Here is a 55,904-nt window from a genome sequence, read left to right as displayed (position 1 = left end):
ACCATCGTCTTCGGCTGGTTTGGGAACTCGCCCCTGGTCCTCGGTGTCGGGGCCCTCTGCAGCGTCTTCGACCTCGTCTACATCGGCCTGCTCTGGCGCGCCGGAGTCCGGTTCGGGCTCGCTGCCGCCCTTCAGCCCTCCTGATTGTCCGGCGCGGCCGGGCTTGTCTGGAGCGGCTGGCGTCCCTGGCGTACTCTTTGAGCCATGTCCCATAACCCCCTGCGGCATGCGGTGGCCCGGATGGGCGGCCGCGACCCCCACGAGCTGCACAGGACCGCGACGCCCCTGGAGCTGTTCTTCGACCTGACATTTGTCATTGCCTTCGGCGTGGCCGGCAGCCAGTTCGCCCACGAGATCGCGGAGGCACACTTCGGTGCCGGTCTGCTGGGCTTCTCCTTCGCCATGTTTGCCGTGATCTGGGCGTGGATCAACTTCACCTGGTTCGCCAGCGCTTACGACACCGATGACTGGGTGTTCCGGATTGTTACGATGGTCCAGCTGCTGGGTGTCCTCATCCTGGCGATGGGGATCGAACCGATGTTCCACTCACTGGTGGAGGGGCATCATGTGGACAACGCGGTGATGGTTGGCGGCTATGTGATCATGCGGCTGGCCTTGGTGTTCCAATGGCTCCGCGCCGCGCGGCAGGACCCTGCACGCCGCCAGACCTGCCTCCGCTACGCCAAATACCTCGGCGCCGTTCAGCTCGGCTGGATCGCTGTGCTCATTGTCCAGGCGGATGTCCTCGCCACCTTCCTCATGGCCACGCCCCTGTTCGTGCTGGAGATGGCCGCCCCCTATGTTGCCGAGCGCCAGGCCAGGACGCCGTGGCATGCGCACCACATTGCGGAGCGCTACGGACTGCTGGCCATCATCGCCCTGGGCGAGTGCCTGATCGGCGCGATCGAAACGCTCCGGGCCATTGTGGCCAACCACGGCTGGACCCTGGATGCGGCCCTGGTCGGATTCGGCGGCACGGCGCTGGCCTTCGGCATGTGGTGGATCTACTTCATCCTGCCCGCCGGCCGGGCGCTCCACCTCCAGCGGCACCGGTCGTTCTTTTTCGGCTACGGGCACATTTTCATCTTTGCTGCCATTGCCGCCACAGGGGCAGGGCTGCACGTCGCGGCGTTCTACATTGACCATGAGGCCCACATCAGCGCCGCCGTCGCCGTCGCCAGCATCGCCGTGCCCGTGGCGCTCTTCAAAATCTCGCTCACGGCGCTCTTTAGCGTCATGACGTGCATCGACCGCACAGTCATCGCCGTCGCAGCGGGCGTCGTGATGGTGCTCGCCGGCACCGTGGCCCTTGCCGCCGCAGGGGTTTCCGTGCCCGCGTGCCTGCTCGTGATTGTCCTGGCGCTGGGCGCCTCGATTGTGATTGATGAGCGCCGCGGCACCGAACGGCTCCAGGAGGCAATGGACACGCTGGAGCAGCAGGCCAAGGCACCGCACCCGTCCTCCTGAGCCTCGCTTCAGTCCCTGCGGGTCTCGACGGGCTCGACCGGCAGCGTCCCGGACGGCTCAGCCAGCGATGCGAGCGGTTCCACTGGCTCGATTGGCTCCACTGCCGGGACAGTCTCGTAGGACAGCGTCTCGTAGTCGGTGTCGTCCGCCTCGTCCAGCATGTCGTCAAGCTCCGGCAGCAGGAACGGGTTGATGCGTTCGAGGATCTTGCGGATCTCCGGCTCGGCAACGGCCGCGTACAGCACCGGCCGGGCATCGGCGTAGCGGGTGACGGGCGGTTTGTCCGGCCATTTTTCCGCCAGTGCCTGCACGCGTTCCGGCAGGGAGTTGTGCGCATTGTCGGCGATTTTCACCAGCGTGGCGTCGTGGTCCTCGGCGATGAAGCGGATGCCGGCCTGGTAGTCGTCCGGGTTGTCGTGCAGGCGCTTGGTCACGCGCTCAATGATGCCCACGGCCCGGTCAGAGACGCCCATGTCCAGCAGCGCTTGCCGGGTCATGGGAGTGTCCTCGGCGATGTCGTGCAGGTACCCGGCGATCCGGATGTCGTCGTCGAAATCGGCGAGCGCATCGCCCACGGCAAGCACGTGCTCCCGGTACGGACGCTTGAGCTTGTCCTTCTGGCGGTTATGCGCCACTTCGGCAAGGACCTTGGCGGTCTCTACGGTGAATCGTGCTTCGAGTGGTCCTTGTTCTGGCATAACCCCAGCGTACCCACTGAAGCCAACTACATGCCCGGCCAGATCCACGGCTGACGCGGCAGGGCGGCCGGGTCGAACTCCGACAGCGCGGAGTCCAGGGAGGCGCCCGGCAGACCCAGGGAGTCCAGGATCGTCCGGCGGACAGCATCCGCGGGAACGCCGGCCGATGCAAGGTCGGCCAGCGTGACGGCGCCGTCGCGCTTCGCCAGCCGCGCGCCGTCGGCATTCACCACCAGCGGCACATGGGCATATTCCGGCACGGGCATATTCAGGAGGAACGCTAGATATGCCTGCCGGGGCGTCGATGGCAGGAGGTCGTCGCCGCGGACCACCTGATCTATGCCCTGCTCGGCATCATCCACGACCACCGCAAGATTGTAGGCGGTCACGCCGTCGTTGCGGCGCAGCACGAAGTCGTCCACAACACCGGTAAAGACGCCGTGCAGGGTGTCCTCCACCGCCCATTCGGTCACGGCCGAACGCAGGCGGACGGCGGCGGGGCGCTCCGATCGCTTGGACTCGAGTTCCGCCGTCGGGAGGTTCCGGCAGGTTCCCGGATAGGCACCCTGGGGGGCATGCGGTGCGGAGGGTGCCTCCTGGATCTCCCGGCGCGTGCAGAAACACTCATAGGTGAGCCCGGCCGCCGCGAGCCGGCTGATGGCTTCCGTGTACAGCGGCTCGCGGTCGGTTTGACGCACGACGGCGCCGTCCCAGCTCACGCCGATGGCCTCCAGATCGCTGAGCTGCTTCGCCTCCGCCCCGGCGCGGGCCCGGTCCAGGTCCTCGACGCGGAGCAGGAACCGCCGTCCGGTGGACCGGGCGAACAGCCAGGCCAACATGGCCGTCCGAAGATTGCCCACATGCAGTTCGCCGGACGGACTGGGGGCGAAACGGCCGGCGCTACTCATGTCCTCCAGCCTATGCCGGAACACCACAAGAGCCCCTCAGCTACCGCGCACTCCCGGTGAAACGGGGCTCGGTGGCTCAGGGGCTCTTGCCGTGCCGGCTCCGGGCGTCGGAACTCAGTTCCACGAAACCTTGGCACTGCTTGCGGAAAGACGATGCGTGAACAAGTGTCAATCAGCGGCGGCCTCTTTGCGGGAAGCGTCTCCAGGGGACCGGGTGGTGTGCCGGGGGTCCTGTAGCCTGCGGGTTCCGGCGGTAGCCGTTGCCTTGTTGCCACAATTTGAGCAGAAGCCATACAGTAGGCGCAACAGCCCCTCCGCGTAGTGGTCAATCTGACCAAGTTGGGAACAATCCACAGACAGGGAGTGATCAGATTGCAGCAGCTTGACGCCACGGACCGGCGGATCCTCGCCGCTCTCGACGACGATCCCAGACTGCCCATCATGGTGCTGGCCCAGCGCCTTGGGCTGGCCCGCGGAACCGTGCAGTCGCGCCTGGAGCGGATGACGGCGTCGGGGGCCCTCCGGCCCAACAGCAGCCGGGTGCTCCCCGCGGCGCTTGGCCGGGGAGTTGCGGCGGCGGTCAGTGCCGAACTCGACCAGAGCCACCTCAATGAAGCCATTGCTGCCTTGCGGAAAATTCCGGAGGTGCTGGAGTGCCATGCGCCGGCCGGCGACACGGACCTGCTGATCCGGGTGGTGGCCACGAGCCCGGACGATCTGTACCGGGTTTCCGAAGAGATCCGGCTCTGCCCCGGGATAGTCCGGACCTCCACCAGCATGTTCCTGCGCGAGGTCATTCCTTACCGGACCACCGGGTTGCTGAGCGACTGACGGCGCGCCCGAACGCGCCACGCCGATCCTGCGCAAACCATTGGACAAAACTGCGGATAATCTGCCGGTCGTGCTGCGGCGCCGACTGTAGCCTGATTCAGCATTCGCTGTAGCGGTCACAACCGGCAGCCGTTGCACCTCCATCCCAAGGTCTCCGCCAGGGTTCGGTCTCAATAAGGAACTCCATGCGCTCATTTACCCGCTCAATCGCCTCAGTGACGGGCCTCCTGGTCCTGGCTGGGCTCGTGTCGCTTCCGGCCGGCCCCTCGCTCGCCGCAACTGACCCCGCCACCGACGGACCTGCCGCACAGGAAGTGGCCGGAACCCCGCACGGGGACCACATGTACGAGTCGGCACCGGGAGTACCGATGGCCGGCATGCCCACCGGGACTGCCCTCCAGACGGAAGCCGGAGGAACGGCGGCCGCTCCCATGACGGTCAAACTTGTGACGGCCAAGCTGGCCGACAACAAGAACGCCGTGTCCATGGCCGCGGCGGACCAGGCGATTGTGGCCACCAGTAACTACTGGAAGGCGATGTCCGGCGGCCGCATCTCCATGACCGTGACGAGCAGGCTGGCGGGGCACCAGTCCGCCGCCACTTCGTCCCAGTCCTACTACGACATCATCAACAAGATCACCGCCGAACTGAAGTGGACGTACGGCGCCAACACCGCGCTGGTGGTCTTCATCCCGACCGGCACGCTCTCCTACGGCGCACTTGGCGCCGGCTACAGCAGCAACGGCAACAGCGGCCGCGTCCTGATGCCGCAGATCAGCAACTTCACCAACAGCGTGCTCACCCACGAATTCGGCCACGTGCTCGGCTCCATGCATGCGGACGCGCTGCAGTGCGGCAGCGGCATCAACGACGTCAGCACCACCAGCACCGGCCAGTTTGCCGATTCCTCCTGCTACATCCGGGAGTACGGCGACACCACCGACCTCATGGGCGCCTCCCGGTACAGCATGCCGGTGATCAGCTCACCCTTCTGGGATGCCAGGGGACTGGGCCGCGGCGACGAGGTCCGCGACCTTGGCGTGGCATCCGGGGTCAAGAGCTACACCCTGCGGCCCTGGGGCGGGACGCTCGCGAACCGGGCTGTGAAGTTCAGCGATCCGGTAAGCCGCGAGGTGTACTACCTTGAGCTTCGGCAGCCCGTGGGCTACGACAGTTACCTGGCTTCCGATTACGCCGGGAACCGGGGCGTGAAAATCGTCCAGCGCGGCGGAGCAACTCCGTCGTCATCCCTGACGCTCATGCCTTCGACCATTCCGTTCAGCGGCTACTACAGCCCGAACCACGCCTGGCAGGCCGGCCGCACCTTCAGAACCCACGCCGGAACGCTGGTGACCGTCAACGCGGTCACGGCCGACTCGGCCACTGTGACCATCAACGCTGACCTAGCACTGAGGACGAAGATCCAGTTTTCCCCCGGCGACTTCAACGGAGACGGTCGGGCGGACGTGGTCTCACGGGAAGCCGACGGCTCACTGTTCCTCCTCGCGGGACAGGCCGGGAACAAAGTGGGAACTCCGGTTAAGATCGGCGTCGGCTGGAACATCTTCAACATGGTCTTGGGCAACGGCGACTTCAACGGCGACGGCAAGACTGACCTCATTGCACGCTCGTCCGACGGCGTGCTGTGGCTGTACCCCGGCACCGGAACGGGCGGCTTCCAGGCCCGAAAGCAGATCGCGAGTGGCTGGGGCAGCCTCAAGCGCATCGTTGCAGCCGGCGACTTCGACGGCGACAAGCCCACCGACCTGCTGGCCATGCGGACCGACGGATCGTTGTGGCTGTACCCGGGCAATGGAACCGGCGACTTCCTGCCGGCCAAGCAGGTCGGGGCAGGATGGCAGGGCTTCACGGCCCTCGCAGCGGCCGGCGGACTCCAAGGCACTGCGGGGGTGCTGGCACGCAGCGCTGACGGCACTGTATACCTCTACCCGGGCAACGGAACCGGCGGCTTCCTGCCGCGCAAGACCCTGGCCACCGGATGGGGCAGCGCTTCGGACCTGATCGGCGGCCAGGACTTCACCTCCGATGGGCGCACCGACGTCCTCACCGCGAGCAGCGCCGGCGCACTGGCGGCGTACCCCGGAAACGGAGCCGGCGCCCTCGCACCCAAGCTGGCCATCGGAACAGCCTGGAACCGGTACACCCAGGTCTGGGAGGCAGGTGACTTCGACGGCGACGGCAAGCCCGACGTCCTGACCCGCACCTCGGACGGCGCCTTGATGCTGCAGCCCGGCAACGGCTCCGGCGGCTTCCGGCCTGCCCGGCAGGTGGGCGTCGGCTGGCAGAGTTTCACCCAGGTGGTGTCCGCAGGAAACTTCAACGGCGCCGGCGGTCCGGACCTGGTGACGGCGAGATCGGACGGCTCGCTGTGGCTCTACCCGAGCGACGGAAAGGGATATTTTCAGGCCGCGAAGAAGATCGGAACCGGTTGGAACGTGTTCACCCGGATTCTGGCACCCGGCGACTTCTCCGGTGACGGCCGGAGCGACATCATCGGCCAGTCGGCCGACGGAAAGCTCTGGCTCTACCCCGGCAACGGCACGGGCGGATTCCTGACCAAGAAGCAGATCGGCGTGGGGTGGGGCGGCTTCAACCAGGTGATTGCAGCGAATGACTTCAACGGTGACGGAAAGTCCGACCTGATGGCCCGCACCGCGGACGGCACCCTCTGGCTCTACCCCGGCAGCGGCGCCTCAAGTTTCCTGACCCGGAAGCAGATCGGCACGGGCTGGAACGCGTACCAGTCGCTGGCCAGCGTGGGACGTTTCGCCGGAACGGGCAAGCCGAACGTCATCACCACTTCGGCCGACGGCACGCTCTGGCTTCACACAGGCACTGGAACCGGGGGATTCCAGAATGTCGTCCTGAACCCCCGCTGACAGATCCTCCTGAGACAGGACTGACAGTAGAGCTGAGGGTTCAACGATGACAACCGGGCCGGCCGCGGAGGATTCCTTCCGCGGCCGGCCGCTTTTAACCCGGAAAGGCGGCCCGTCGTCAGGCCCGGCCATCTATACGGGCGGCCCGGCGTTGGACTTCAGGTTCTTCATCACCAGCGTCGAGGTCAGCCGTTCCACTCCGGGAAGGACAGTCAGCTCGCTATCGTAGAAGCGCTGGTACGACGGAAGGTCCGCGGCGATCACCTTGAGCAGGTAGTCCGGAGACCCAAACAGCCGCTGTGCCTCTACGATGTTCGGGTTCTCAGCAACGCGGTTCTCGAAGATCTCCATCGTTGACTGGTCCACGGTGCGGAGCGTCACGAACACAATCGCCTCAAAACCGAGGCCGACGGCGGCCGGGTCAATGTCCGCCTTGTAGCCGCGGATCACCCCTGATGCCTCCAGATCGCGGAGCCGTCGGTGGCATGGCGCCACCGTCAGTCCCACCTTCGCCGCGAGGGCCGTGGCCGTCATGCGCCCGTCCTCTTTCAGATGGCGCAAGATATTTCTGTCGATATGGTCAATCACGCAAGAATCTTACGCCGGGAGCCAGGTTTTGCGCGAAATCAGGGAGCACTTATGGCGGGGATTTGCCTAGGCTTTTCCTGTAACCGCCACTCAGGAGCGCCCCATGAATCTTCAGCTATTTCTGGCCTTTGTGGCCGTCGCCACCGCCCTCGCCTGCACTCCGGGCGTGGACTGGGCCTACTCCATCACGGCGGGGCTGGGGCGCCGGAGCTTTGTGCCCGCCGTAGCCGGCCTGTGCAGCGGTTATGTACTCCACACAGTGCTCATGGTCGCCGGGCTGGCGGCTGTTCTGGCGGGTATGCCGGGAGTGCTCGGCTGGCTCACCATAGCGGGAGCGGCTTACTTGCTGTGGCTCGGAACTGCGACCATCAGGTCCTGGCGCGGTGCAAGCTTCACCGCAGGGGCCGCCGACGGCAATCCCGGGCAGAACCAGCTCCGGACCTTCCTCCAGGGGATGGGGACCAGCGGCATCAATCCCAAGGGACTGCTGTTCTACCTGGCCCTCGTGCCGCAGTTTGTCAGCGCTGAGGCGCCTCTTCCCGTGCCTGTTCAGTCGGGCCTCCTCGGCCTGACGTTCGTGCTGTTGGCCGCGATCGTCTACACCTGCGTTGCACTCCTGTCCCGGAAGCTGCTTCAGTCCCGGCCTGGTGCCGCCCGCACCGTGACCCTCGCCAGCGGCATCATCATGGTGGGCCTTGGCGCAGCACTCCTCTCCGAACAGCTGCTTCCCCTCCTTGCCAGGCTCGCCTAGTTTCCGGCCGGGCCACCACGGGACCTCAGGTCTTGCGCTCCATGAACCACTCGGTAAACGCCGTCGCCCGACCGTCCGGGCCAAGCCGTATCACCCAGAGGTTCTCATAGCTGGTCCTGTCATCGAGATAGGTGGTGCGTCCCTGCACGAAGGCGAGGTCGCCGTCGGCTCCGAGCACGGACCACTCGAACCTCCAGTCCTCGGGCTTGTCCGCAGAGGCCAGCCACCGCTCCACGATCTGCTCACTGCCCCGCCATGCGTCCGGGTCATAGGGTCTGGTCGCGTAAACGGCGTCCTGAGTGAACAGCGCCCGGATGTCGTCGGGAGCATTGCTGGTCCAAGCCGTGATGTACTTTTCCATCCACAGCGTGATTGCGTCGGTCATTTGTCCGTTGTACCGCCGCCGGCCCACGCCCACAAGAGCCAGCCCGCAACCGGCAACGCCGAGGGCCAGCCCGGCGGGCCATCGCATCAGTCCCCGCCGAACTGCTTCCATTCCTGTTCCCACAGCCTGCGCTCCTCGACGTCCTTGCGGATGACCTCGAAGGTTTCGAGCTCGGCACGCCGGCGCCGCCAGTCGCGCGGGTTCAGGGACTTGCGGCCGTTGTCCAGCACCAGCAATGCGCGGTCGGTCAGGGCGTCGTTGCGCAGCGCCATGCTGGTCTTGCGCCGCCGCAGGACCTCCTTCAGTGCCTGCTGCGCATGCTCGTGGGCGCCAAGCCGGCGCAGCGAGCGCGCGCGGACCAGCAGCAGGGCGGCGGACAGGTCGTCGGCGTTGAGCAGCCCCTCGGTCCAGACCACCACCTCGTGGTCCCGCCCGAGCGTGTGGGCCAGCGCGCACCTCGCCAGGGCGGTAGGCAGCGACGGCGGCAGCATGCCCAGCGCTTCCAGCGCGGCTTCCGTCTGCCCCGTCTCCCGCAGAGAATGGGACAACGCGAGGAACACCGATTCCTCGCTGAACAGCACGGGGACCTCGATGCGCTCGGCGACTTCCACCCGGGTGACCACGCGCGTCAGGTAGCTGGCCGCGAACTGGTTCGCGTCGTCGTCGTTCTTGGTGGTGAGGCCGCGCTGCAGCAGCTCCACAGCACGGAGGTAGCCGCCCTGCTTGTGGGCGAGCAGGCCAGCCATCACGTAGCAAAGTCCCGACCAGCCAGGGTACTCACGGCCAACCGCAATCAGCCGGTTGGGGTCGGTGCTGGCGAAGATGGCGTCGTAGACGGACTTGGCCGCCTTGCCGGCGAGGCGCTTGAGCCTGGGCACCGTGCCGTCCACACTGATCAGGGCCCCGCCCCGGCCGCCCAACACCCCGTGGATCAGGCCGCCGACGCCCTCGGCTAATTCCCGCGCGGGCGTCCGGACCTGGCCGGCGCCGAAGGGGGTGAGGTCACGGGTGTCGCGGTAGATCGGTCCTGGAATCTGCCCGGCGGTCATTCCTCCATGCTAGTGGCCACGCGAATCTAGCCCGAAGCCACGCCCACCCATACGCCGATCACCCAGGTGCTCGCGGCCAGGCAGGCCAGGCCAAACTCCACGAGGATGCCCAGGCCTGTGGCTTTGAGGGCGGCCCAGCTGGTGGTCAGGGCGGTGCGGAAGTTGCGGGTGCGCTGCGTCTCGCTGAGCAGCAGTCCGGCGGCGAACCCCACGAACAGGCCCACGACGGGGATGATGAACATGCCCGCGATACCCAGCACGATCCCGGCTGCGACGCTCCGGTTGGGGATTCTGTGTTCCTTGAGCTTGCGTGCCGCCAGCACCGCACTGGCCGCCATGCCCGCCAGCACGAACACCATGCCGATGCTGAAAACCAACCAGCCGGTGGCGCCCTCGCCGCCCCAGATGGCCCAGGCGAGAAGGCCCAGCCCGATCAGGAGGCTGCCCGGCAGCACGGGGATGACGGTGCCGGCCACGCCCACCAGGATGGCCAAGCCGCACAGGACGGTCACTACGGTCTGGGCATTCATTCCCCCAGTCTAGGGTTCCGGCTCTTCAGGGCGCTCCCGGGCGAAGGACGACGGCGATGCCTCCCCAGCACGGGAGGCACCGCCGTCGGGCTTTCAGTCAGCCGTTGTCAGCTGCCGCCCTGGCGGCCGGTCAGACGGCGTCTTCCGCTGCCGCGGCAGCCACTGCAGCGGTGACGGCCGGTGCCACCCGCGGGTCCAGCGGGCTGGGCACGATGTAGTCGGCGGACAGTCCTTCCTCGGCCAGCTCGGCGATGGCGCGGGCTGCAGCAAGCTTCATGGCGGGGGTGATGCGGCGGGCGCCCGCGTCGAGGGCGCCGCGGAAGATGCCGGGGAAGGCCAGCACGTTGTTGATCTGGTTGGGGAAGTCGCTGCGGCCGGTGGCCACAACGGCGGCGTACTTGGCGGCAACCTCGGGCAGCACTTCGGGGTCCGGGTTGGACAGCGCGAAGACGATGGAGCTGTGGTTCATCAGCTTGAGGTGCTCCTCGTCCAACTTGGAGGAGGAGACCCCGATGAAGACGTCGGCGCCGAGCAGGGCCTCACCGGGACCGCCCGCAATGCCGCGGGGGTTGCTGCGCTGCGCCATCTGGGACTTCTTGCTGGCGGGATCCGCGGCAATGTCGGCGCGCTCGGCGTTGATGATGCCGCGCGAGTCCAGCAGAACCACGTCCTTGACGCCGGCCGTGAGCAGGATTTCAGCGACGGCGATGCCAGCGGCTCCGGCGCCGGAAACCACGACGCGCAAGCCTTGGAGCTCGCGGCCGGTGACCTTCGCGGCGCCGGTCAGGGCTGCGAGGACCACGACGGCGGTGCCGTGCTGGTCATCGTGCATAACCGGGCAGTCCAGGGCCTCGATGAGCTTTTCTTCGAGTTCGAAACAGCGGGGGGCCGAGACGTCTTCGAGGTTGACGGCACCGAAGCTGGGGCGCAGGCGGACAAGCGTTTCCACGATCTCGTCCACGTCCGTGGTGTTGAGGACCAGCGGAATGGAGTCCAGCTCGCCGAACGCCTTGAACAGGGCGGACTTGCCCTCCATGACGGGAAGGGATGCGCTGGCGCCGATGTTGCCGAGGCCAAGCACGGCGGTTCCGTCGCTGACCACCACCACCAGGCGCTGGGCCCAGGTGTGGGTCTTGGCGAGATCCGGGTTGGCGTGGATGGCGCGGCTGACCTGGGCGACACCCGGTGTGTAGGCGATGGAAAGATCGCGCTTGTTGGTGAGGGGGACGGTGCTGGCGATGGAGAGCTTGCCGCCCTCGTGGGCCGCGAAGATTTCCTGCTCCGTCAGCGCTTCGGCCGCGGTGTTGTCAATGGTGGCGATCGTTTCAGTGGACACGTCGTTGTCTCCTGGGCTAGCCGTGGGCGCACGGCACAGTATGGCTCAAGCATTGGAGCTCAAGATGGTCAGGTGCGTGCTTCGCTGACGGCCCATAGGGTGGGGGTCCGTCCGGAAGCCCGCGGGTGCGGGTTGCTAGCCACTCCGGTCCTGCAATGGTAAACATTGCGCGGCCGCCTGTTTGCCCGCTGAGGGGCCACTTAACGTGGTTTGCGGGGTTCTTGTGGCCTAATTCACCGAAACGGCAGCAAAAAGGGGGTACTGGTCTAGACCAGTTACGCCGTGTGGCGCATGGATCGTGGCCGCGGAACCAGCAGCGAGCACGCTTTCTTGAGGTCTTCTTCCGCCTCGAACAGCGACAACCGGCGACAGCGCACCGACTGGACTAGACCAGTGACGGTCAGCAGCAGCACTCGCGAGACGGCGGCGTCGCCACTCGCACCGGTGACAGCCCGTTCCGACAGGGCATCGATCTCACGCAGCAGCGCCGTGGTGTCCCGGTCGTTGACGTACACGCCCTTGGTCAGGCACTGCTCCACGGCAGGCTGCATCACGCGCATATGAAAAATTTCCATCACCACACCGGACAGGGCATGGATGCGCACCGTTCCGGCACCCGGCCAGCTGCCCACCTTGAGTTCGCTCAGCTGGTGCCGGTACAGCGCCAGCATGAGGTGCGTGGCGGACGGGAAGTAGCGGTACAGCGTGCCAAGGGGAACGTTTGCCTTCGCAGCCACTTCGGACAGGGTCACCGATTTGAGGCCCTTGCGGGCGAAGCCGGCCGCGACGTCCAGGATCCGGGCATAGCGGGCCTGCTGCCGGGGCAGGGACGGAGGGGCGGCCATGGGCGGAAGATCTGGATTTAATTCAAGCATCATCAGTCCGGAGGGTTGAGATTCCTGCGGCAGCCAGGAGAGTCCCCATCCCAGTCCTGCCCGCAATTCGGACTCAACTATACGGCACTGGGGTTTGGGGCTCGCCTGCAGGCCACGGGCGTCAGGTCAGTCGACGCCCTTGATCTTGACCACGAAGACGGCGCCCAGCAGGCCGATCACGGCGGCGGCGACGTAGAGCGACACGTAGCCGCCCCAGAGCGTGACGAACGGCCAGGCGAGGGCCGGGGCGATGACCTGCGGCAGGGAGTTGGCGATGTTGATGACGCCCAGGTCCCTGCCCCGGTCCCCCGCACTGGGCAGGACCTGGGTGATGAGCGCGAAGTCCACCGCGAGGTAGGCGCCGAACCCGATCCCCAGGACGCTGGCGCCGACGATGCCGCCGGTCCACGTCGGAGCAAAGGCGAGGATCAGGGATGCCAGCGCAATGATGACCGAGGACGCGATAACCAGCGGCTTGCGCTTGCCCGTGCGGTCGCTGAGCCGCCCGCCGATCACGCTCGTGATGATGACGAACACCGCGTAGAGGCCGGTCAACACCAGCACGCCGAAGGCAGGCTCGAGCCCCGCTGTCTCCTTCAGGTGTACGGCGTCCGACAGGAAGAACAGCAGGTACAGCGTGACCATATGGTTGCCGATGTTGACCAGCAGCCGGGTGATCCATGCCCACGCGAAGTCGGGGTGGCGCAGCGGGCGGATGAAGCCGAGCAGGAAGTCTGCCCAGTTCAGCTGCGGCCTGGTTCCGGCGGGGAGCGGCGCGTCCTCATTCCTGAAGAGGTACATCACCACGCCGGCCACCAGGGCAGCTGCGCAGACCACGTAGCCGAGTGCGAAGTTTCCGCTGACGACGGCGCCAATCACCGCGCCAATGAGGATACCCACCGTCTGGCCCATTGCGGCCAGCCCTCCCACCGTGGCGCGCTGCGGCACGGGGACGCGGTCGGGAATGGCGGCGGTGATGGCGGCGTAGGCACCATTGCAGCCGGCCTGCACCAGGCACCAAAGAAGGGTCATGATGGCAACGTTGGGCGCTCCGGCCAGGCCGATCAGCGCGCTTGCCCCGAGGACAGCACCCACCAGCACCCACGGCACGCGGCGGCCGAACCGGGAGGTTGTCTTGTCACTGAAGGCACCGAAGAGCGGATTCGCCACCAGTGACACCGCCGCCCCTGCACCGGTCACGAGGGCCAGGATGGCTTCCTTCTGGCCGGCGTCGAAATGCTCGGCCTGCTGCGCGAGGAGAACCTGGATCGGTCCGAAGAACGCGGCGTTGATGCCCAGGTTGACCAGCACCACGCCGGTCGTCCACAGCGGCCTGACCCGGGCAGTCGGCTCGGCGAGCGCCGTGGCCGCCCTTTGCCCCGCCAATCCAGGCTCGGGAACTGCACCGGGAATGTCGGACAGACTCATGGCAGGCTCCCCTTGTAACGGTTTTGATCGTGTGAAATCAGACTATCGTGGGCATCACAGACCGCTGCTATGGCCGCGAACGCCGCTATCGAGGAGAACCACAATGACCGCTTCCCCCGCCAGCAATCCCACGGTTAGCCAGGGCCCGGCCGAACCCGCCGCCGTCAACACGGCCGACCTCTACGACGAACGCGGCGAGGAGCTGGCCTCCATCGCCCTGCAATTCCAGTCGCTCGGCGGCCGCACCCATTTCAGCGGTCCCGTCCGGACTGTCCGGTGCTTCGAGGACAACGCACTGGTCAAATCCACCCTGGCCTCACCGGGCAACGGCGCTGTGCTGGTGGTGGACGGCAGCGGTTCGCTGCGGACGGCGCTGATGGGGGACATGATCGCGGCGAGCGCCGTGGCAAACGGCTGGGCCGGCGTCGTCATCAACGGCGCCATCCGGGACCGTGAGGCGATTGCGGAACTGCCTCTCGGCGTCAAGGCGCTGGGCAGCAACCCGCGCAAGAGCGCGAAGGCCGGCGCCGGCGAGACGGACGTGGACCTGCTGATCGACGGCGTGACCATCCGCACGGGTACCACTATCTGGTGCGACCCGGACGGCATCCTGATCGAGCGGTGATGCGTGAGTTCCCGGCGCTTACGAGGCGTCTGAGTGCCGGGATCTAACCTCTCGGTGAAGGGTGCGGCAAGAAAATTCAGCCAGCGGGAACAACACGGGAAGTAATATAGTTACTGAAAGCAACTATCAATCGCGATCCCCCGTTCTCTGACCCTGGAGCAGCCATGTCCAAAACCACCGCAGGACCCGCGCCCGGAGAGGCCCTGACCAAGCGCCAGACCATCACCGTCATGGTGGGGCTCATGCTCGGAATGTTCCTGTCTTCGCTGGACCAGACCATCGTGTCCACGTCCATCTACACCATCGCCAACGACCTCGACGGCCTCTCACTGCAGGCCTGGGCCACCACGGCGTACCTCATCACCTCCACGGTGAGCACGCCGCTGTACGGCAAGCTCAGCGACATCTTCGGCCGCCGCCCGCTGTACCTGGCCGCGATCGTAATCTTCCTGGCCGGCTCGCTGTATGCAGGCTCGGTGCATTCCATGACCGAACTGGCCGTCGCCCGCGGCATCCAGGGCATGGGCGCCGGCGGCCTGCTGGCACTCGCGCTGACCATCATCGGCGACATCGTTGCGCTCAAGGACCGGGCCAAGTTCCAGGGCTACTTCATGTCCGTCTTCGGCATCTCCTCGGTGCTCGGCCCCGTGGTGGGCGGCGCGTTCGCCGGCTCTGCAAACATCCTCGGCTTCGACGGCTGGCGCTGGGTCTTCTTTATCAACCTCCCCATCGGCCTGGCCGCCCTGGCGGTCGTTTTCCTGTACCTGCACCTGCCGGCGAAGCACATGAAGCAGAAGATCGACTACTGGGGCGCCGCCGCCATCACCCTGGCCATCGTTCCCCTGCTGCTCGTGGCCGAACAGGGCCGCAGCTGGGGCTGGACCTCGACAAGCTCCTTCGTCTGCTACGGCCTGGGCGTCGTCGGCATTGTTGCGTTCCTGCTGGCCGAGAAGCGCGCCGGCGACTACGCCCTCATCCCGCTCCGCCTGTTCAAGAACATCACGTTCGGACTGTCCTCGCTGCTGAACTTCATCATCGGCATCGGCATGTTCGGCGCCATCGCCATGCTCCCCATGTACCTGCAGCTGGTGAAGGGCCTCACCCCCACTGAGGCGGGCCTCATGATGATCACGTTCACGGTGGGCATCCTGTTCGGCTCCATCACTGCCGGCCGCACCATCTCGTCGTCGGGCACCTACCGGATCTTCCCCATCCTGGGCACCGCCATCCTGACGGCGGCCGCCGTCGTCATGGGTTTCTCGCTCGGCGTGGACACCGGGCTCTGGGTTCCCGGCCTGATCGCGGTGTTCTTCGGCCTGGGCCTGGGTTTCTGCATGCAGCCGCTCACCCTGGCCATGCAGGTCTCCGTCCCGCCTAAGGACATGGGCGTGGGCACCTCGTCGGCTGCGTTCTTCCGTTCCATGGGCGGCGCCGTGGGAACCGCCGTCTTCATTTCCATGCTGTTCAGCCTCGCGGCGGACAAGATCGCCACCGGCATGAAGGACGCGGTGCAGAACGCCGACTACCTCAAGGTCCTCCAGGATCCCGCCGTGGCCGCCGATCCCGCAAACGCCAAGCTTTACGAGTTCTTCAAGAACGGCGCCAGCAATGATTCCCTCAACGACACCAGCTGGCTGCACACGGCCAACCCCGTGCTCACCCGGCCCATCACCGAGGGCTTCGCCCAGTCGATCGACGCCGTAATGCTCACCGCCGCTGCGCTTACCGGGATCGCCTTCCTGATCAGTTTCGCACTGCCGAACAAGAAGCTGACGGACCCGAAGGCGGTCGCTCAGGGAGCAGGATCCGAGTCCGTGCCGGCGCACTAGCCATCTTCGGCGGGCACGCCCCGTAAACACGTCGCGGGAGGCAGTCTTTTAGGCTGCCTCCCGTTGTGTTTTCCCGTCAGCACCCCCGGTGAGAACGACGACGGCGGGCCGCCCCGCCGCCGTCGTCTTCTGTCCCCAAGTGGAACGGCAAGCGGTGACGTGGCACACTGTTAGGCGCGTGTGCGCCGGCCGTCTGGGCCGGTACCGCAGCCGACGACGTCCGCACCGCATTCACCCATCCCCAAACCCCCGAGGGAGAACCATGCCCACCGCCAAGGAGCAACCAACCGCCAGGATCCCGCAGCGGGTCATTTGGCTGGCGCTTGCCGGCGCCGTGGGCGGCTTCCTGTTCGGTTTCGACTCGTCCGTGGTCAACGGTGCAGTCGACGCCATGAAGGAAGAATTCGGCCTGAGCGAGGGTGTCACCGGCTTCGCCGTGGCCGTGGCCCTGCTGGGCTGCGCGGCCGGTGCGTACATGGCCGGCAAGGTGGCCGACCGCTACGGCCGGATCCCCGCCATGAAACTGGGCTCGCTCCTGTTCCTGATCAGCGCCATCGGCACCGGCTTCTGCTTCGGCGTCTGGGACCTGATCTTCTGGCGGCTCGTGGGCGGCCTGGGCATCGGCCTGGCCTCGGTGATCGCGCCGGCCTACATCTCGGAGATTTCACCGCGGCATGTGCGCGGGCGCCTCGCGTCGCTCCAGCAACTGGCCATCACCACCGGCATCTTCGCCGCACTGCTGTCCGATGCACTGTTCGCCACCTCCGCCGGCGGCGCCGACCAGCCGCTCTGGCTGGGCATCGAGGCGTGGCGCTGGATGTTCCTTGCCGCCGCCGTCCCCGCAGTTGTCTACGGCGCCGTTTCCTACACGCTGCCGGAATCCCCGCGCTTCCTGGTCTTCCAGGGCAAGGAGGATCAGGCGCGCAAGGTCTTCGAATCCATCGCCCCGGATGAGGACACCGAGCGCCACCTCCGTGAAATCCGCGAAGCGATCGAGGAAGACCAGCTCGCAGGCAAGAAGGGTTCACTGCGCGGCAAGGTGTTCGGGCTGCAGGCCGTGGTCTGGATCGGCATCACGCTCTCCGTGCTGCAGCAGTTCGTGGGCATCAACGTGATCTTCTACTACTCCACCACGCTGTGGAAGGCCGTGGGCTTCCAGGAGAAGGACTCGCTGACCATCTCAGTGGCCACCTCCATCACCAACATCCTGGTGACCCTGGTGGCCATCGCCCTCGTGGACCGGATCGGCCGCCGGCCCATCCTGCTCGCCGGCTCCATCGGCATGGCGGTATCGCTGGGCGCTATGGCCCTGGCCTTCGCCTCGGCCAAGGGCACCGGTTCTGACATTTCGCTCCCCGGCGTCTGGGGCCCCGTTGCCCTCGTCGCGGCCAACGTCTTCGTGGTCAGCTTCGGCGCCTCCTGGGGCCCGCTCGTCTGGGTGCTGCTGGGCGAGATCTTCCCGTCCCGGATCCGCGCCCGCGCCCTGGGGCTGGCCGCCGCCGCCCAGTGGATCGCCAACTTCGCCATCACCCTGAGCTTCCCCATGATGGCCGCAGGCTCGCTGCCGCTGACGTACGCCATGTACGCACTGTTTGCCGCAGCATCGTTCTTCTTCGTCATGTACAAGGTGCCGGAGACGAACGGCATGTCGCTGGAACAGGCTGAGACCCTGTTTGTTCCCAAGGGGTCCGTTAAGGTCTAGGCAATCCGGCTCCGCGCTCCGCGCCAGGTGCGCGAAGCGACCCGCCCGACGCTCTCTCACTTGCTGCGCGGAAAACACGAACGCTCTCTCACCCGCGGAACCGGGGTGGGAGAGCGTTCTTGAAAAACCGACAGGAAGTGAGAGAGCGTCGGTCCGGCTAGACCACGTGGGGCTCGTGGGCCGCCAGGTAGCGGCGCCCGCCGAACACAACGGCGATGGCCACCACCATGGCTGCCGCTCCCGCAAAGAACGGCACCTGGGGACCGAAGTGTTCGCCCAGCTGTGCCGCGGCGAACGGGGCCAGCGCGCCGCCCATCCAGCGGACGAAGTTGTAGCCTGCCGAGGCAACCGGCCGCGGCGAGTCCGATACGCCCATCGCGAGTTCGGTGTAGATCGTGTTGTTGATTCCCAGCAGCGCACCCGAGACCACCACCAGCACCACAACCACCGGCACCGAGTGCCCGGCGGCGAGGCCCAGCCCGATCAGGTCAAGCATCAGCACGGCGAGCGTGCCGGTGAGCACCCTGGTTGCGCCGAAGCGGTTCTGGAGCACCGGCGCCACGAAAACGGAGAATACCGCGACGGCGACGCCCCAGCCAAAGAACACTCCGCCGATGCCGTACGCGTCCATGCCCAGGATGAAGGGCGTGAAGGCGAGAACCGTGAAGAAGCCGTAGTTGTAGAACAGGCCGCTGGCCGCGGTCGTCCGCAGTCCCTTGTGGCCCAGGGCGAGCAGCGGGTCACAGAGCCGGACTTTGCGTTCGGGGAGGGGCGTCTTGGGCAGCAGGGCGATGAGGGCAATGAAGGCGGCCGCCATGAGTACAGCGGTGCCGAAGAACGGTGCCCGCCACTGCCAGCCACCCAGGAGCGCGCCGAGGAGCGGGCCAAGGGAGATGCCCAGCCCCAGGGCGGCCTCGTACAGGATGATCGCGGTGCCTGCACCGCCGCTGGCCACTCCCACGATGACGGCCAGCGCAGTTGCCACGAAGAGCGCGTTACCCAGGCCCCAGCCGGCGCGGAACCCGATCAGCTCACCCACGCTGCCCGACGTTCCGGACAGGGAGGAAAACACCACGATGACGGCCAGGCCGGCCAGCAGGGTCCGCTTGCCTCCGATCCGCGAGGAAACGAAGCCGGTGATCAGCATGGCGACGGCGGTGACCAGGAAGTAGCTGGTGAACAGCAGCGAGACCTGGCTGGGGCTGGCATCCAAATTCTTGGCGATGGCCGGCAGGATGGGGTCCACGAGGCCTATGCCCATGAACGCGAACACCGCCGCGAGGGCCGTGGCCCACACCGCCTTGGGCTGTTTGAGGATCGAGGCCTTTTCCGCCTCGATCGTTTCCTGCACTGCGTTTTCCTGCACTGCCGGCAGAGTCTCTGCGCGCTGGCCGTCCATGGATGGCACTCCTAAGTGTTGGCTGTTTCAGTTCTGAAGTGAGCTGTTGATTTTGTCGATAACGGGCAGCGCGGCGGCCAGGGCCTTCCGGTCGTCCTCCGTGAGCGCCGCCAGGATCCCGGCCATGACGGCGTTGCGGCGCTCATTGGCGGAGTCGACGGCGGCACGGCCTTCCGTGGTCAGCACCACCCGGACGGCACGTGAGTCGTCCGGGTCCGCTTCGCGGCGGGCGAGGCCGGCACGTTCGAGCTTGATGACCTGTTCGGTGGCGCTGGGAACTTTCACGCCGAGGTTGCGGGCGATCTCCCCCACGCGGACGCCGTCGTCGAGCAGCATTTTGAGCGTGCTGAGCTGGGCGGCGCTGAGATCGCCGTCGGCGTCGAGGCGGCGCACGAGGTACACGCTGTGGCGCAGCGCCTCACGGAAGTCTAGGGCGAGGGTCTGCAGCTCTGTTTGTTCGCGTGTGCTCATAGTTAGGTAGCCTAATAGTTAGGTACCCTAACAGTCAAGTGCGAAGGCCGGGGATGGGGCAGCTGAGACGGGTGATACGTCGTCCAGCGCGACCAGGATGTAGGTTGGAGACGCTGATTTTGTAACCGCCACCACCCTCGCGGCGGACTTTTCAAAGGATTTTGCACATGTCTGAGCAGACAACCACTGGGCAGAGAACTGCCTCCAGCCGGGACAGCGAGCCCCACCTTTCACGCTCGCTGAGCAACCGGCACATCCAGCTGCTGGCCATCGGCGGCGCCATCGGCACCGGGCTGTTCATGGGCTCCGGCAAGACCATCTCGGTGGCCGGGCCGTCCGTGATCTTCGTATACATGATCATCGGCTTCATGCTGTTCTTCGTGATGCGGGCCATGGGCCAGCTGCTGCTGTCCAACCTCAACTACAAGTCGTTCAGCGACTTCGCCGGGGACCTCCTGGGCCCCTGGGCAGGCTTCTTCACCGGCTGGACCTACTGGTTCTGCTGGGTGGTGACCGGCGTGGCCGACGTGATCGCGATTGCCGGCTACGCCAACGAATTGTGGCCAGGCATCCAGCCGTGGATCCCCGGTTTGGCCACCATCGTGATCCTGCTGCTGCTGAACCTGCCCACGGTTAAGGCGTTCGGCGAGACCGAGTTCTGGTTCGCGCTGATCAAGATCGTGGCCATCGTGGCGCTGATCGCCGTAGGCCTGGTGATGATCTTCACCGGTTTCCAGTCCGACGCCGGCACGGCCACTTTCACGAACCTTTGGAACCACGGCGGTTTCTTCCCGCGCGAGTTCATGGGCTTCGTGGCTGGCTTCCAGATCGCGGTCTTCGCATTCGTGGGCATCGAGCTGGTGGGAACAGCCGCGGCCGAAACCAAGAACCCGGAACACAACCTGCCCCGCGCCATCAACGCCATCCCGCTGCGCGTCATGCTGTTCTATGTCGGCGCACTCGTCATCCTGATGTCCGTCACGCCGTGGACCGAGTTCCAGGCGGGCCACAGCCCGTTCATCGGCATGTTCTCGCTGGCCGGGCTGGGGATTGCGGCCACCGTGGTGAACCTCGTGGTGCTGACATCCGCCATGTCCTCGGCCAACTCCGGGATCTACTCCACCTCGCGCATGGTCTTCGGGCTTGCCAACGACGGCGACGCCCCCAAGGTCTTCGGCCGTCTCTCCAGCCGCAAGGTCCCGCAGAACGCCCTGTTCCTTTCCTGCGTGCTGCTGCTCGCCGGCGTGGCTCTGCTGTATGCAGGCAAGGACGTGGGAGTGGCGTTTGACATGGTGACCACCGTGTCCGCCGTCTGCTTCATGTTCGTCTGGTCCATCATCCTTGCCAGCTACCTCGTGTTCCGGAAACGCCGCCCCGAACTCCACCGGGCCTCAACCTTCAAGATGCCCGGCGGCATTCCCATGGTGTGGGTGGTCTTCGCGTTCTTCGCGTTCCTGGTCTGGGCACTGACCACGCAGCCGGACACGCTCACGGCGCTGCTGGTCACGCCGATCTGGTTCGCCGTCCTTGGCGCTACCTACGCTGTGGTCCGCCGCTCGCCGCTGCACCAGGCACGCGTGGCGGAATGGAAGGCAATGGCGGCCGCCGAGACCGTGTCAGCCAGCTAGCTCGAATTTCCGAAGGCAGGGACCGGGATCTTCGCCCGGTCCCTGCCTTTTTTGTCGTCGTTCCAGGGCTCGAGGTTACTGGTGCCCGTACCACTCGAGTACACGCAGCGCCCTGAGCGTGTTCCACCGGCTCGGCCGTCCGTCGCCCACCTCCATGGCGAAATGCACCCGCCCGGGATGGGTGTTCTCCAGCAGCCAGGTCCCGTCGGACCGCCGCTTCGAGCGCAGCACCCCGACCGCCTCGGCCATGCGTTCATCCGACGGTCCCCCGACAGCCCGGAAGTACTCAAGTCCGCGGAGCACGTCGTAGAACCAGCGTGTGGGGTACGAGAACTGCAGCCAGTCCCGGTCGATCAGCTCCCCTGTGCTCTTGCGCCGGAGAAGGGCGCGCTCCAGCAGATACTCCTCGCCACGCCGCCGACCCGCGACCGACGCCGGCGTCCCCCCGGTGGCCCGTTCATGTTCCAGAAGCCCTTCGAGTACGTTGATCGTCGTCGCGAATGACGACCGCGTGGAGCCTCGTTCCGCCTCGCAGTTCCAGCCGCCGTCGGTAAGCTGCTCACCGAGCAGGCGCGCAACCACACCGTCGACGTTCTCCCCGAAGTAGGCGCCGAGGGCGACGGCCTTGCCGTTGATGCACGGCTCCACCTCGCCTTCGAAGAACGGCTGGCCGCCCTCTTCCCAGCGGCTCTTCTCCCGGACGAGCTCGACGGCGCGGCGGGACGCATCGCTGCGGGGATCCAGGCCGAGGTCGCGCAGGAGCAGCAGGCTATAGGTCGTGGCGGTCCAGGGCTGGCCCTTCTCGGAGCCATCGTAGGATGACGGGAAGAACGTGCCCCCGTCCCATTGGCCGTCCTCGCCTTGCAGCTCGAGCAGGCGGGCACCCCAGCCTTCTGAAGAGATGCGGGCCCGCTCGGCGAGTACATCCTCCTCCGGCGCGTCGGTGAGGTCACGCAAGACCTGCCAGCGGACCGAGGGGTCAGAGTCGAGCAGCCAGTCGAGGACCTCCATCCCCTCAACCTATGGCGTCGGACTATCCCTGGTCCAGCTTCGCCCCCTTCGAGGTCCAGTCCTGGTGATGAAGTCGCTCAAAGCCGTCAAGGAGCAGATCGAGGGCGAACTCAAACTCAAACTGGTCGTCACAGCCCTGCCCAACCACTTGGCCGTCATCGTGTGTGGCCGCCATGGCGACCTGCAATATGCTCGGATAGCGCGCAGCCATCTCCCGGTACATTGCGGCCTGCACCTCCGGGTGCATCTCGGCCTGGCCACCCGCCGTCTGGCCTGCCGGATCGTCGAACAGCTCCTGGGTAAAGCCCCACATGCGGCTGCCAAGGGCATGCATGACGTGGTGGGTGAGATCGACAGAGAAACCGCCGGCCAGGAACATCGCGATAAACGAGTCCATGTACCCAAGCACGGCCGGCGTCCTGTTGGTACGGGATTCCAGCACCGGGCGGCCCCAGGGATGCCTGAGGAGCGCCCGCCTCGCCGAGAGCACCCTCAGCTTGACCGCAGTTTTCCAGCCTGCATCGCCGACTGCAGGATCGATCTCGCCGACCAGCGTGCCCACCATACCGTCGAGAAGTTCCTCTTTGTTCGCCACGTGCTTGTACAGCGCCATGGGCACCACGCCGAGCTCCTGCGCCAGCCTGCGCATGCTGACCAGCTCGATGCCCACCTCATCGGCAAGCCGGACGGCGGCCTCCAGCACGCGGTCCCGACTCAGGGGGACCCGGCGCGCAGTCTCCATCTGCTGAGCCATGTGCGCACCTTCCCTTTGCCGTTTTCCATTGACAAGTGTACACCGTACACCTATCGTCAGACATGAGGTGTACACCGTACACCGGGAAGCGGAGGATTCGACATGCCAACTGAAATCATCGGTGCCCCGACGCTCGTCGGGCTCCCCCGGGCCCAGTGGCCCGTGCCTGCCGGGCTGATCCTCCTCAGCCTGATCCCGGTGATTTTCGGGGCCCTGCGCCTGACCGAGTTGACGGCCGGGGCTGCCATCACGCCGCAGAACGCGCGGTTTTTCGCGTCACCAGTCCCGGTGGTGACGCACATTGCGAGCGTCACCGTGTACTCCCTGCTCGGAGCGTTCCAGTTCGTTCCCTCACTGCGACGCCGGCATGGCTGGCACCGCATCGCCGGCCGCATCCTGATACCAGCCGGCCTGCTCGCCGCCCTCTCCGGCCTGTGGATGTCTGTCTTCTACGCCCTCCCGGACGGCCACACCGACGTCCCGCTCCGGCTGTTCTTCGGGACGGCAATGCTGGTGAGCATCGTCCTGGGCCTCGTCGCGATCTGGCGCCGTGACTTCGTACGGCACAGCGCCTGGATGACGCGCGCCTATGCGATCGCCGTCGGGGCGGGAACCCAAGCCCTGGTCAGCATCCCCTGGCTACTGCTGGTGGGCCCAACCGACGTTCCGACCCGCGCGGTGCTCCTGGGGGCGGGCTGGGTGATCAACGTCGCGGCGGCGGAGTACGTCATCCGTCGGCGCTCTCAGCTGTCCGCGCGGGCGTCCCGGCAGGCTGCTTAGCTTCGAACGGCTTTAGAGGCCGATCCCGAATCCGCGGAACCCGGACGAGCGTTGACGATCCCGTCCGCGTGCTCGGCAATCCAGGCGACCAGGGGCAGCATCAGCGAGGCAAGGTCATGGCCGCTGGCGGTGAGGCTGTAGTCGACCCGGGGAGGAATGATCGGCTGGGCGTCGCGGCGCACGAACCCGTCGCCTTCGAGGGTCTTCAGGGTTTGTGCCAGCATCTTCTCGCTGATGCCTTCGGCGCGCCGGCGCAGGTCACTCCAGCGCTGCGGCCCCTCGGACAGGGCGACCAGAATCAGGACGCCCCACTTGCTGGTGACATGGTCGAGAACAGTCCTGCTGGGACAGCCCGCGGGGAAAATGCCGCCAGCAAAGGGAAATACAGGCTCGCTGACCTGGGCACTAACCTTCATGCAGGTACCTTACCTTAAAGTGCGTACTCTCTTCTGGGAAGTATCCAACCGGGCGGGCGGTTTGCATCAGTGACACTCACTCCACTGGTGAAAGGCAATAAACCATGACCATCGTCATTACCGGCGCCACCGGCCAGCTCGGCCGCCTCGTCGTCGAAGCACTTCTCAACCGAAACGTTCCCGCGGAACAGATCGTGGCCGCCGGCCGGAATCTTGCCAAGATCGCCGACTTCGCCGAGCAAGGCGTCCAGGTCCTCCCCATCGATTACAACGACGCCGATTCCCTGCATCAGGCGTTCAAGGACGCCGAGAAGGTGCTGCTGGTCTCCGGCAGCGAGGTCGGCCAGCGTATTGAGCAGCACCGGAAGGCCATCGACGCCGCCCGTGAGGCGGGCGTCGGACTGATCGCCTACACCAGCATCGCCAACGCTGACACGACCGGCATGCAGCTGGCCGCCGAACATCAGGCCACGGAACAGGCCCTCCGTGATTCGGGCCTGCCCTTCACTTTGCTCCGCAACAGCTGGTACCTGGAGAACTACACCGACCAGCTTGCCGTGCAGCTCCAGTACGGCTCCGTGCGCGGCAGCGCCGGGGATGGCAAGGTCAGCGCCGCCACCCGGGCCGACTACGCCCAGGCCGCTGCAGAGGTGCTGCTCAGGGACGACCAGGCCGGCAAGGTCTACGAGCTCGGGGGTGACGAGCCGTTTACCCTCAGCGATCTCGCCGGAGAGGTCAGCGCCGCCACGGGCACACCGGTGAAGTACCAGGACCTGCCGGCGGAACAGTACGCGCAGGTGCTCGTCGATGCCGGGCTGCCTGAGGCCTACGCCGCCATCCTTGCGGACAGTGACCTCGGCATCGCCCGGGGCGATCTGCTCGTGACCAGCGGTGATCTGAGCTCGCTGATCGGCCGGCCCGCGACTCCCATGCGCGAGGCCGTGCAGGCAGCGGCCGGCACCGTGTCCGCCGGCTAGCGCACGACGCAAACGCACGACGCAAACGCACGGCGCAAACGCACGACGCCGGAACTCACCTGAGCTCCGGCGTCGTGCCTTGTGCGGGTGGCAGGGTACGCCTATGCCGGCGCCGTGACGCCCTCTGCCTTGCGCTCCTCCACGAGCCCGCAGACGGCGGCGAACAGCGGGTGGTCAGCCGCCAGCCCGGTGATCCGCTCGGTCGCGTCGGCCGGCTCGGTGGAGGCCAGGATCTGCCCGAGTTCCACCGCTTCGGTGTCGGCGGGGTCGTTGAAGCGCAGGGCCGCCGCGATGGCCCCAAGGAGCGCCTCCGGGACAATTCCGCGCTCCGCGAGTTCCGCGGCCGGACCAATGAACCGCTCGTTCCGGCTGAGCTTTCGCAACGGCGCCCGCCCCACGCGGTTCACGGTGTCCGGCAGGTGCGGGTTGGAGAACCGGCCCAGGATCTTCTGGACGTAGGCTTCCTGCTCCTCGTGGTTGAACCCGTGCTTGGAAACGAGCAGCTGTTTGGTTTCGTCGAGCACTGCCCGGACATCGGCCGCTACGTCCTGGTCCGCCATGGCGTCGGAGATCTTCTCCAGTCCGGCCTCGAACCCGAAGTACGCCGCAGAGGCGTGTCCCGTGTTGACCGTGAACAGCTTGCGCTCGATGTACGGCCCGAGTTCGTCCACAAACGTCGCCCCGGGGATGACCGGCGCGGAGCCCCCAAAGGGCGTGCGGTCGATGACCCACTCGTAGAACGTCTCCACCGTGACGTCGAGCCCCTGGCCCGCCTCCTGGTTGGGCACGATCCGGTCCACTGCGGTGTTGGCGAACACGGCCACGTCCTCCAGCGGCCCGGCGGCGTCGTCCCATGACGAGACGATCGCCTCACGCAGGATGTCCGTGGCGTTGATGGCGTTCTCGCAAGCCATCACCTGCAGCGGCGCCAGGCCGGCGGCGCGGGCCGCAATCCCCTTGGCGATTGCCGGGGCCACGAACTTCAGGATGTGCGGCCCAACAGCGGTGGTGACGATATCCGCCGTCGCGATCTCCGAGATCAGCTGCTGCTCCTGCGTGCCCGAGTTGACCGCCCGGAAGTTGTCCACGGTGCGCACGGTGGGGTTCTCCCCCACCTCGTGCACGTCGTAGCTGTCCGCGGCCGCTAACTGGGAGATGAGGGCTTCCGCCACGTCCGCGAACACCACCTCATACCCTGCCTGGTGCAGCAGCAGCCCCACGAACCCGCGGCCGATGTTCCCGGCTCCGAAATGTACAGCCTTCACTATGCGTTGACCTTTCCGAACAGATCCAGCACTTCCTCCACTGACGTTGCGGCCTCAAGCTGCGCCACTTGCGCCTTGTTCGTGAAGACCTTCGCGATGGAGGAGAGGATGTGGAGGTGTTCGTTGTTGATGCCGGCCACGCCCACCACGAACTTGACCTGCTTGCCGTTCCAGTCGATGCCGTCCGGGTAGCGGATCACGGAAACTGCGGACTTCTTGATGTGGTCCTTGGCGGCGTTGGTGCCGTGCGGGATCGCCAGGAAGCTGCCCATATACGTGGAAACGGATTCCTCGCGCTCGTGCATGGCGAGGATGTAGTCGTTGTCCACGGCGCCGCGCGCCAGCAGCAGCTGGCCCGCCTCGTCGATCGCGGCGTCGCGGGTTGCGGCGGAGCCGTTGAGGACAACGCTTTCAGCCACAAGGATGTCCGACGGCGGCGCGCCGGCTTCCGCTGGCATCTCGCCAGCGGCGGCGCCGGCCGCCGCAGCGGGGGCGGCGGGTGCCGCAGCGGGGGCGGCGGGTGCCGCAGCATCGCCGCCGGCAGATTCCGGTGCGTTGCTGCTCTTGACCAGTTCCACGATCTCGTCATAGCGCGGGCTGTTCATGAAGTTGTCCACGGAGTAGTGGACGGCGCTGGACGTGACGGGCTTGGCCCGCTCGGTGAGGTCCTGATGCGTGACCACCACGTCGTAGGTGTCGCTGAGGCTGGCGATGGACGCGTTGGTGACCTTGACGCCCGGGAAGCCCGCCGCCTTGATCTTGTTCCGCAGTACGGAGGCGCCCATGGCACTGGAGCCCATGCCGGCGTCGCACGCGAACACGATGTTCTCGACGGGACGCGTCAGGACCGCGGTTCCGCCGGCGCCCGCACCCGTGAGGACGGAGGAGACGGAGCTCTTCTTGCCCTTCATGTCCTCCATGCGGCTGGTAGCGGCGCTGAGGTCGCCCTCGTCACTGTGGCGAGTGGTCTTCAGAATCACCGAGGCGACCAGGAATGACACGGTGGCGGCAAGCAGAACCGAGAGGATTACGCCCACATAGCTGTCCCTGGAGGTTTGGGCGATCACGGCGATGATGGAGCCCGGGGCCGCCGGAGCGACGAGGCCGGAGCCCGTGACGGCCAGGGTGGCGATACCCGTCATGCCACCTGCGATCGCGGCCAGGATCAACAGCGGGCGCATCAGGACGTACGGGAAGTAGATTTCGTGGATGCCACCAAAGAAGTGGATGAGGGCGGCGCCGGGGGCTGAGGCCTTCGCCGCGCCACGGCCGAAGAACATGTAGGCAAGGAGGATGCCCAGCCCCGGACCCGGGTTGGCCTCGAGCAGGAACAGGATGGACTTGCCCTGTGCAAGCGACTGTTGGATGCCCAACGGGGTAAGCACACCGTGGTTGATGGCGTTGTTGAGGAAGAGGACCTTGGCAGGTTCGATGAAGATGCTGGTCAGCGGCAGGAGGCCGTTGTTGACCAGGAACTGGACCACATTGCCGGCGGCCGTGCTGAAGGCCTGAACCAACGGGGAAATGCCATAGAAACCGAGCATGGCCAGCAATGCGCCCCAGATGCCGGCGGAAAAGTTGTTCACGAGCATCTCGAAGCCGGGCCGGATCTTCCCGTCCCAGAGGGCATCGAGCTTCTTTATGGTCCAGCCGCCGAGAGGACCCATGATCATGGCGCCAATGAACATGGGGATACCGGCGCCGACGATCACGCCCATGGTGCCGATGGCGCCAACCACGCCACCGCGGACGTCGTAGACCATCCTGCCGCCGGTGTAGGCGATCAGGAGCGGCAGCAGGTACGTGATCATGGGGCCGACAAGGCCGACGTTCGGCGCGCCCGCTGCGTTGGTGCCAAAGCCGCCAAGTTGAGGGACGGGTATCCAGCCCTTTTCAATGAAAAGCGCCGTGATGATGCCCCAGGCAATGAACGCCCCGATGTTCGGCATGATCATGCCGGACAGGAACGTCCCGAACTTCTGGACGTGAACGCGCGCACTGGTACGGGGTTTTGCAACTGTCTCTGTTGCCATGTGATTTCCTAACCGTGATCCCTGCTGCACCGCAGGATGGTCCGATATATTCGACGACTAGCTGGTGGAACTGGTGGAGATCCTGTGGAGCCACTCGAGAAAGAGCTTGAGTTCAGAGCTGGAGAGCTGGTCCGAGTGGGACGCCTGCAGCGCCGCGTTGAGCGCTATGGCAGCCACCACCACTGACGACTTTCCGGAATCCTCCGGGCTGGCGTCCCTTCCCTGGTCCGCGGAAACAGCGAAGATCATGGCGTCCCGGGTCATGGTGGACAGTTCGAGGTTGCGCTCCGAGGCCGGCTCCGCGATCAGCATGAGCGTGACGCCCACATTGGCCGCGAGGATGCTTCTTGCGGCTTCCCGCGGCTGGACGTTCAACTGGCCGGCCGCGGCAGCCTTGTTCAGCATTTCCTCCATAAGGGCCTCGGCATCGGCAACGATGGACGGGCGGCTCTCGGGGCGGATGTTACCGAACATGACCAGATACAGTTCCGGCTGGTTGAGCCCGAACTGCACGTGGTTGTCCCACATCCGCCGGATGTCTTCCAGCGGCTGTCCGGACGGGGCGAAATCTCGTTCGCCCGCCACATATTCTTCAAATCCCGCGGCAACTACCGCGTCAAACAGGCCCTCCTTGTCACCGAAGTGGTGGTACAGGGTGGGCGCTGTAACGCCTGCCAGCTGCGTGATCTGGCGGGTTGATACGGCTGCTCCCGAGGACTTGGCCAGCAATTCGGCTGCCGCACGCAACAGCCTCATCTTGGGTGGAAGCTGGCCATCGAAACTCATAACCGCTACCCTATCACCTATAGCAACGCTATATGAACTGCATCACATACAATTTTTTCAGGCACCGCAAACAACATCGGACGCAGCCGTTCCGAACCGCCCGGACCAGTCCGGGCAGGGACCGGCGGGCCTGGCTACCGGCAGAGAACGAGGACCTTCAGTGCAGAACTTCCCAGGAGTTGGCGTCAGCCCAGGCCGCATCATCGGCACCGTCCGGCAGATGCCCAAGCCCATCAGCGAACCCGCGGCCGGCGAACAGCTGCCGGCCGGCACGTCCCCGGAGGACGCGACGGCGGCGCTGAAGGCAGCAGCGAATGCCGTGCACGATGAGCTCAAGGCCCGTGCAGACCACGCCACCGGAGACGGCAAAGCCGTCCTGGAAGCGACGGCCCTGATGGCGAAGGACACCATGCTGATCAAGGGCGCGGCGAAGCTGATCGCCCGCGGCATGTCCGGTCAGCGCGCAATCTGGGAATCGGGCTCATCGGTCGCGGAAATGCTCCACAATCTCGGCGGCTACATGGCGGAACGGGCCACCGACATCCTCGACGTCCGCGCCCGCATCGTGGCCCAGCTCCGCGGCGTAGCTGCCCCGGGCATTCCCACCTCAGAGTCTCCGTTCATCCTCGTGGCCGAAGATCTTGCGCCCGCCGACACCGCAACCCTGGACCCGAACAAGGTGCTCGCGCTGGTGACGGCCGGCGGCGGCCCGCAGTCACACACCGCCATCATTGCGCGTTCGCTCGGGCTGCCGGCCGTGGTGGCCGCGGTGGGCGTGGACGAACTGCCGGACGGCACCGAGGTCTATGTGGACGGCGCGGCAGGCTCCATCACCGCCAACCCTGACGATTCGCTGCGCGCTGCTGCCGAGACCTGGGCGGCCACCGCCTCCCTTCTCGCCGAGTTCAGCGGCACGGGCGCGACGGCGGACGGGCACCTGGTCCCGCTGCTCGCCAATGTGGGAGGTGCCAAGGACGCCGAGGCCGCAGCCAAGCTCGGAGCGCAGGGCGTGGGGCTGTTCCGGACGGAATTCTGTTTCCTGGAGCGCGACACCGAGCCCTCCGTCGAGGAGCAGGCTGCCGCCTACAAGGGTGTTTTTGATGCCTTCCCCGGAAAGAAGGTGGTCCTCCGGACCCTGGACGCCGGCGCTGACAAGCCGCTCCCGTTCCTGACCGACTCCACCGAGCCCAACCCGGCCCTGGGCGTCCGCGGCTACCGGACGGACTTCACCACTCCGGGCGTCCTGGAACGCCAACTGGAGGCGATCGCCCTCGCCGAGAAGCAATCAGCGGCGGACGTCTGGGTCATGGCCCCGATGATCTCCACGGCCGAGGAAGCTGCCCGGTTCGCCACGATGTGCGCCGAAGCCGGAATCGAGACCCCCGGCGTGATGGTGGAGGTTCCGTCCGCCGCCCTCACCGCCGACACCATCCTGCGAGAAGTGGGCTTCGCCAGCTTGGGCACCAATGACCTCACGCAATACGCGATGGCCGCCGACCGCCAGCTCGGTCCGCTGGCCGGCCTGAACACGCCCTGGCAGCCGGCAGTACTGCGACTGGTGGGACTGACAGTGGAAGGGGCGGCAATCGAGGGCCACAACAAGCCCGTGGGCGTCTGCGGTGAGGCAGCGGCCGACCCCGCCCTCGCCGTCGTCCTGACCGGCCTCGGCGTGACCACCCTGTCCATGACGGCCCGTTCACTGGCTGCCGTGGCCGCGGTCCTCAAGACCGTCACACTGGCCGAGGCACAGGAGCTTGCCAAACTGGCGCTGTCCGCGCCCAGTGCCACCGAAGCGCGAGCCTGGGTACGGGAGAAGCTCCCGGTCCTGGAAGAGCTCGGACTGTAGCCGAGGTGACTGTTCTGCCTAGGCTGTGATGCCGTCGGCGGCTGTGCTGGCCCAGTGGACAATGGCCTGGGCCACGGCCGCCGGCGCGCTGTCCTGGACCACGTGTCCGAAGCCGGGCACCTCAACAAATGTCCCCTGCGGCGCCTGGCGTGCGAGAAATTCGCACCAGGGACGGCGGGCAATGGGGTCCCTGTCGCCGCGGAGCACCAGCACGGGCTGGGTAATGCCACACACCCTCGTGTCCAGCGGGTACTCCATCATCACGGGCAGCTGCGTCAGGTACCAGCGGAGCCCGGTCTTGAAATAGTCGGTGAAGACCACGATGTTGGTGGACGGGCTTTCGCTGAACAGTGAGTCACGGGTCAGGGCAAGCGAGTGCCAGACGGCGCTCTTCCGCGCTCGATCCACCACCGGGCCCATGAGCACCACCCGGCTTACGAGGCCCGGTTCCTGGAGGGCGAGCTCCGCGGCGAACTGCGTCCCCATGGAATGGCCCACCACCACGCAGGACTGGACGCCGGCGTCGGCGAGGACCGCCGCGACGAAGGCTGCATATTCGTCCACCGTCACCTGGCGGCCCGGCCGCGGCGTTTCGCTGAAACCGGGCAGGTCGAAGGAATAGACGACGGCGCCGCGCGCCTGCCGGCCGCCCGCCAACCCGCTGCCCCCAGCCAATTCCAGGTGAAGTTTGGCCAGGTAGCGGTGCGAGACCCCGATGCCGTGGAGGAGCACGAAGACCTGAGGCCCTGCGGTCGAAGGCTCGCCCGCGCGCCCCATACCGGCCGCCTGTTCTGGGCCGGTTTGCCCCATGACGGTTGCCTGTCCCTGGCCGACCGGGGACACGTAAAGGCGGCCGGTCAGGCCGTTCGCCGTGACATCCACTCCGTCGTCCAGTTTCATCCGCTGAGCATACCCGCCGCTGGCACGGCCCGGGGCCATCGCCATGGCAGCGGTTAGGCTTCTGCCATGGCATTGATAGCTCCCAGGGTGGCGGCCGCACTCCCCGCCGAGGATGCACAGAAACTCCATCATGCGCTTGACGGCGGCACCGACATCACCGTGTTCGTGGACGGCACTGTCCACCGCCTGCCACCCGCGGCGAGGGACGCCGTCGTCGACCTCCTGGCGCGGTTCAGCCGCGGCGAGGCTGTGACCGTGAGCAGCGTGGAAGAAATGCTCACCACGTCCCAGGCCGCGGAACTCGCCGGAATTTCCCACACGTACCTGCGGAACATGACGGACCGGGGTGAGATAGCCGTGGAATACCGCGGAACGCACCGCCGGATCCGTCTGGCGGCGATCATGGCTTGGCTGGAAGGGCAGAAGAAGCAACAGGCCGCCGCGGAACGCGCCGACGGCACCTGACAGTGTTTGCGGGACGCAAAATGACGTGCCTCCACTCCCCGGTGACGGCGTGATAAGGATCAAGCAACGATCCCGCCAAACCAGGGAATCGAGCCACTGGGCGGGGTTACTCTTTACTCGTGTTGAGATTCCGGGGGTTGCACATCGTGGCGGGCATTGCCGCCATGGGTGTGGCAGCCGTACTCGGAATGATCGTGGAACTGAACAACACGGCCATCTTCACGTCCAGCTGCGTAGCCTATGTGGCCGTCTCAATGTGGGCGGAAAGCAGGATTTCCCGGCGCCGCGCCCAGCTGCAGGGCCTGCTGCCGCAGATCCCGGACGCCACGGCGCTGGAGCACCCGCCTGAGCAGCTTGTGAAGGAACACTTCCCGGGCGAGCAGCCCGGCGGGGAGCAACGCCCGGTGGAACAGCGCCCGCTGGAGCAGCGCCCGGTGGAACAGCGCCCGCAACTGGACGGAAATGCCGCCTGACGGCTGGATCCGACGGCTGGACGCAGGAACGGACCCGCGGCCTAGATCCGCGGCCGCGCCGCCCACCGCCGCGTCTTGAGTGCGGCGTGCAGCTCCAGCCGGACCATGCCCTTCAGCGGATCCACCCCCAGCAGCTGCCGGATCCGGCCCAGCCGGTTGTAAATGCTGCTGCGGTGCAGATGGAGCTTCTCCGCGACATCCTGCACGGAACCGTCGTTGTCGTAGAGCAGCTCAAGAACGGGCAGCAGTTCGCCGTTGCGGTCGTGGTCCTCCAGCGCCCGGAAGTTCACGGACCCCGCATCGCCCCAGACGCCGGCGCCTCCGCCGGCTGAGGCAAGGAGTTGGTAGACGCCCGTCGCCCGGCAATCCACGAGTTCCCCCAGCTGGGCGTCCACCGCCGCGGCCTGGGCGGCCACCCGCGACTGCCGGTAGGCCTCGGCGAGGTCCTTGGTCCGGGTGAAGCCCTCGCTGATACCGAGGATGATGCGGTGCACGGGGCGGCCCGAACGTTTAGCGAGCTCCAGCTGGTAGTGCACCAGCACCTGGGCGTGGTTGGCGCGGCCCGTGGATTCCCGGAACAGCACCACGGCATGGGTTTCGGCCCCGGCACTGAACAGGGCCGCGTCCACGCCGATGGTTGCCTGCAGCGCCGCGGACCTGTGAATGAGCGTGGAAGCGATCGGATCAGGTGCCGCCCAGCCGTCGGCGTCGAGGACCGTCACCAGCTGCCAGGGGCCGCGGTCCTGCACTTCCTTCCAGCCTGCCACGGCGGCCACGGCGTTGGCCTCCCCGGCACAAGCGGCCAGGAACTCGCGTTCGCGGCTGCGCCGGAACTCGGATTCAGCCGTGTTGGAGTCCAGGAGCAGCCCGGAGAGCAGCTCAAGTTCGTTCCGGACGTCGGGCAGCTGGGTGAGAATCGCCGTCGCGCTTTCCTCCTCAAGGTCCTGCTGCACCCAGAGGTAACCGACGCGGAAACCGCGGACCATCAGCGGGACGCAGACGCGTCCCAGCATTCCCAGCTCCTGGTTGGCAGGAACCACGACGGGGCGCACGGCCGTGGCGATCCCGTGCGAGAGCTGCCACGCCTTGACGTCGACCGGCACGCGCTTGCTGAGCAGGAAGTTTACCCGGACCCGGTCGGCGTGCGACTGGTTGGAACTGTAGGCGAGCAGGAGCCCGTCCAGGTCCTCAAGCGACAGGCCGCGGCCCAGCTTCTGCGCCACTCGCTCCACGAGCTCCTCCACGTCTTGCTGCATGCAGCAAGACTACGTCCCGGAAGGCGTTCCGGGCGAACGGACAGCAGGCGACACTTGACGCCCCCACGCTCGACAAACGTCTAGCCTCGGACTCCAAAAATCGCGGAAAGTCGCGGTTTTCGCTGCGGTCAGCCTCGGCTCAACCTGTCGTGTGCCTCACAGCCGGATCTATTCTGGAAGCACAACTCCCCCGCAACTTCCGGCCCACAAAGCCATAGAACATGGAGCCCAGAAAATGATCATCGGTGTCCCCAAAGAGATCAAGAACAACGAATTCCGAGTCGCCATCACCGCTGCCGGCGTTCACGAGTTCCGCACCCACGGCCACACGGTCCTTCTTGAGCGCGGCGCAGGCCTGGGCTCGGGCATCACGGACGAGGAATACGCCATCGCCGGCGCCGAAATCGTCACCGACGCCGACGAGGTCTGGGCCCGCGCGGACATGGTCATGAAGGTCAAGGAACCCATCGCCGCGGAATACCACCGCTTCCGCAAGGACCTGATCCTCTTCACCTACCTCCACCTCGCCGCCGAACCTGAACTCACCGCCGAGCTCATCAACTCCGGCGTCACCGCCATCGCCTACGAGACCGTCCAGGAAGGCCGCACCCTTCCGCTGCTCGCCCCGATGTCCGAGGTCGCAGGCCGGCTCTCAGTCCAGGTCGGCGCCACCTCCCTCATGGCCCCCGCCGGCGGCAAGGGCGTGCTCCTGGGCGGCGTCCCGGGCGTCCGCCCGGCCAAGGTCGTCGTCCTCGGCGCCGGCGTGGCCGGCACCAACGCCGCCGCCATGGCCCTGGGCCTGGGCGCGGACGTCACCATCCTGGACATCAACATCAACCGCCTGCGGGAACTCGATGCCCAGTACCAGGGCCGCCTGAAGACCGTCGCATCCAACAAGTACGAGATCGAAAAGTCCGTCGTCGACGCCGACCTGGTCATCGGCTCCGTCCTGATCCCCGGCGCCAAGGCCCCCAAGCTCGTCACCAACGAACTCGTCGCCCGCATGAAGCCCGGCTCCGTCCTCGTCGACATCGCCGTGGACCAGGGCGGCTGCTTCGAAGACACCCACCCCACCACGCACCAGGAACCCACGTACAAGGTCCACAACACGATCTTTTACTGCGTGGCCAACATGCCCGGCGCCGTCCCGAACACCTCCACCTACGCCCTGACCAACGTCACGCTCCGCCACGGCGTCGCCCTGGCCAACCTCGGCGTCCGTGCAGCGTTCGACCGCGATCCCGCCCTGGCCGCAGGCCTGAACATCGCCGCAGGACACGTGGCACACCACTCGGTCTCCGAGGCCCACAACCTGCCCCTGGTATCCGACTGGCACGAGCTGGTCTCCGCGTAGCACTTGCCGGAGCTAGCATCGACTGCTCCGTAGCCGCCCTTTTGGACCCCCAGAACGGCAGTTACGGAGCAGTCGATGCTCTTTTAAGCCAAGGCCCGGGCTTGCTCAATCAGTTCCAGCACGTCGACCGGGCCGGCCGGATCGACCGGAACCGGCAGCGGCGAGGATGCGCCGCCGTCGGATATCTTGTCCGCAAGGATCCGGTAGAACTCCGGGTAGGCGCCGCGCTCTGTGGACAGCCGGTCGAGGTGCCCGTCGCGGCCCAGCTTCCCGGCCCACTCGGGCGCTTCGACACCGTACTCTTCGTCCAGCGGTCCCCCGCCGGCAACAATGTAGGGCTCCTGCGGGTCCACGCCGTGCTTGGTGAAGGCCCCCTCGGATCCGAGCACCCGGTAGCGGGGACCCTGCTGGGCGCACAGCATGTTCATCCAGAGGTGGCTCAGCACGCCGGACTCGTGCCGCACCGCCAGGAAGCAGTCGTCGTCCACCCTCTCGCCGGGGCGCCGCGCCAGGAGCTCCGCGTGCACCACCTCGCCCGGCCCGAAGAGCACGAGTGCCTGGTCCAGCAGGTGCGTGCCAAGGTCGAACAGGACGCCACCGCCGTCGGCCGCCGTGGCCTCCGCCTTCCAGGCCTTGGACACCTCCGGGGACCACCGCTCGAACCGTGATTCGAACCGCGTTACCTTCCCCAGGGAACCTTCAGCCAACAGCTCCTTGACGGTGAGGTAATCGCCGTCCCAGCGGCGGTTCTGGAACACTGTCAGCACCCTGCCCAGGCGGGCTGCCAGTTCGATCAGTTCCTGACCCTGCCCGCTGGTCACCGCGAAGGGCTTGTCCACCACGACGTCGAGCCCCGCCTCCAGGGCGGCCTTCGCCAAGGGGTAGTGGGTGGCCGGAGGCGTCCCCAGGACCACGAGGTCAAGGTCGGCCGCCAGCGCGAGGACGGCCTCTCCGTCGGCCACTGTTTTCACACCCGGATAACGTCCCAGCGCGGCCGTCTGGCGTCCGGCATCGGACGTTGCGATAACGTCCAGCGAGTACCGGGAATTGGCCGCGATCAGCGGCGCGTGGAAGACGCTTCCGGACAGGCCGTAACCCATCACGGCGGTGCGAATGGGCTGGCCGGCGTCAGCCGGCTCGGGCCGGGAGGCCGCGGACAGGGGCGAGGAGGGGGAGTCGGTGCTCATGGTGCAACGCTACTCCGCAGGCCCCACCACACGCGTGACAAGCTGGCGCCATGACTCCTCGAGGCGCTCCGGGGAAACCCCGTGCACCCGTACCGCATGGAGCAGCCGCTCCGGATCCAGGGTAGCGCTGAGGGACACCGCCATAAGCCACGGGTCCGCGTCGAAGCCGGCGGCGCGCAGCAGATGCTCAATGTGCCGGTGCCACAAAACAGCAGCCGGCACCTCAAACCGGTTGTACGGCGAGTGGTCCGCGGCCCGGGCCAGGTCGCCGTACTCCAGGACGTAGCCGATGCGCCCGGCACCAAAGGCGATGAGCCGCTCAAGGGGCGGAGCCCCCGGGCCCAGCGGCGGCGGCCCGAACATGAAACGGCCCTGGAACTCGGCCTCGGCGGCACTGAGCAGGGTCATCATGAGCCCGGCCCTGCTGCCGAAGCGGCGGAAAACGGTCCCCTTACCCACGCCGGCGCGTTCGGCCAGCTTGTCCATCGTGAGGCCGTCCACGCCGCATTCGTCGATCAGTTCCCGGGCGGCGCAGAGGAGCAGTTCCCGGTTCCGGGCGGCATCGCTGCGTTCCGGGCCGGACCTGAAGGGGGTTCCGGAGCGGATTGGGATGAGGCTCACACAAAACATTCTAGACCGGGGAATAATATCCGGACCGTAGTCCGTTTACTATTGGTGAAGGCTTAAGACGCCTCCACAACCAACCAGCCGGCGGAGCGTTCCGCGGCCTGATATCAAGGAGTTCACATGTCCAAGAGCACCGTACTCGCCCTGGTCGGCAGCCTCCGCGCCGATTCCACCAACCGCAAGCTCGCCGAGGCCATCCAGCTGAACGCCCCGGAGAACCTTGACATCGTGATCCACGAAACCCTGGGCAACCTCCCCTTCTACAACGAGGACGTCGACGTCGAAGGCCAGGTGCCCGACGCTGCCGCTGCCCTGCGCGCCGCAGCCAATGACGCCGACGCCCTGCTTCTGGTCACCCCGGAGCACAACGGCACCATGCCCGCCTCGCTGAAGAACGCCATTGACTGGCTGTCCCGCCCGTTCGGCGCCGGCGCCCTCGCAGGCAAGCCCACCGCCGTCGTCGGTACCGCCTTCGGCCAGTTCGGTGGCGTCTGGGCCCAGGACGAGGCCCGCAAGGCCGCCGGCATCGCCGGTGCCCGCATCCTTGAGGACGTCAAGCTGGCCGTACCCGGTTCCATGGTCCGCTTCGCGGAGACCCACCCGAAGGACGACGCCGAGGTTGTTGAGCAGATCAAGGGCATCTTCGGCGCCCTCGCCGCTGCCGAGAAGGCCGAGGCAGCAGCCTAGTCCAGGCTCTTTCAGCAAACGCCCCCGGCAACGTCACCGTTGCCGGGGGCGTTTGCCTTTCCGCTTCCCTCCCGGCGTGGCAGCCCGGTTGACGGTCCACCGGCGCAACCATTCCGTGACTGAGCTGCGGCCGAACTGTCACCGCCACTCCGTTCCCCGCCGACTTCCGCCGCCGTAACGTTGAGTTACCGGACGTACCGGAGCAGGAAGTGCGGTGCAGTCATGACGAGCAGACAGGGCGGAAGGGCGCGTACGACGGCGTCTGCCGCCTTTTGCCTGTTGCTTCCGTTGTGGCTGGGGTCCTGCGCGGCTCCGCCGGCACTTTCCGAAAATGCCGGCGCCGGACACACCCCCGCGGCTGCGCCGGGCCCCGCGGCCCCCGCCCCCCAGCCGGCTCCGCCGCCAAGGGCGCCCGAGGACATTTCCGTTCCGGGGCTGGCCCCGAACCAGGGATCCGGCACTGGATCCGGCACGGAGCCGGGTTCGGGGGCCGGCTCAGGGTCCAGCGTCGGCTCAGGCACGGCAGCCGTCCCGTCGCGGGGATCTGCTGGCGGTTCACCGCCGGCCGACACGCCGCCTGCAGCGTCGGCTGCAGCCGGGCCCGCCGAGGGACCCGCCGTCCAGGCGCAGCCCGGCGCCGGAACGCCGGAATCTCCCGCACCGTCAGCCTCGGCTGGCACGGGGACCGGAGGCACCACCGCTAACACCGGCGCCCGGCCAGGCGCCGGCGGGCCCGCGGCCAGCGTAACGGGAACAGCGGTGTACTACGTTGCCCTGGACGACGGCGGCAGTTCGGGCGTGCGGTTCGGCTGCAACGACAGCCTGGTGGCTGTCCACGATGCCGACCCCTCGATCCTGGAGCCGCTTCAGGCCGCCATGAGCCAGCTGCTGTCCGGACGCGGCGCCCCGCCGCCATCAGGCCTGTACAACTCCCTGGCCGCGTCCACGCTGCAATACGTTTCCGGATACTTTGACGGCACCACGGTGGTGGTCAACCTGACCGGCTCGGTACAGCCCGGCGGTGTCTGTGACATTCCGCGGATTGAGGCCCAACTGACCCACACTGCCGTGACAGCGGTCGGCGCCATCCGGGCGGAGATCTACGTCAACGGCGTCAGCCTGGCCCAGGTCCTGAGTCTGCGCTAGCACGCGCGTCACTCCCGGGCCCTTGCCCGGGCAAACAGTGCGTCCATCTCGGCATGGCTGCGGGCTCCGGCCAGTTCCGACCAGTTGCCGTCGCCCAGGACTTCAGCGGCCACCCGGGACACCGTTGCATAAGCGGCCTTCGCGGTGTTGCCGCCGATGCTGATCCGCCGCACCCCGGCGTCGTGCAGTTCCCCGACGGAGGGTGCCCCCACACCGGCCAGGGCGTTCAGCGGTGCCGGGATCCTGCGTGAGAGCTCGTGCAGGGCGTGCAGATCCGTCACGCCGGGAACGAAGATGCCGTCGGCGCCGGCGGCCAGGTACGCCGGGACCCGACGCAGGGTTTCTTCGAAGGCCCGCTCCCGAAAGCGGCCCGAGAGATAGGTGTCCGTCCGCGCGTTGATAAAGAGCCGCACACCGGCCTCCTCCGCCATGGTCCTGATAATGCCGATCCGGCGGGCCTGCTCGGCCACATCTGTCAGCGGTACCCCGCCGGAATCCTCGATGTTCACGCCCACGGCCCCCGCCTCCAGCACCGCCGTGACCGTCCGTCGCAGCAGGCCATCATCGAAGACGCCATCCGCGCCTGCGTACCCCGTTTCGATGTCTGCCGTCACCGGAAGGTCCGTGGCCGCGGCGATCCTGCCCAGCGCCGCCATGGCCAGGGCACGGGGCAGCTGGTTGCCGTCGGGAAAGCCCAGGCTCCACGAGATGGCCGAGCTTGAGGTGGCCAGCGCATGCGCTCCGGCCTCCTCCACCAGCCGTGCCGATGCCGCGTCCCACACGTTCACCAGCACCAGGGGCACCGATCCCTCCGCATGGAGTACTCGGAAGGCAGATGCCTTGGCCGTCTGGGCAGGAACGGACTGGGGTGTGGTCATGGCTCCATTCCATGCCCTGCGCGGACGAAGGTAAAGCCCCCAGCGCCGGACAGATTTCAGTCAACAAATGTTGCCTTCCTGGCAACACTTGGATGTATCCTAGGAACTGTGACCCACGAAACACTTGACGCCGCCGCAGCCGTCCTTCCCGCCGAAGCCATTGATGCGATTGAACGGGCGGCAACGTCCGCCCACCGCCACGATGAACTCTTCTCGGAGCGCGCAGCGAACATCAAGCAGTCGGCCGTCCGGGACGTTTTCGACATCTCGATGCGACCCGGGCTCGTCTCCCTCGCGGGCGGCAGCCCCTACCTGCAGTCCCTTCCCCTGGACAGACTCGCCAAGACGGCTGCGAGGATCATCGCCGAAGATGGACTGACAGCCCTCCAGTACGGCGGCGGCCAGGGCACGGAAGAGCTCCGCACGCAGATCTGCGAAGTCATGGCCGCTGAGGGCATCCTGGACGCCCTACCTGAGAACGTGGTGATCACCGCCGGCTCCCAGTCTGCCCAGGACGTGGCCACCAAGGTCTTCTGCGACCCGGGAGACGTCGTCCTCGTGGAGGAACCCACCTACGTGGGTGCCCTCAACACGTTCGAGGCGTACCAGGTTCAGGTTGAGGCGGTGGAAATGGACGACGACGGCCTGGTACCGGAGCTTCTCGAGGCCAGGATCGCCGCACTCCAGACCGCCGGAAAGAACATCAAGTTCCTCTACACGATCCCCAACTTCAACAATCCCTCCGGCATCACCCTGGCGCAGGAGCGGCGCCAACAGATCGTCGATATCTGCCGCCGGGCCAACATCCTGGTTCTGGAGGACAACCCGTACGGCCTGCTCCGTTTTGACGGGGAACCGCTGGAGCCGCTGCGCGCGGCCAACCCGGACGACGTCATCTACATGGGATCGTTCTCCAAGATCTTCGCGCCGGGACTGCGCATCGGCTGGGCACTCGTCCCGGCACACCTGCTGCGGCGCTACTACCTTGCGTCCGAGGCCGTGACGCTGTGCCCGCCCACGCTGAACCAGATGCTGGTCTCGGCCTATCTTCGGGACTACGACTGGAAGGGCCAGATCCGGACGTACCGGGGTCTGTACGCGGAGCGCTGCCACGCCATGCTGGCAGCGCTGGAGCAGTACATGCCGGAGGGGCTTGCCTGGACACGTCCCGAGGGCGGCTTCTTCGTGTGGGTCACGCTGCCGCACGGCGTGGACACCTATCCGCTGCTGCGCAAGGCGATCGACTGTGGCGTCGTGTTCATTCCGGGCGCCGCCTTCAGCCACTCGGACGAACCGTCAAACAAGCTGCGCCTGGCATTCAGTGCCGTGCCGCCCGACGCCATCGCGGAGGGTGTGCGGCGGCTCGCGCCGGTGCTGCAGGAAGCCATTGATGCGGTCGCCGGAAGGCACGCGGGAACCTGACCTGCGCTGTGTCCCGGCTGCGCTGTAGCCTGAGGATGGGCGCGGCCGGGCTGACGCAGGATGCGATGATGCGTCCCGCACCCGGACGCGGAAAATGAAGAGGAGCGGGACTATGAGCGGAATAATTGTTGTGGGCGTGGACGGTAGCGGAACCGCCCGCAAGGCTGCGGAGACAGCGAGGGACCTGGCCGTGTCGCTGGGGGCGACGCTGCACGTCGTATCGGCCTTCGACACGGACCGGACCGAGGTGTATGGCAGCGGCAGCGATAAATGGATCGTTTCGGATGCCGGCGAAGCCGAGAAGGTGGCCAAGGACGTCGCGGCAAGCCTCGCCGGCACGGACCTCAAGGTCACCTACTCGTCAGCGCGCGGCAAGCCGGCCGAAGCCCTCATCAAAGAGGCAGAACGCTTCGACGCGCGGATGATTGTGGTGGGCAACCGACGCATGCGCGGCCTGGGTCGCGTGCTGGGAAGCGTGGCCAACAGCGTTGCCCACACCGCCTCCTGCGACGTCTACATCGCCAACACCTACGGCGCCGACTAGGAAACTGCTGCGTCCGGCAGGGTTCTCAGCATCCCGCTAAACCTTCAGCATGCGGCGCAGAATCTTGCCGGACGCCGACTTCGGGACAGCGTCGATGAACTCCACCCGCCGGATCTTCTTGAACGGTGCCACCGCCGCAGCCACAAAGTCCATCACGGCGGCCTCATCGAGCGATGCCCCGCCCTCCCCCGGCTGACGGACGACGAAGGCCATCGGGACCTCCTGGCCGTCGGCGTCGCTTGTTCCGATCACGGCGGCGTCGGCGATGCCCGGATGCGTCAGCAGCAGCGCCTCAAGCTCTGCCGGGGCAATCTGGTAGCCCTTATATTTAATCAGCTCCTTCAGCCTGTCCACGATCGTCACCACGCCGTCGGCCCTGACGGTGGCCACGTCACCGGTGCGCAGGTAGCCATCTGCATCCAGGCATGCGTCCGTCTCCTCGGCGCGGTTGAGATACCCGAGCATGACATTGGGGCCGCGGCACAGCAGGTGGCCCGGGCCGCTGGTGCCCTCGGCCGGAATGTCGATGTCCTCGCCCGTAGCCGGGTCCACGAGCCGGCATTCCATGTTGGGTACGGTGAAGCCCACCGAACTCACGGGAACATCCGTCGCGTCCCGCGGGATCAGATGCGAGACGGGGCTCAGCTCGGTCATGCCGTAGCCCTGCAGGACGCGGCAGTGCAGGCGCTGGGCGAGTTTGGCGCCCAGTTCACCATCCAGCGGCGCCGCGCCGGACAGCATGGTGTGGACGGAGCTGAGATCGTACTCATCCACCAGCGGTTGCTTGGCCAAGGCCACCGCCACGGGCGGTGCAATAAACAGGTAGGTGCACCTGTGGTCCTGGATCATCCGGAGGAACTCGGCAAGGTCGAACCGCGGGATAGTGACCAGGCTGGCCCGTTCCCGCAGGGCAAGATTCAGCAGGACGGTCAGGCCGTAGATGTGAAAGAACGGCAGCAGCGCAAGAAGCCTGTCGTCCGGCGTGACACCCAGGAGTCCCCGGGCCTGCTGTACGTTGGCCACAAGGTTCCGGTGGCTGAGCCTCACCCCTTTGGGCCGCCCCGTGGTCCCCGATGAATACGGCAGCACGGCCACGTGTGTGGCCGGGTCAAACGTGACGTCCGGGGCCGGCGCGCCTGCGGTGAGCAGGTCACGGAGCGAAAGGTGACCTTCGGCGCCGTCGAGCACCACGAGCCGCTCGGCGGGAATCCCGGCACGCCCGGCCGCTTCCTTGGCTCCCGGAAGGAGCGCGGACACCGTGAACAGCCACGTAGCGCCGGCGTCCTGGAGCTGGAGGGTCAGTTCGTCCGCGGTGTAGAGCGAATTGACGGTGGTGATCGTGGCGCCGGCCCGGAGGAGCCCGTGGAAGACTGCCGCGAAGGCCGGAACGTTGGGGCAGAGCATCGCCGCAACACCATGCGGACCAAGCCCCTGCGCGGCCACAGCGCCCGCAACTGCATTGATCTGCCCGAGCAGCTGCCCGTAGCTTGTCTGCGCGCCGCTGACGCCGTCCACCAATGCGATGCGGTCCAGATCCCCGGCCGCAAGACCGCCGAAGAGGTAGTCGTAGATGCTTTGGTCCGGAACATCCACATCCGGGAAGGGACTTGAGAACACGCCGTATCTCCTTTGATCCGCACCCGCCTTGCCGGCGGCAGTTGGTGCCACTCTAGTACGGCCCACCCCGCGCCGGGGGACCCGGCGAAACCCGCCCGACTTGACCCGGGTCACGCGCCCTGGTGGGCAGTCTCACCCGTATTTCCGGAGGTCAGCCCCAGTTCAAACGGTAAAATTGAAGGTGCCCCCGATGGTGCGGACAAACCAGCACCTACTACCGCCAGGGACTAAATGCTTACGCTTCAGCGACGCCACCTCGTCGGCCACGACATCCTCCTCGCCCGCCACGGGAACCACATCTGCTCCATGCGGCTGGACCGCAGCGCGGGCCGCGTCATTGCGCTGCTGGACGACGGCTCCGTGGACAGCGCCCCAAACCTCATTTCCCCGGACCTCCGCCTGCCGGACACCCTGCAGAGTGTCATCCGCGATGACTGGAAGTTCCTGACCGCCGTGTCCGGCGGCATTGCTGCCCTGGCCGGGGTGATGATTGCCGCCGCGGTCAACCTGCCCAGCCTCGCCTCCGATCCCGCCCTGGCGCAGCTGCTGACCACCTACCCGGCCTACTGAGGCCCGCTTACCGCAGTCGCCTTTGCTGCTGTCGTCTTTACTGTTGTCCTCTTACGTTCGCGGCCGCGACCTCAGCCGGCGCGGACCAGCAGTTCCCTCAGCAACCACCACAATCCTGTGGTGACCCCGCCGCCAATCAGCGCACCCACAACAACCTGGGCAACGGTGTGCGCCCGCAGCACCACGCGGGACCAGCCGACGGCGGGGATCAGCAGCAGCAGCGGAATCCATGGGGCGCCCAGCATGATGACGGCGATGGCCGTTGACAGGGCTATTGCCCCTGCATGCCCGCTGATTTTCCAGAACAGGCTGATGACGGCGAGCACCACAACGCCGCTGACAATCGCCAGAACCATGACAATCACGCTCCGCGGGGCGTGAATCGCTGTCAGCAGTCCCAGCCCGGCCAGCAGCGACACCACAGCCATGGCCAGAACCGGTGCCCGCTGCCTGCGGTCACTGACGTGGTGGTCCGTGACCTTGCCGAGCCGGACCAGCAGCAGCACGAGGGCGAACGGCAGCACGCACACAAACAGCACGGCCAGCGCTCCGAACCAGACCGTACCGGGGAACCCGGGTTCGATCGCGGGGCTGAACAGGAGCAGGAGACCCACCGTGACGGGCGGCTGGAAGGCCTCCGAGAGGAACCATGCCACACGGTTCCTGGCACGGATGCTCATGAGGTTCCGCTCTTCGTGCATGGCCGGCCCTCCGTCATCCTGTGGCCCCCGGTGACGTCAGTCTAAGGTGCCGCCAGAACGCTGTCAGTCAAGCAGCAGCGCAGGCTCTTCAAGGATCGCGGCGACGTCGGCCATGAAGCGGGCGGACAGGTCGCCGTCCACCACGCGGTGGTCAAAGGACCCGCCGAGCGTGGTGATCCAGCGCGGAATGACCTCACCGTCCAGGACCCAGGGCTTCTGCTTGATGGTTCCGAAGGCGACGATGGCCACTTCGCCCGGGTTGATGATGGGCGTGCCGGTGTCGATGCCCAGCGCGCCGATGTTGGTGATGGTGAGCGAGCCGCCCTGCATCTGGGAAGGCTGGGTCTTGCCGGCACGGGCGGTGGTGGCGAGATCGTTCAGCGCCAGCGCCAGCTCCTTGAGGGAAAGGTCCTGGGCGTTCTTGATGTTCGGGACCATCAGGCCCCGCGGCGTGGCCGCCGCGATGCCCAGGTTCATGAAGTGCTTGACCTGGATCTCGGCAGAATCGCTGCCGTCCGGGTTATCCACCCAGGTGGCGTTCACGCTGGGGTTGCGTGCTGCCGCCCAGATGACCGCCTTGGAAAGGATCAGCAGCGGGGACACCTTGATGCCCTCGAAGTCGCGGGAGGCCTTGAGTCGCTTGACGAACTCCATGGTGCGGCTGGCGTCGACGTCCACGAAGATGCTGACGTGCGGTGCGGCGAACGCGGACTCCACCATCGCCTTCGCTGTAGCCTTGCGGACGCCCTTGACCGGGATCCGCTCGATCCGCTGGTCCTGGGGCCGTCCGGACTTGCCCCAGAAGGTGTCGGCCTGGTCCAGTTCCGCGTCCCGCTGGGCCTGGTAGCTGACCAGGTCCTCACGGGTCACCTCGCCCCGGGCGCCGGTGGGAACCACATCGGCCAGGTCGATCCCCAGGTCCCGGGCGATCTTGCGCACCGGAGGCTTGGCAAGGACCTTGTTCATCAGCCCGGTGATGGTCCCGCCGAAAGTGGGCTTGTCCGGGCCGGTGATGGATCCTGTCGAAGTCGAGGGGTCAGACCCGCTGGTCGGGCCTGTCGAAGCCGCAGGAGCATGACCGGTGATTGAGCCGGTCGAAATCGCGGAACCGCGGGTCTCGAGAGGCTGGACCGGCGGAGCTGTCGAAAGCACCGGCCCGGCCTGCGGGACGGATGCCTTCCGCGGGCGGCGCCTGACGGCGTCGGCCTTCGGACCGGAGCCAACCAGCGGACCGCCGGCCAGGCCGCCGGCCGCTGCACCGCCGTCGGATACTCCCTGCCCGCCAGAAACGGCGGAGCCAGCCCCCGCGGCCGCATCCCCGGCGTCGTCCGGAAGTTTTCCGTACATGAGCGGAGCCGGCTCGGCCGCCTGCAGGGCAGGCGCCGGGACGTCGGCGGGGGTGGGGTCGCCGGAGACAGCGTCGGAAACGCTGATGATGGCTGTTCCGACGTCGATGGTCACACCTTCCGGCACCAGCAGTTCCGTGACGGTGCCGGCGAAAGGCGACGGCAGTTCCACGAGGGACTTGGCCGTTTCGATCTCGCAGAGGACATCGTTGATGGCCACAGTGTCGCCCGGCTTGACCTTCCAGGAGACGATCTCGGCCTCGGTCAGGCCCTCGCCCACGTCGGGGAGGTTGAACTTGTTAAGCGTCATGGGGTCCTCGGGTTTCGAAAGCTCAGGCTTGCCGGCCGGCGCCCGGAGGCGGCCGGAGGCGGAACGTCAGTAGGCGAAAGCGTCAGCGGGTGACAGCGTCAGTAGGCGAAAGCCCGGTCCAGCGCCTCAAGAATGCGGTCGATGTCCGGAAGGTAGTCCTCTTCCACCTTGGCCACGGGGTAGGGCATGTGGAAGCCTCCCACGCGGATGACCGGAGCCTCGAGCGAGTGGAAGGCGCGTTCACCGATCCGGGCCGCGATTTCTCCGCCGATGCCCCCGAAGGTGGGCGCCTCATGGGACACGATCAGTCGTCCGGTTTTCTTCACCGACGCTTCGATCGTGTCGAAGTCGATCGGCGAAATGGAGCGGAGGTCGATGACTTCGATGCTGCGCCCGTCTTCCGCGGCGGCGTTGGCCGCCGCGAGAGCCACGGGAACCAGCGGACCGTAGACCACTACGGTGGCGTCGGTGCCTTCCCGCACAACGTGCGCCTTGAAGGGGTCCTCGGCGAGGCCTGCCGTCTGGGTGTCCACCTCACCCTTGAGCCAATAGCGGCGCTTGGGTTCGAAGACGATCACAGGGTCCTGGCAGTCCACGGCCTGCTGGATCATCCAGTAGGCGTCATGCGGATTGGAGGGGGTGATGATGCGGATTCCGGCGGTGTGCGCGAACAGCGCCTCCGGCGACTCCGAGTGGTGCTCGATCGAGCCGATGCCGCCGCCGTAGGGGATGCGGATGACGACAGGGACTGTCAGGTTCCCGTTGCTGCGTGAGTGCATCTTGGCGAGCTGTGTGGTGATCTGGTTGAAGCCGGGGAACACGAAACCGTCGAACTGGATCTCGCAGACGGGCAGGTAACCGCGCAGGGCCAGGCCGATCGCGGTGCCGATGATGCCGGATTCCGCCAGCGGGGTGTCCACCACGCGGTCGGCACCGAACTCGCCGATCAGGCCGTCGGTGACGCGGTAGACGCCGCCTAGCGGCCCGATGTCCTCGCCCATCAGCAGGGTCTTGGGGTTGTTGCTGAGAGTGGCGCGCAGGCCCTCGTTGATGGCCTTGGCAATGGTCATGGTGGTCATCAGTGGCCAGCCCCTTCTGCGGCGTCCTCGCTGGCGAATCCGGCGGTGTATTCCTCGAACCAGGCCAGTTCCTCGGCTACGAGTGGGTGGGCCTCCACGTAGGTATTGGCGAAGGCAGTCCTGATGTCCGGGGTCTCGGAATCGTACGTGGACTTGCGGATGTAGGCGGCGAGTTCGTCGCCGTCAGCAGCGACCTTCGCGAAGAAGGAGTCATCGGCCATGTCCTCGGAGCGAAGGTATTTCTCGAGCCGCTCCAGTGGGTCCTTGGCCCGCCACAGCGCTTCCTCGGAGGACTCCCGGTACTTGGTGGGGTCGTCCGCTGTGGTGTGGGCGCCGACGCGGTAGGTAAAGGCCTCGATCAGCACCGGGCCGTTGCCCTGGCGCGCATGCTCGAGGGCCCATTCGGTGACGGCGTGCACGGCGATGACGTCGTTGCCGTCCACGCGGATGCCCGGGAAGCCGTAACCCTTGGCACGGTTGGACAGCGGGATCCGCGTCTGCACCGCAGTTGGCACTGAGATGGCCCAGTGGTTGTTTTGGCAGAAGAAAACCACCGGCGCTTTATAGGAGGAGGCAAACACCATGGATTCGTGGACGTCGCCCTCGGAACTGGCACCGTCGCCGAAATAGACCATGACGGCGGCCTTAGGTTCAGCCGGCTGGGAGTCAGCCAGGCCGTTCGCCTCTGCCAACCGCTGGTCGCGCTGGATCCCCATGGCGTATCCCACGGCGTGCGGCGTCTGGGCAGCCAGGACCAGCGTGTACAGGTGGAAGTTGGTGTCCTTGGGGTTCCAGCCGCCGTTGGAGATGCCGCGGAACTGCCGCAAAAGCTCCGCCAGGTCCACGTTCCGCGTGAGGGCAACACCGTGCTCGCGGTACGTGGGGAAGATGTAGTCCTGCGGCTGGCTCGCGCGTCCAGACCCGATCTGCGCGGCCTCCTGCCCCGTCAGCGGAACCCAAAGGGCCAGCTGGCCCTGGCGCTGCAGGGCCGTGGCCTCCTGGTCAAAGCGCCGGATGGCCGCCATGTCGGCATAGAAGCCGCGAAGCTTTTCGGCATCCAGCCTTTCGGCGTACTCGGAGAACACGGAGTCCGTCCCGAGTGTGCCGTCCGGCCCAAGCAGCTGGACCATTTCGGTCCGGGGCTCGCCCAAGGCAGCCTCGGCTTCGGCCTCTAGCTGGTCGTCCACCTCTGTTCCGTCGAACTCGGTGGAGGGCAGATGTGTGGCGCCCATGCCGTCTCCTTGCTTGCCGCATCCGGATGCGTTGCAATGTCGCTGGGATATATGCCCCATCGGGAATGCATTCCGGATGGGGCATATATTTTTGGCTTACTGTTCCTTACTTTATCCGGCGTAGGTAGGCCCGGACGTTTGTTAAGCGCTAGGAACGCCGTGGCGGTTTTGTATAGATTGCACAGAGTTCCAAGAAGCGGGTGTTTGCCTCGGGCTCGCCGATGCTGACTCGTACGCCCTCGGTGCCGAAAGCGCGCACGGAAAGCGCCCGCTCCCCCGCCAACTGGGAGAATTCAGCACTGTTCTCGCCCAGATCCAGCCACACGAAGTTCCCCTGGGCTTCCGGCACAAACCAGCCCAAGGCTCGCAGGCCGGCCGTCACACGGTCCCGCTCATCCACGAGGCTTTGTACCCTTTCTACAACCTGGTCGAAATTCTGCAACGACACCACCGCGGCCTCCTCGGCGATCTGGGACACCGCGAAGGGGGTGGCAGCGACCCGCAGGTGCTGGGTCAGCTCAGGCTGCGAAAGGCTGTAGCCGACGCGCAGGCCCGCGAGTCCGTGCGCCTTGGAGAAGGTCCTGAGCACCACGACGTTGGGGTATTTCCGGTACATCCGGATGCCGTCCACGGCGTTCTCCGCCCGGACGAACTCCTGGTAAGCCTCGTCGATGACCACCAGGACATCTGAGGGAACGGCGTTGATGAAGCGCTCGGTTTCCTCAGCCGTCAGGATGGGACCGGTGGGGTTGTTCGGTGTGCAGAGCAGGATCACCTTGGTGCGCACCGTGACGGCCGCGGCCATGGCATCGAGGTCGTGCCTGCCATCCGCCGTGAGGGGAATCCGGACGCTCTCGGCACCTGCCAGACCTACACAGATGGGATAGGCCTCAAACGACCGCCAGGCGTAGATGACTTCGTCGGCCTTGCCGTCGTCGTTCTGGCCCGCAAAAGTGGTCAGCAACTGGTTAAGGGCGCCGAGGCTGCCCGCGCCGGTGACGATGTCCTCGGCGGGCACGTCCAGGAATTCGGCGAGCGCGGTCCGGAGCTTCGTGCTGAGCGGGTCCGGGTAGCGGTTGAAGTCGGTCTGGGCCGCAATGGCCTCGACGACGGCCGGAATGGGCGGCAACGGGTTTTCGTTGGACGACAGTTTGTAGCTGGCCAGCCCGTCGACGGCGACGGGCGGCTTGCCTGCGGCGTAGCGGGGCAGCCGGTCAACTACCGGTCTCGGCCTGACGCCGCCCGCCATGGTCTCTGATGAAGTCATGCCAACTAGCCTACTTCGCCCTTTCTGTGCCCCGGCTCCGGCCGCACCCGGGGCTCCGTCCGGACCCCAGTCCTGCGACCCGAAGCGGAGGGCCTCCGCCCGCGAACCCGTTCCAAGCTCGATGTGACAGCATGGGCGCATGCGATCTTTCATCGTGCGGGTGCTCATCAACGGACTGGCGCTGTGGATTGCCAGCTGGATTCTGCCCGGACTGGACATCTCCACTGCGGCCACCACCGAGGCCGTGGCCAAGACGGGTGTCAGTCAGGGCACCAACGCCATCGGCATCATCCTGGCCTACCTGTTCATCGGGCTGATTTTCGGCGTGGTCAACGCCTTCGTCCGGCCCGTCATCAGCTTCCTGTCCCTGCCCATCACCATCCTCACGCTCGGGCTGTTCACGATCGTGATCAATGCGGCCATGCTGTACCTGACGTCCTGGATCAGCAGCTACACGCCGGTGCATTTCACGATTGACTCCTTCTTCTGGACGGCCGTGCTGGCGGCGATCGTCATCACCATCATTTCCCTGGTGGCCGACAGGATCCCAGGGGCGCGCCGCCGGTAAAACCGGAATGACAGGGGTTCATCGGCCGCCGGCGGGCCGGATGTCCGCTTGCTTGGGCAATCGCCGGTCCACGTACCGCCGTGTGGCTACCGGCGCTTGCGGTGCGCGGACAAGCTGGAAGCGAGTGGCGGTTGCCGCTCCGCCAGCGCCCACGACGCCCGCAAGCGCGGCGGTGGACGCCACGAGCGACGCGTCGCCGCTCTCCGAGATGGCCCTGGCGCCGGATTCATAGTTGGCCAGTCTGTGGCCCGGTCCCAGACCGGGCTCCTCCCCCAGAGGCGTCAGCACCCGGTTTTGGACTGTCACCGTAACGCGGTCCCGCGTGTCCGGGCTGGGCACCCCGTCCGCTCCCGGAACCCAGTCCTGACGATGTTCCAGATGCAGCGTGCTAATGCCCGGCTCGGGGTTGATGCCGCCTACCGGTGATCCTGCCGTCAGCACGTACTTGAGGTCATATTCCGCGAGGAAAGCCTTATCTTGACTGAGATTCATGGCGTGAATTCCGCCCTGGCTGTAGCCGACGGCCACGACTTGGTCACCAGCCTCCGCGCCGGCCTGCCGCAGTGCGTCCCGGATCGCGGCCCCCGTGTGTTCAGAGCCATACCCCAGGCCTTCGGCGATGCCGTACTCGTCGAAGGGGTTGGAACCGCCTGCGGCACCCGGCTGCGTGCCGGGAATGATGACGATGAAAGCCTCCTGACCGCCCTGTTCCGTCCTGATGATCTCGATCTTGCCGAGGCCGTCCTCATCCACGGTCTCGGCCCTGGCCAGAAGGCCGGCAGGCGAAGCGTCAAGGGTGATCGCCGACGTGGATGCTGCTGTTGCAGTGACAGGGCGCGGCCTGAGTTGCGGCATCACACCGCCGGCAAGCATGCGGATGACATCGGGGACGCCGGATCCCTTCATCCCGGTGGCCGCCGCCACAGTGACGGCTCCGAGGAGGGCCGGAGAATTCACCCCCAATAGGGCAAGGAGGACCGCGTAGTTGCCCGCCACCTCCTCCATGCTGTCCCGGTTCAGCAGCCTGCTAAAGTCCGCGCGGAGGGGATCGCCCAGGCCGCCGAGATGCAGATCCATTATTTGAGCCGGCAGGAGCCTCAGCGCATCGATGCCGGAGCGGAGGCTGGCCAGGCTTCGCTGTTCGGCGGCTTCATAGTCGCGCTTGCACGCCTGAACCTGGCTGGCGATGTCCTGCAGTTCCTCGCGCACGGCCGCGACGGCACGCCGTCCTTCCCAGACGCCCGTGACTGCTTCCATCCCGCTGGACGGCGAATCATTCTGGTACGGGCCCAGTGCCGTCCAGACCCTATGAGCATCCAGTTCCACGGCAGCCAGATCCCGGGCAAGGGCGTTGAGCTCGGTCGCCCCTGCCGAGAGTTCCTCGAGTTGGAATGCGATTCCGCCCACACCGCCGCGTACCGAAAGGAAACCGTCCGAGGCCGGCTCGACCGGCAGCAGCGGGCCGCTACTTTCAGACGGCGTAAGTTCGACCATCAGAACCCGCCAGCCGCAGTCCGCGGGGAGGACAAGGACACATTGTTGGCGTGCCTTCGCACGGACGCAGCGGCCGAGTCCATCCGCTCTCGGGCCCGGCGCAGGGCTCCGGCCTGCAGTCCTGCGCTTTCCCGGAACGCCCTGCCCGCCGGTGACTGCCAGCCAGACAGCTGCAGGCGCGACAGCCGTGAAAGCGCCTCCTCAACCTGTCCTGCGCACGCCTCCAAACGCCGCGCCAGCAATTGGACTTCAAAGCTGCGTGATGAACACGCCGCGGCGTCAGCCGCGCTGATGCTGGCACTCATCCGGTTACTCCTCCTTCTTCTGCCGCACCCGGCACCCGCCGGTTTTCCCTCCTGCCTCCGACGCTACGGAGCGTGGCGGCGCTCCGGAACACCCGCCGTCGGCTATGTGGACAGACGTCTTGGGCTCGTCCTGTTGGGGAGAAGTCACAACGAACCGCGCGCTTTAGCCGGCGCAGAAGTTCGTGAAAGAATCAGGGCATGCCTGAAACTGCCGCCACAGCTGATACCCGTACGCCCTCCGGACGCCTGGCCCTCGCCGCGTCTCCGGAACAGATTGCGCTCGGCCCACTGGACGGCCGCTACCAGTCCGCCGTCGCGCCCCTCGTTGACTACCTGTCCGAGGCCGCCCTCAACCGCGACCGCGTGGCCGTCGAGGTGGAGTGGCTCATCCACCTGACCAGCAACAACGTCCTTCCCGGCGCTGGTTCACTCACCGCGGACCAGCAGGACCGGCTCCGCAAAATCGTCACCGAATTCGACGCCGCCTCCGTCTCCGAACTGGCCGAAATCGAGGCCGTCACGGTCCACGACGTCAAGGCCGTGGAATACTACATCGGCCGCCGTCTTCCCGCGATCGGCATCGAGAACCTGACCGCCATGGTGCACTTCGGCTGCACCTCCGAGGACATCAACAACCTCTCCTATGCGCTCGGCGTCAAGGGTGCTGTGGAGGACGTGTGGCTGCCGGCCGCGCGGGCACTCGTGGCCCAGATCAGCAAGATGGCCGAGGACAACCGCGCCGTCCCCATGCTGTCCCGCACCCACGGCCAGCCGGCCACGCCCACCACGCTGGGCAAGGAACTCGCGGTCATCGCGCACCGCCTGACCCGCCAGCTGGACCGGATCGCCAAGACCGAGTATCTCGGCAAGATCAACGGTGCCACCGGCACCTACGCCGCCCACGTCGCCTCCGTTCCCGGTGCCGACTGGCAGCAGGTCTCCAAGTCGTTCGTCCAGGGCCTGGGCCTGACCTGGAACCCGCTGACCACCCAGATCGAAAGCCACGACTGGCAGGCCGAGCTCTACGCCGACGTCGCCCGCTTCAACCGGATCCTGCACAACGTGTGCACGGACATCTGGAGCTACATCTCGATCGGCTACTTCGCGCAGATCCCCGTGGCGGGCGCCACCGGCTCCTCCACGATGCCGCACAAGGTCAACCCGATCCGCTTTGAAAACGCCGAGGCCAACCTGGAGATCTCCTCCGGGCTCCTGGACGTGCTGGGCTCCACGTTGGTTACTTCACGGTGGCAGCGCGACCTCACGGATTCCTCCAGCCAGCGCAACATCGGCGTGGCATTCGGCCACTCACTGCTGGCGATCTCCAACGTGGCCAAGGGCCTGGACCGCCTTGACGTGGCAGAGGACGTGCTCGCCGGGGACCTCGACACCAACTGGGAAGTCCTGGGCGAAGCGATCCAGATGGTCATGCGCGCCGAGGCGATTGCCGGCGTCGAAGGCATGGAAAACCCGTACGAGCGGCTCAAGGACCTCACCCGCGGGCAGCGTGTGGACGCCGCCCGGATGCAGGAATTCGTCCAGAGCCTGGGGCTGTCGGCGGAGGCCGAGGCCCGCCTGCTCGCGCTGACGCCGGGCAAGTACACGGGCATCGCGGACCAGCTGGTGGACCACCTGAAATAAAGTACGACGGCGGTGCCGGGCCTCGCTGCCCGGCACCGCTGCCGTTTCCGGCCGCTTTTCCAGCGTGTCCCGCTCACCTTCACGACGACGAAAAGGAATGCGAACCATGAGGCTCCTGCTCATCCGCCACGGAGAGACGCCCGGGAACGTGCTGGGGCAGCTGGACACCGCCCACCCCGGACCCGGGCTGACGGAACTGGGAGAACGCCAGGCGGAAGCTCTGCCGAAGGCGCTTGTGAAAGAGCCGATCAGTGCGCTCTACGCCTCCACGCTGCTCCGGACCCAGATCACCGCGGCGCCGTTGGGCCGCGAACTCGGGCTGGACGTCAAGGTGCTGGACGGAATCCATGAAATCGAGGCCGGTGCCCTTGAAAAGCTCACGGACCACGAGGCTCACCGGCGGTACATGACGACGGTCTTCGCCTGGGCCAACAACGACTTCGGCAAGCGGATGCCTGCCGGCCCGAACGGACACGAGTTCTTCGAGCGCTACGATGCCGCGATCGCCAAAGTGACCGCTGGAGCCTCGGACCCCGGTGCCGTGGCCATCGTCAGCCACGGGGCCGCCATCCGCGTCTGGGCAGGCCTCCGGGCGGACAACATCGACATGGAATTTGCGGCGCGGCACGTGCTCGCGAACACCGGCATTGTGGCACTGGAAGGCGATCCCGACGCCGGCTGGACCCTGATCCATTGGGATGCCAGCCCCGTGGGCGGCCTGGCGCTGGCTGACCCCACTGCCGAAGACCCGATGGGACGCTCGGCAGGGTAGCCGGCGGCCTGGTTGCGGCACTGTTCTCTGGACGCTTACGCACGGGAAACACGGCGGAAACGGCGGCCACCTAGGCTTGATATGCATAACCCTTCGGCGAATCGAGGCAGAGATGCAGACCAATCCCAGGCTCAACATTCGGAAAGTCAGCTGGTCCAACCCGGTGGGTGCGGATCTGCGGGCGGCGCAGCAGGCGGAACTCGATGCCCGCTTCGGCTGCACCGACCACGAGCCCGGGCCGAAGCCGTCGGAGGTGGACACCGCCGTCTTCCTGGTGGCGTACGACAAGGGATCGGGCCAGCCGGTGGGCTGTGGAGGGTTGCGGCTACTCGATTCGAACACCGCCGAAATCAAGCGCCTCTACGTTCTGCCCTACACCCGGGGCTCCGGCGTGGCCAGCTCCATCCTGGCGGCCCTCGAGGCGGAGGCCCACGCCCAGGGCATCACCCGCGTCACGGCCGAAGCCGGCTCGGCCCAGCCGGACGGCCGGAACTTCTACGAGAACTCCGGGTTCGAACCGGTGTCCAACTTCGGCCCCTACATCGGCGTCGAGCACTCCTACTGCTACGCCAAGTCCATCGACTCCCACAGCGCGGCGCACACGGCCATGGCCTGACCCGCCCTCTTGCCCACAACCGGCCCGGGGCCGGTATTTATCAAGCTGTTTGTGACAGCGGGGTGGTTTCTTTGTTGTTGATGCCGGCAGTGAGTGGTGATCCCGGGGCGGTGGGCTTGTGTCGGTATCTGTTTGGGTTGCGGGCGTAGCAGGCATCGAGTGTTTCTTGGCGCTGCTGG

The 55,904-nt window shown here is 66.6% G+C and carries 53 protein-coding genes (1 of these 53 running past the window's edge); 24 read left to right on the top strand and 29 right to left on the bottom strand.

Annotated elements, in window-relative coordinates:
* Both AC1DDG_RS17900 and AC1DDG_RS17895 read left to right on the top strand, forming a co-directional pair.
* On the top strand, positions 1–144 hold the 3' end of the coding sequence (locus AC1DDG_RS17900; protein WP_476877114.1) for a transmembrane-type terpene cyclase. The gene continues 495 nt to the left of window position 1, outside the view; 144 of the gene's 639 nt are visible here — the last part of the coding sequence; its start codon lies beyond the left edge, outside the window; its stop codon occupies positions 142–144.
* Positions 145–204: 60 nt separating this feature from the next.
* On the top strand, positions 205–1,467 hold the full coding sequence (locus AC1DDG_RS17895; RefSeq protein ID WP_476877113.1) for a low temperature requirement protein A: 1,263 nt from the start codon (positions 205–207) through the stop codon (positions 1,465–1,467).
* An 8-nt stretch (positions 1,468–1,475) separates the two neighbouring features.
* On the opposite strand, the gene AC1DDG_RS17890 is transcribed toward AC1DDG_RS17895, so the two are convergent.
* Complete coding sequence (locus tag AC1DDG_RS17890; RefSeq protein ID WP_476877112.1) at positions 1,476–2,165, bottom strand: HD domain-containing protein; 690 nt, start codon at positions 2,163–2,165, stop codon at positions 1,476–1,478.
* A 26-nt stretch (positions 2,166–2,191) separates the two neighbouring features.
* Entirely contained in the window at positions 2,192–3,073 is an 882-nt protein-coding gene (gene gluQRS / locus AC1DDG_RS17885; RefSeq protein WP_476877111.1) for a tRNA glutamyl-Q(34) synthetase GluQRS, read from the bottom strand.
* A gap of 372 nt (positions 3,074–3,445) precedes the next feature.
* Here gluQRS and AC1DDG_RS17880 point away from each other — a divergent pair, with 372 nt between their 5' ends.
* Positions 3,446–3,904 carry an Lrp/AsnC family transcriptional regulator gene (locus AC1DDG_RS17880; protein WP_476877119.1) on the top strand — a complete coding sequence of 153 codons (459 nt, stop codon included), beginning with the start codon at positions 3,446–3,448 and terminating at the stop codon, positions 3,902–3,904.
* A 185-nt stretch (positions 3,905–4,089) separates the two neighbouring features.
* A complete protein-coding gene (locus tag AC1DDG_RS17875; protein WP_476877110.1) occupies positions 4,090–6,804 on the top strand; it encodes an FG-GAP repeat domain-containing protein in 2,715 nt (904 codons plus the stop codon).
* 132 nt (positions 6,805–6,936) lie between these two features.
* On the opposite strand, the gene AC1DDG_RS17870 is transcribed toward AC1DDG_RS17875, so the two are convergent.
* Positions 6,937–7,392 carry an Lrp/AsnC family transcriptional regulator gene (locus AC1DDG_RS17870; protein WP_230119868.1) on the bottom strand — a complete coding sequence of 152 codons (456 nt, stop codon included), beginning with the start codon at positions 7,390–7,392 and terminating at the stop codon, positions 6,937–6,939.
* A 103-nt stretch (positions 7,393–7,495) separates the two neighbouring features.
* On the opposite strand from AC1DDG_RS17870, the gene AC1DDG_RS17865 reads away from it, so the two are divergent.
* Positions 7,496–8,143 carry a LysE family translocator gene (locus AC1DDG_RS17865; protein ID WP_476877109.1) on the top strand — a complete coding sequence of 216 codons (648 nt, stop codon included), beginning with the start codon at positions 7,496–7,498 and terminating at the stop codon, positions 8,141–8,143.
* A gap of 25 nt (positions 8,144–8,168) precedes the next feature.
* Here AC1DDG_RS17865 and AC1DDG_RS17860 read toward each other — a convergent pair whose 3' ends face one another.
* From AC1DDG_RS17860 to AC1DDG_RS17835, 6 genes are all read right to left on the bottom strand, one after another.
* The gene (locus AC1DDG_RS17860) at positions 8,169–8,528 is read right to left on the bottom strand and encodes a nuclear transport factor 2 family protein (RefSeq protein WP_476877108.1); all 360 of its coding nucleotides are present in this window, start codon (positions 8,526–8,528) and stop codon (positions 8,169–8,171) included.
* A gap of 86 nt (positions 8,529–8,614) precedes the next feature.
* Positions 8,615–9,577: a tetratricopeptide repeat protein gene (locus AC1DDG_RS17855; protein ID WP_476877107.1), complete on the bottom strand. Its 963-nt coding sequence runs from the start codon at positions 9,575–9,577 to the stop codon at positions 8,615–8,617.
* 26 nt (positions 9,578–9,603) lie between these two features.
* Positions 9,604–10,107 carry a DUF456 domain-containing protein gene (locus tag AC1DDG_RS17850; protein WP_476877106.1) on the bottom strand — a complete coding sequence of 168 codons (504 nt, stop codon included), beginning with the start codon at positions 10,105–10,107 and terminating at the stop codon, positions 9,604–9,606.
* Positions 10,108–10,237: 130 nt separating this feature from the next.
* A complete protein-coding gene (locus tag AC1DDG_RS17845) occupies positions 10,238–11,443 on the bottom strand; it encodes an NAD(P)-dependent malic enzyme (RefSeq protein WP_476877105.1) in 1,206 nt (401 codons plus the stop codon).
* A 275-nt stretch (positions 11,444–11,718) separates the two neighbouring features.
* Positions 11,719–12,318 (bottom strand): TetR/AcrR family transcriptional regulator, encoded by a 600-nt coding sequence (locus tag AC1DDG_RS17840; RefSeq protein ID WP_230119898.1) that lies wholly within the window; start codon positions 12,316–12,318, stop codon positions 11,719–11,721.
* A gap of 126 nt (positions 12,319–12,444) precedes the next feature.
* Positions 12,445–13,746, bottom strand: a complete 1,302-nt coding sequence (locus AC1DDG_RS17835; protein WP_476877104.1) for an MFS transporter — start codon at positions 13,744–13,746, stop codon at positions 12,445–12,447.
* A gap of 103 nt (positions 13,747–13,849) precedes the next feature.
* On the opposite strand from AC1DDG_RS17835, the gene rraA reads away from it, so the two are divergent.
* The 3 genes from rraA to AC1DDG_RS17820 all read left to right on the top strand — a co-directional run bounded on the left by rraA (position 13,850) and on the right by AC1DDG_RS17820 (position 17,902).
* Positions 13,850–14,371, top strand: a complete 522-nt coding sequence (gene rraA, locus AC1DDG_RS17830; RefSeq protein WP_476877103.1) for a ribonuclease E activity regulator RraA — start codon at positions 13,850–13,852, stop codon at positions 14,369–14,371.
* Positions 14,372–14,535: 164 nt separating this feature from the next.
* Complete coding sequence (locus AC1DDG_RS17825) at positions 14,536–16,200, top strand: MDR family MFS transporter (protein WP_476877102.1); 1,665 nt, start codon at positions 14,536–14,538, stop codon at positions 16,198–16,200.
* Between the two features lie 262 nt (positions 16,201–16,462).
* A complete protein-coding gene (locus AC1DDG_RS17820) occupies positions 16,463–17,902 on the top strand; it encodes a sugar porter family MFS transporter (RefSeq protein ID WP_476877101.1) in 1,440 nt (479 codons plus the stop codon).
* A gap of 157 nt (positions 17,903–18,059) precedes the next feature.
* Here AC1DDG_RS17820 and AC1DDG_RS17815 read toward each other — a convergent pair whose 3' ends face one another.
* Positions 18,060–19,301, bottom strand: a complete 1,242-nt coding sequence (locus tag AC1DDG_RS17815; RefSeq protein WP_476877100.1) for an MFS transporter — start codon at positions 19,299–19,301, stop codon at positions 18,060–18,062.
* A gap of 27 nt (positions 19,302–19,328) precedes the next feature.
* Entirely contained in the window at positions 19,329–19,772 is a 444-nt protein-coding gene (locus AC1DDG_RS17810; RefSeq protein ID WP_476877099.1) for a MarR family winged helix-turn-helix transcriptional regulator, read from the bottom strand.
* Between the two features lie 167 nt (positions 19,773–19,939).
* Between AC1DDG_RS17810 and cycA the strand changes: the two genes are divergently transcribed.
* Positions 19,940–21,400 carry a D-serine/D-alanine/glycine transporter gene (gene cycA / locus AC1DDG_RS17805; RefSeq protein ID WP_476877098.1) on the top strand — a complete coding sequence of 487 codons (1,461 nt, stop codon included), beginning with the start codon at positions 19,940–19,942 and terminating at the stop codon, positions 21,398–21,400.
* Between the two features lie 75 nt (positions 21,401–21,475).
* On the opposite strand, the gene AC1DDG_RS17800 is transcribed toward cycA, so the two are convergent.
* Together AC1DDG_RS17800 and AC1DDG_RS17795 are read right to left on the bottom strand one after the other, a co-directional pair.
* Positions 21,476–22,411, bottom strand: coding sequence for a hypothetical protein (locus AC1DDG_RS17800; RefSeq protein WP_476877097.1), 936 nt, complete (start codon positions 22,409–22,411; stop codon positions 21,476–21,478).
* Between the two features lie 22 nt (positions 22,412–22,433).
* Positions 22,434–23,165 carry a TetR/AcrR family transcriptional regulator gene (locus tag AC1DDG_RS17795; protein ID WP_476877096.1) on the bottom strand — a complete coding sequence of 244 codons (732 nt, stop codon included), beginning with the start codon at positions 23,163–23,165 and terminating at the stop codon, positions 22,434–22,436.
* Between the two features lie 102 nt (positions 23,166–23,267).
* Here AC1DDG_RS17795 and AC1DDG_RS17790 point away from each other — a divergent pair, with 102 nt between their 5' ends.
* Positions 23,268–23,945 (top strand): DUF2306 domain-containing protein, encoded by a 678-nt coding sequence (locus tag AC1DDG_RS17790; RefSeq protein ID WP_476877095.1) that lies wholly within the window; start codon positions 23,268–23,270, stop codon positions 23,943–23,945.
* Here AC1DDG_RS17790 and AC1DDG_RS17785 read toward each other — a convergent pair.
* Entirely contained in the window at positions 23,942–24,361 is a 420-nt protein-coding gene (locus AC1DDG_RS17785; RefSeq protein WP_476877094.1) for a winged helix-turn-helix transcriptional regulator, read from the bottom strand. The genes AC1DDG_RS17790 and AC1DDG_RS17785 overlap by 4 nt on opposite strands.
* 104 nt (positions 24,362–24,465) lie before the next feature.
* On the opposite strand from AC1DDG_RS17785, the gene AC1DDG_RS17780 reads away from it, so the two are divergent.
* Entirely contained in the window at positions 24,466–25,338 is an 873-nt protein-coding gene (locus AC1DDG_RS17780) for an SDR family oxidoreductase (protein ID WP_476877093.1), read from the top strand.
* Between the two features lie 101 nt (positions 25,339–25,439).
* On the opposite strand, the gene AC1DDG_RS17775 is transcribed toward AC1DDG_RS17780, so the two are convergent.
* From AC1DDG_RS17775 to AC1DDG_RS17765, 3 genes are read right to left on the bottom strand one after another with little or no spacing between them, the layout of a single operon-like run.
* Positions 25,440–26,603 (bottom strand): mannitol-1-phosphate 5-dehydrogenase, encoded by a 1,164-nt coding sequence (locus tag AC1DDG_RS17775; RefSeq protein ID WP_476877092.1) that lies wholly within the window; start codon positions 26,601–26,603, stop codon positions 25,440–25,442.
* Entirely contained in the window at positions 26,603–28,636 is a 2,034-nt protein-coding gene (locus AC1DDG_RS17770) for a PTS mannitol transporter subunit IICBA (RefSeq protein ID WP_476877091.1), read from the bottom strand. The genes AC1DDG_RS17775 and AC1DDG_RS17770 overlap by 1 nt, the downstream gene beginning before the upstream one ends.
* A gap of 57 nt (positions 28,637–28,693) precedes the next feature.
* Positions 28,694–29,422: a TetR/AcrR family transcriptional regulator gene (locus tag AC1DDG_RS17765; protein ID WP_476877090.1), complete on the bottom strand. Its 729-nt coding sequence runs from the start codon at positions 29,420–29,422 to the stop codon at positions 28,694–28,696.
* A gap of 160 nt (positions 29,423–29,582) precedes the next feature.
* Here AC1DDG_RS17765 and ptsP point away from each other — a divergent pair, with 160 nt between their 5' ends.
* Positions 29,583–31,268 carry a phosphoenolpyruvate--protein phosphotransferase gene (gene ptsP / locus AC1DDG_RS17760; protein ID WP_476877089.1) on the top strand — a complete coding sequence of 562 codons (1,686 nt, stop codon included), beginning with the start codon at positions 29,583–29,585 and terminating at the stop codon, positions 31,266–31,268.
* Positions 31,269–31,286: 18 nt separating this feature from the next.
* Here ptsP and AC1DDG_RS17755 read toward each other — a convergent pair whose 3' ends face one another.
* The gene (locus AC1DDG_RS17755) at positions 31,287–32,168 is read right to left on the bottom strand and encodes an alpha/beta fold hydrolase (protein WP_476877088.1); all 882 of its coding nucleotides are present in this window, start codon (positions 32,166–32,168) and stop codon (positions 31,287–31,289) included.
* 66 nt (positions 32,169–32,234) lie between these two features.
* Between AC1DDG_RS17755 and AC1DDG_RS17750 the strand changes: the two genes are divergently transcribed.
* The gene (locus AC1DDG_RS17750) at positions 32,235–32,633 is read left to right on the top strand and encodes a helix-turn-helix domain-containing protein (RefSeq protein WP_476877087.1); all 399 of its coding nucleotides are present in this window, start codon (positions 32,235–32,237) and stop codon (positions 32,631–32,633) included.
* 119 nt (positions 32,634–32,752) lie between these two features.
* On the top strand, positions 32,753–33,106 hold the full coding sequence (locus AC1DDG_RS17745; protein ID WP_476877086.1) for a hypothetical protein: 354 nt from the start codon (positions 32,753–32,755) through the stop codon (positions 33,104–33,106).
* Positions 33,107–33,147: 41 nt separating this feature from the next.
* Here AC1DDG_RS17745 and AC1DDG_RS17740 read toward each other — a convergent pair whose 3' ends face one another.
* Positions 33,148–34,362, bottom strand: a complete 1,215-nt coding sequence (locus AC1DDG_RS17740) for a PucR family transcriptional regulator (RefSeq protein WP_476877085.1) — start codon at positions 34,360–34,362, stop codon at positions 33,148–33,150.
* Between the two features lie 235 nt (positions 34,363–34,597).
* Between AC1DDG_RS17740 and ald the strand changes: the two genes are divergently transcribed.
* A complete protein-coding gene (ald, locus tag AC1DDG_RS17735; protein ID WP_476877084.1) occupies positions 34,598–35,716 on the top strand; it encodes an alanine dehydrogenase in 1,119 nt (372 codons plus the stop codon).
* A gap of 83 nt (positions 35,717–35,799) precedes the next feature.
* On the opposite strand, the gene AC1DDG_RS17730 is transcribed toward ald, so the two are convergent.
* Together AC1DDG_RS17730 and AC1DDG_RS17725 are read right to left on the bottom strand one after the other, a co-directional pair.
* Positions 35,800–36,903 carry a Gfo/Idh/MocA family protein gene (locus AC1DDG_RS17730; RefSeq protein WP_476877083.1) on the bottom strand — a complete coding sequence of 368 codons (1,104 nt, stop codon included), beginning with the start codon at positions 36,901–36,903 and terminating at the stop codon, positions 35,800–35,802.
* Positions 36,904–36,912: 9 nt separating this feature from the next.
* Positions 36,913–37,524 (bottom strand): TetR/AcrR family transcriptional regulator, encoded by a 612-nt coding sequence (locus tag AC1DDG_RS17725; RefSeq protein WP_476877082.1) that lies wholly within the window; start codon positions 37,522–37,524, stop codon positions 36,913–36,915.
* A gap of 126 nt (positions 37,525–37,650) precedes the next feature.
* Between AC1DDG_RS17725 and AC1DDG_RS17720 the strand changes: the two genes are divergently transcribed.
* Together AC1DDG_RS17720 and AC1DDG_RS17715 are read left to right on the top strand one after the other, a co-directional pair.
* A complete protein-coding gene (locus AC1DDG_RS17720) occupies positions 37,651–38,217 on the top strand; it encodes an NAD(P)H-dependent oxidoreductase (RefSeq protein WP_476877081.1) in 567 nt (188 codons plus the stop codon).
* A gap of 222 nt (positions 38,218–38,439) precedes the next feature.
* Positions 38,440–39,363 (top strand): GerMN domain-containing protein, encoded by a 924-nt coding sequence (locus tag AC1DDG_RS17715; RefSeq protein WP_476877080.1) that lies wholly within the window; start codon positions 38,440–38,442, stop codon positions 39,361–39,363.
* Between the two features lie 8 nt (positions 39,364–39,371).
* On the opposite strand, the gene AC1DDG_RS17710 is transcribed toward AC1DDG_RS17715, so the two are convergent.
* Entirely contained in the window at positions 39,372–40,241 is an 870-nt protein-coding gene (locus AC1DDG_RS17710) for an isocitrate lyase/PEP mutase family protein (RefSeq protein ID WP_476877079.1), read from the bottom strand.
* A 108-nt stretch (positions 40,242–40,349) separates the two neighbouring features.
* On the opposite strand from AC1DDG_RS17710, the gene AC1DDG_RS17705 reads away from it, so the two are divergent.
* On the top strand, positions 40,350–41,663 hold the full coding sequence (locus AC1DDG_RS17705; RefSeq protein ID WP_476877078.1) for an aminotransferase-like domain-containing protein: 1,314 nt from the start codon (positions 40,350–40,352) through the stop codon (positions 41,661–41,663).
* A gap of 112 nt (positions 41,664–41,775) precedes the next feature.
* Positions 41,776–42,207, top strand: a complete 432-nt coding sequence (locus AC1DDG_RS17700; RefSeq protein WP_230121493.1) for a universal stress protein — start codon at positions 41,776–41,778, stop codon at positions 42,205–42,207.
* Positions 42,208–42,243: 36 nt separating this feature from the next.
* Here AC1DDG_RS17700 and AC1DDG_RS17695 read toward each other — a convergent pair whose 3' ends face one another.
* A complete protein-coding gene (locus AC1DDG_RS17695) occupies positions 42,244–43,824 on the bottom strand; it encodes an AMP-binding protein (protein ID WP_476877077.1) in 1,581 nt (526 codons plus the stop codon).
* A 231-nt stretch (positions 43,825–44,055) separates the two neighbouring features.
* Here AC1DDG_RS17695 and AC1DDG_RS17690 point away from each other — a divergent pair, with 231 nt between their 5' ends.
* Complete coding sequence (locus AC1DDG_RS17690) at positions 44,056–44,394, top strand: hypothetical protein (RefSeq protein WP_476877076.1); 339 nt, start codon at positions 44,056–44,058, stop codon at positions 44,392–44,394.
* 71 nt (positions 44,395–44,465) lie between these two features.
* Here AC1DDG_RS17690 and AC1DDG_RS17685 read toward each other — a convergent pair whose 3' ends face one another.
* The 5 genes from AC1DDG_RS17685 to hisC form a co-directional block, all read right to left on the bottom strand.
* A complete protein-coding gene (locus tag AC1DDG_RS17685) occupies positions 44,466–45,095 on the bottom strand; it encodes a phosphatase PAP2 family protein (RefSeq protein WP_476877075.1) in 630 nt (209 codons plus the stop codon).
* 63 nt (positions 45,096–45,158) lie between these two features.
* Positions 45,159–46,751: a dihydrolipoamide acetyltransferase family protein gene (locus AC1DDG_RS17680; RefSeq protein WP_476877074.1), complete on the bottom strand. Its 1,593-nt coding sequence runs from the start codon at positions 46,749–46,751 to the stop codon at positions 45,159–45,161.
* A 98-nt stretch (positions 46,752–46,849) separates the two neighbouring features.
* Entirely contained in the window at positions 46,850–47,830 is a 981-nt protein-coding gene (locus AC1DDG_RS17675; RefSeq protein ID WP_230120840.1) for an alpha-ketoacid dehydrogenase subunit beta, read from the bottom strand.
* Positions 47,830–49,062, bottom strand: coding sequence for a thiamine pyrophosphate-dependent dehydrogenase E1 component subunit alpha (locus AC1DDG_RS17670; protein WP_230120839.1), 1,233 nt, complete (start codon positions 49,060–49,062; stop codon positions 47,830–47,832). Before AC1DDG_RS17670 ends, AC1DDG_RS17675 begins: the two co-directional genes overlap by 1 nt.
* Positions 49,063–49,210: 148 nt before the next feature.
* Positions 49,211–50,329, bottom strand: a complete 1,119-nt coding sequence (gene hisC, locus AC1DDG_RS17665; RefSeq protein ID WP_476877073.1) for a histidinol-phosphate transaminase — start codon at positions 50,327–50,329, stop codon at positions 49,211–49,213.
* A gap of 139 nt (positions 50,330–50,468) precedes the next feature.
* Between hisC and AC1DDG_RS17660 the strand changes: the two genes are divergently transcribed.
* Positions 50,469–50,897 (top strand): phage holin family protein, encoded by a 429-nt coding sequence (locus tag AC1DDG_RS17660; protein ID WP_230120835.1) that lies wholly within the window; start codon positions 50,469–50,471, stop codon positions 50,895–50,897.
* Positions 50,898–50,915: 18 nt separating this feature from the next.
* Here AC1DDG_RS17660 and AC1DDG_RS17655 read toward each other — a convergent pair whose 3' ends face one another.
* Positions 50,916–52,391 (bottom strand): hypothetical protein, encoded by a 1,476-nt coding sequence (locus AC1DDG_RS17655; protein ID WP_476877072.1) that lies wholly within the window; start codon positions 52,389–52,391, stop codon positions 50,916–50,918.
* Between the two features lie 503 nt (positions 52,392–52,894).
* Here AC1DDG_RS17655 and purB point away from each other — a divergent pair.
* The 3 genes from purB (at position 52,895) to AC1DDG_RS17640 (ending at position 55,725) form a co-directional block, all read left to right on the top strand.
* Entirely contained in the window at positions 52,895–54,337 is a 1,443-nt protein-coding gene (gene purB, locus AC1DDG_RS17650) for an adenylosuccinate lyase (protein WP_476877071.1), read from the top strand.
* 106 nt (positions 54,338–54,443) lie between these two features.
* Positions 54,444–55,109 carry a histidine phosphatase family protein gene (locus tag AC1DDG_RS17645; protein WP_476877070.1) on the top strand — a complete coding sequence of 222 codons (666 nt, stop codon included), beginning with the start codon at positions 54,444–54,446 and terminating at the stop codon, positions 55,107–55,109.
* Positions 55,110–55,221: 112 nt separating this feature from the next.
* Positions 55,222–55,725, top strand: coding sequence for a GNAT family N-acetyltransferase (locus AC1DDG_RS17640; RefSeq protein ID WP_230120827.1), 504 nt, complete (start codon positions 55,222–55,224; stop codon positions 55,723–55,725).
* Positions 55,726–55,904: the final 179 nt, after the last annotated feature.

Source organism: Arthrobacter sp. 10L430 (genome assembly GCF_056395245.1).
The sequence above is the reverse complement of the archived record's forward strand: the minus strand, read 5'-3'. Positions and strand labels throughout refer to the sequence as shown.

Excerpts from the sequence above, each read along its gene's own strand:
- AC1DDG_RS17895 (WP_476877113.1), top strand. The coding sequence starts at position 205 with ATGTCCCATAACCCCCTGCGGCATGCGGTGGCCCGGATGGGCGGCCGC.
- AC1DDG_RS17890 (WP_476877112.1), bottom strand. The coding sequence starts at position 2,165 with ATGCCAGAACAAGGACCACTCGAAGCACGATTCACCGTAGAGACCGCC.
- gluQRS (WP_476877111.1), bottom strand. The coding sequence starts at position 3,073 with ATGAGTAGCGCCGGCCGTTTCGCCCCCAGTCCGTCCGGCGAACTGCAT.
- AC1DDG_RS17875 (WP_476877110.1), top strand. The coding sequence starts at position 4,090 with ATGCGCTCATTTACCCGCTCAATCGCCTCAGTGACGGGCCTCCTGGTC.
- AC1DDG_RS17865 (WP_476877109.1), top strand. The coding sequence starts at position 7,496 with ATGAATCTTCAGCTATTTCTGGCCTTTGTGGCCGTCGCCACCGCCCTC.
- AC1DDG_RS17860 (WP_476877108.1), bottom strand. The coding sequence starts at position 8,528 with ATGACCGACGCAATCACGCTGTGGATGGAAAAGTACATCACGGCTTGG.
- AC1DDG_RS17855 (WP_476877107.1), bottom strand. The coding sequence starts at position 9,577 with ATGACCGCCGGGCAGATTCCAGGACCGATCTACCGCGACACCCGTGAC.
- AC1DDG_RS17850 (WP_476877106.1), bottom strand. The coding sequence starts at position 10,107 with ATGAATGCCCAGACCGTAGTGACCGTCCTGTGCGGCTTGGCCATCCTG.
- AC1DDG_RS17840 (WP_230119898.1), bottom strand. The coding sequence starts at position 12,318 with ATGCTTGAATTAAATCCAGATCTTCCGCCCATGGCCGCCCCTCCGTCC.
- AC1DDG_RS17835 (WP_476877104.1), bottom strand. The coding sequence starts at position 13,746 with ATGAGTCTGTCCGACATTCCCGGTGCAGTTCCCGAGCCTGGATTGGCG.
- rraA (WP_476877103.1), top strand. The coding sequence starts at position 13,850 with ATGACCGCTTCCCCCGCCAGCAATCCCACGGTTAGCCAGGGCCCGGCC.
- AC1DDG_RS17825 (WP_476877102.1), top strand. The coding sequence starts at position 14,536 with ATGTCCAAAACCACCGCAGGACCCGCGCCCGGAGAGGCCCTGACCAAG.
- AC1DDG_RS17820 (WP_476877101.1), top strand. The coding sequence starts at position 16,463 with ATGCCCACCGCCAAGGAGCAACCAACCGCCAGGATCCCGCAGCGGGTC.
- AC1DDG_RS17815 (WP_476877100.1), bottom strand. The coding sequence starts at position 19,301 with ATGGACGGCCAGCGCGCAGAGACTCTGCCGGCAGTGCAGGAAAACGCA.
- AC1DDG_RS17810 (WP_476877099.1), bottom strand. The coding sequence starts at position 19,772 with ATGAGCACACGCGAACAAACAGAGCTGCAGACCCTCGCCCTAGACTTC.
- cycA (WP_476877098.1), top strand. The coding sequence starts at position 19,940 with ATGTCTGAGCAGACAACCACTGGGCAGAGAACTGCCTCCAGCCGGGAC.
- AC1DDG_RS17800 (WP_476877097.1), bottom strand. The coding sequence starts at position 22,411 with ATGGAGGTCCTCGACTGGCTGCTCGACTCTGACCCCTCGGTCCGCTGG.
- AC1DDG_RS17795 (WP_476877096.1), bottom strand. The coding sequence starts at position 23,165 with ATGGCTCAGCAGATGGAGACTGCGCGCCGGGTCCCCCTGAGTCGGGAC.
- AC1DDG_RS17790 (WP_476877095.1), top strand. The coding sequence starts at position 23,268 with ATGCCAACTGAAATCATCGGTGCCCCGACGCTCGTCGGGCTCCCCCGG.
- AC1DDG_RS17785 (WP_476877094.1), bottom strand. The coding sequence starts at position 24,361 with ATGAAGGTTAGTGCCCAGGTCAGCGAGCCTGTATTTCCCTTTGCTGGC.
- AC1DDG_RS17780 (WP_476877093.1), top strand. The coding sequence starts at position 24,466 with ATGACCATCGTCATTACCGGCGCCACCGGCCAGCTCGGCCGCCTCGTC.
- AC1DDG_RS17770 (WP_476877091.1), bottom strand. The coding sequence starts at position 28,636 with ATGGCAACAGAGACAGTTGCAAAACCCCGTACCAGTGCGCGCGTTCAC.
- AC1DDG_RS17765 (WP_476877090.1), bottom strand. The coding sequence starts at position 29,422 with ATGAGTTTCGATGGCCAGCTTCCACCCAAGATGAGGCTGTTGCGTGCG.
- AC1DDG_RS17755 (WP_476877088.1), bottom strand. The coding sequence starts at position 32,168 with ATGAAACTGGACGACGGAGTGGATGTCACGGCGAACGGCCTGACCGGC.
- AC1DDG_RS17750 (WP_476877087.1), top strand. The coding sequence starts at position 32,235 with ATGGCATTGATAGCTCCCAGGGTGGCGGCCGCACTCCCCGCCGAGGAT.
- AC1DDG_RS17740 (WP_476877085.1), bottom strand. The coding sequence starts at position 34,362 with ATGCAGCAAGACGTGGAGGAGCTCGTGGAGCGAGTGGCGCAGAAGCTG.
- ald (WP_476877084.1), top strand. The coding sequence starts at position 34,598 with ATGATCATCGGTGTCCCCAAAGAGATCAAGAACAACGAATTCCGAGTC.
- AC1DDG_RS17730 (WP_476877083.1), bottom strand. The coding sequence starts at position 36,903 with ATGAGCACCGACTCCCCCTCCTCGCCCCTGTCCGCGGCCTCCCGGCCC.
- AC1DDG_RS17720 (WP_476877081.1), top strand. The coding sequence starts at position 37,651 with ATGTCCAAGAGCACCGTACTCGCCCTGGTCGGCAGCCTCCGCGCCGAT.
- AC1DDG_RS17715 (WP_476877080.1), top strand. The coding sequence starts at position 38,440 with ATGACGAGCAGACAGGGCGGAAGGGCGCGTACGACGGCGTCTGCCGCC.
- AC1DDG_RS17710 (WP_476877079.1), bottom strand. The coding sequence starts at position 40,241 with ATGACCACACCCCAGTCCGTTCCTGCCCAGACGGCCAAGGCATCTGCC.
- AC1DDG_RS17700 (WP_230121493.1), top strand. The coding sequence starts at position 41,776 with ATGAGCGGAATAATTGTTGTGGGCGTGGACGGTAGCGGAACCGCCCGC.
- AC1DDG_RS17690 (WP_476877076.1), top strand. The coding sequence starts at position 44,056 with ATGCTTACGCTTCAGCGACGCCACCTCGTCGGCCACGACATCCTCCTC.
- AC1DDG_RS17685 (WP_476877075.1), bottom strand. The coding sequence starts at position 45,095 with ATGCACGAAGAGCGGAACCTCATGAGCATCCGTGCCAGGAACCGTGTG.
- AC1DDG_RS17680 (WP_476877074.1), bottom strand. The coding sequence starts at position 46,751 with ATGACGCTTAACAAGTTCAACCTCCCCGACGTGGGCGAGGGCCTGACC.
- AC1DDG_RS17675 (WP_230120840.1), bottom strand. The coding sequence starts at position 47,830 with ATGACCACCATGACCATTGCCAAGGCCATCAACGAGGGCCTGCGCGCC.
- AC1DDG_RS17670 (WP_230120839.1), bottom strand. The coding sequence starts at position 49,062 with ATGGGCGCCACACATCTGCCCTCCACCGAGTTCGACGGAACAGAGGTG.
- hisC (WP_476877073.1), bottom strand. The coding sequence starts at position 50,329 with ATGACTTCATCAGAGACCATGGCGGGCGGCGTCAGGCCGAGACCGGTA.
- AC1DDG_RS17660 (WP_230120835.1), top strand. The coding sequence starts at position 50,469 with ATGCGATCTTTCATCGTGCGGGTGCTCATCAACGGACTGGCGCTGTGG.
- AC1DDG_RS17655 (WP_476877072.1), bottom strand. The coding sequence starts at position 52,391 with ATGGTCGAACTTACGCCGTCTGAAAGTAGCGGCCCGCTGCTGCCGGTC.
- purB (WP_476877071.1), top strand. The coding sequence starts at position 52,895 with ATGCCTGAAACTGCCGCCACAGCTGATACCCGTACGCCCTCCGGACGC.
- AC1DDG_RS17645 (WP_476877070.1), top strand. The coding sequence starts at position 54,444 with ATGAGGCTCCTGCTCATCCGCCACGGAGAGACGCCCGGGAACGTGCTG.
- AC1DDG_RS17640 (WP_230120827.1), top strand. The coding sequence starts at position 55,222 with ATGCAGACCAATCCCAGGCTCAACATTCGGAAAGTCAGCTGGTCCAAC.